We start from the raw sequence: 57,671 nt of genomic DNA, 5'->3' as shown, positions 1-57,671 counted from the left end.
GTATATTCTGTTACAGAATACTCTTTGCCACCATATATTTTTTTACTTATAAAAGGTAATCCAACAGCACTCTGTCTTGTATGATGAGTTATACTATAAGATACAAGACCTATTGAACACTCTCCTGCAATCTGCTCCATAACAGCAGTCTTTCCTATACCAGGAGCACCCATAAGAAGTATAGGACGCTGTCTCACAGAAGGTATAATATATTCTCCAAATTCATCTTTTGCAAGATAGGCTTTTACAGTATTTTTAATTTCCTCTTTAGCTCTTTTTATATTCAAAATTTAATCCCTTCTTTCTAAAATATCATTTTTACCTAAAACAACTTTTAATGCCCATGGTGGTACAGTCTTGTCATTGTATTCTTCATCTATAAAAACAAAAGCAGTTTCAAAAGAAGGCATTTTTTTCGGAAAAACACCCCAACCATCTGTAAAATATATAAGCCCTTTTAAATTTTTAAATTCTCCCTCTTCAATGAGTTTTTCAACATACTCAAATGTTGGTCTAAAATCTGTTCCGCCCATTCCTGAAATTTGAAAGTTATCCATAAATCTTTCTATATCTTCTTTTGATTGAGCTTTAAAATCTCTCTGTATTCCTGCATCACACTGTATTATATGTACATTAAATTTTCTGAAAAAACTTTCATTATTTAAAAGTATAGAATATGTCTCCTCTAAAAAAGTTTTTATTGTGTCTCCTTCACAAGATTCAGATGTATCAATAGCAATCACAAGTTCCTCAATCTTTTTTTCTTCTTTATACTCTAAAGGCTCTATAAGAGGCATATTACCATAGATATTAAGACCATAAGTATAAAATATATAGTCATAAGAATCATCATCTATATGAATATTTTCACTTAAAGTTACAAACTTTTCTAAAAATCTTTTATAGTTATATCTTTCTCGATTTTCGACTTTTAAATAAGAAATAATATCTCCAACCATATCTCCTATATCTCTTGATAGAGTTTCAAGGTTTGTTTGGGTTTTTTCGCTTATATCCTGCCATTTTTTAGATAACTCATTTTGACTATTGTTTTCATTATTATTATCATTGTCCCTATCATTTTGATTATCATTATTATTTTTATCATCATCATTTTGCCAGAAAACATGGTCACATTCTCTAAACTCAAGCTGTAATTTTGCAATTTCTCTTACAGATAAATTTTCTTCTTTTAATTTCTCATAAATACCCTCAGCAGTCAAAACCTTTAGTTTCCTTCTAAGTCTTTCATAAACTTCAACTCTTTTATCAGAAACAGTTAATTTAAGACATTTAAAAGGTAAACTATCTATTATAGACTCAACGGCAATATCACAGGCAATATTATAAAGTTCTTCATTTTTTTTTCCTCTGTTAAAAGGATGTCTAAATATACAATGAAGTATCATATGCATATAAAGTCTATTTACAAGTATTCTATCAGACAAATATTTATCCGTTAAAAATCTTGGATTATACAATATTTTTATACCGTCTGTACCTGTATACAGTGTTGAAAGGTTCATTTCATAGGAAAGTCCACTTAAAGCTGTATCAAGAAAACGCATTGATATATAAAGTTCATTCCTTGATGATTTTAATATTTTTTCTCCTACTTCAATAAGTTTTCTGTGGGTTTCATTCAAATTCATCACCCCTTAAAGTTCAAATGTTTTAGTTTTATTGCTTTTAAAATTTTTATGGCAATAGTCCATAATAAAAGATGTTATATCAGTCTTTCCATTTTCACCTGAAAATTTCATGGCATAATCAGCACTTTTCTCATCAAAAAGTCCCCATTTTGTTAAAAGTTTTATTTTTTCAACATCTCCCAAAGATATATAATACTCTGATGTAAACTTTATATTTTCTCTTATATAGTCTAAATATATTTGCTTTTTATCATCAGTAAGTTTATAAGGATATTCCAAACGATACATGGCAAATAGCATTACCATAACATTTCCATCTTCACGTTTTGTAAGATAGAAATATGAGTCATAATGTCTAAAATCAATACCAGAATTTCTTATACACTGATGAAATATATGACCTGTTCCATAATTTACTTGATGAAAAAGTCTTGCGGGAGTATCCTCTATATACTCATATTGAAAATCAGGAACAACTAATTTTGCTCTTTGCCCATAATCAAAATCAACTATTATATGTAATTCTTGAGTTAGAGGCGCTATAATATCCGCCACATTTATATATTTTCCAAAAGTTATATATTTAAGTCTTATACAATTTAAAAACATTCCTGTACCTGTCTTCTCAAGGCTTTTAGGTAAAACAACACTCTCAATATTTCTACAATTATAAAAAACATAGTTTCCAACAGACTTACAGCCTTCAGGAATATCTATACTTTTAATATTTCTACAATTATGAAAAGCATAGCTTTCTGTATTCTGTATACCTTCAGGTATATAAATATTTTCCAAAGACTCACAACCAGATAGCATATATTCTGAAATATTTTCAAGATTTTCAGGTAAATGTATATAGTATAAATATTTACAACCACAAAAAGCATATTTTCCTATTTTTGTAACAGTGTCAGGAATATATATGCGTTTTATAGCTTCTCCTTCGTCGCTTTCACAATCTTTTTCACCTTCTATGAATATATATGAAATTTCATCTTCTTTATCATTTGGCAAAAACTCATTTTCAGTATAAAAAGCATAATCTCCTATCTCAGAAACAGTTATACCATTTATAGTATCAGGTATACGTATTTCAGAAACTCTCCCCTTTATGCCTGTAATCTTTATTCCATTTTTTTGTTTTTCATAAAAAATCTCTGTGGAAATCATAACAATCCTTCCTTAAACTTCTTTAAAAAACTATAATATTACATTATTTAATTATATGTCTTTTATCTACATTATGTCAATTCAAAAATAAAAAGCATTGTTATAAAAACAATGCTTTTTATAGAGTTATTTATCATATTTTCTATCAACAGCTCTTCCATTTCCTTCATCAAATAACATTGACTCATAATCTCTTACACATATGACTATATCAGGCTTATATTCCAATATATACTGTGATAAAGTTTTATCGTTATAGTGTCTAAGGTCAAGGGAACGCATTTCATTGAAACTATAATACATGAGAGACTCTAAAGGATTTGTAAAACTGTCACCGTATATTAAAACAGAAGGCAAATCAGGTCTTTCAGTTTTTATTATAGTTTCTCCTACATCTCCACCCATATAAAAATCATAAGTTATAAATTCATTTTTATTTTCAGGCATTTTATAAACAGTAGGAGAAGAATATCTTCCATCATTAGTTCTTGAAAGACTTAAGGGTTCTCCAAAATCTGCATATAATAACTTCTCATCAGTATCATACATTCCAAAAAGTTTTCTATTTCTTGAACCTAAATATGGATTTTCAATATTTTGAAAACGTATATTTGTAGGAAGTTTTAAATTAAAATCTGTTGTATTATTTATAGCATTTATAATTGTAGTGTAAAGAGTATATGCTCCACTCATTGTATAATGGTTGTCTGTTGTTGACCACATACTTTCCGGATTTCCCATTTTATCAAATACTACACCCATATCAATATAATTTATATGTCTTTCTGCCATATGATTTTTAGTATAAACAAGTTCTGTATCTGTAAACTCTTTTCGATTATTCAAATAATCGGGATATCTATCTTCAAAATATGCATACTGACATGGTACAGCTATATAATAATATTTACCACCATATGATTCTGCAATATCCCTTACTGCCGATACATTATCAGCATTTATTTTTGATTTGTTTTCAATATATAAAGGGTCTACAACTTCAAAGTTATTAAAAGGAAGTAAAATATCATCTTTTACAACAATGTCATTAACAACAGGTCTTTTCAATATTTTCATATTTACAAATGTATTTATTTTCATTAAAACCTCTCTTGCCTCACATTGGTCTTCAAGATACTTGCCTAAACCCTCAAAATACTCTCCTGATATAAATGACTCCTTTGAAAATCTAGGTAACTGAGCAAGATTTCTATTCTCATAGAAAGAATAATCATACTTTACAGAAAAAACCGTTGCAACTCCTGTAATTGATATAAAAAATACAAAGGCACATATACAGAATAGTTTTGAAACTTTTTTCATAAAATCTGCCTCCTAAAATCTAAAATATATAAAAGGATTAAATGAACCTGAAACAAGCTCTATGTATGAAATAGCAAATAATACAAGAGCTATAAAAATAGGACACCAGTTTAAAGCAAGTCTGAAAAATGCTTTTTTCCTTCTCTTGAAAAATGCCAACTGAATAATATTTTTTATAGGCATTGAGAATATGAAAGCTATTATAAATTCATATCTATATTGAAGAAGCCAATACAAAGTTTGATTGCTCCAAAGTCCATTTCCTCCACCAAACATAGCTTTTATAAACATAGCCGTTTCTGACATTGTAACACATCTAAAAAGAACCCAGCTTATTATAACAACAAACATTGTATATATGTGTCCAACAAATGATGGAAGATTTTTAAGTTTATCTCCCCAAAGATACTTCTCTCCTATAAGTACTATAAAAAACCATAATCCCCAAAATATAAAATTCCAACTGGCTCCATGCCAAAGTCCTGTTAAAAACCATACAACAAGTAAATTTATAATATTTCTTTTTACACCTTTTCTATTTCCACCTAAAGGAATATAGACATAATCCCTAAACCATGTTGAAAGTGAAATATGCCACCTTCTCCAAAATTCATTTACAGTTTTTGAAATATAAGGATAATTAAAGTTTTCTAAGAAATGAAAACCAAACATTTTTCCAAGACCTATTGCCATATCTGAATAAGCTGAAAAATCAAAATAAATCTGAAAAGTATAGGCAATAGCTCCAACCCATGCAAGAGAAGCTGAAAGGCTTGATGTCTGTATAAAAATACCATCAGCTACACTGCCCATTCCATTAGCAATAAGCATTTTTTTTGCAAATCCAAACATAAATCTTACTGCACCCTCTGAGAAATCCTTTACATTCTCATGTCTTTTTCCAATCTCACCTTCAACAGTTGAGTATCTTACAATAGGTCCTGCTACAAGCTGTGGAAAAAGAGAAATATATAAAGCTAATCTTAAAGGATTTTTTTGAACTTCAGCTTGTCCTCTATAAACATCTATAACATAACTTAAACCCTGAAAAGTATAAAATGATATACCTATTGGCAATGTTATTTCTGGAATAGGAACAACAACCCCTAAAGAATTTATTATTTCTGCAATAAATCCGCTGTATTTAAAGTAACATAAAAGCCCTATTCCGCAAAATACCGCAAAAAATACTGCTCCCTTTCTTGCTTCCTTTCTAAATCTTCTTCCAGCGAATATACCACATATATAATTTATAAGAACTGAAACAACCATAAGTATTATAAATTTAGGTCCGCCCCAGCCATAGAAAATTATGCTGAATATGAGAAGTACAAAATTTCTTATTCCTCTTAATTTCTCAGGTATAACAAAATATATTGCAAATAAAAGAGGTAAAAAGAAACTTACAAACTCAATACTGCAAAAAACCATATTATCCCCCCTAAATATAATATAAATTTATTTTACCATATATTATAACTAATAAGTTTACAAAAATCTTAAAATATATGTATTTTAAAAATTGTTGAAAACAATACGAACATACGTTATAATATTCAAATAGCGAGGAGGAAAAACTTATGACAAAAAAAGATGTACTTGAACTTAAAAGACGATTAAAAAAAGATAAATGTACTTTTACAAAAATGTGTGGTTGTTATGTAGATATCAATAAAAACAAGGTTTTGACATTTTCTGAAACTTTTTTAAATTTAGAGGAAGAAGAACTTTTTAAATATCTTGATATTGCAAAGAAAACTTTATCAGGTACAGTTGGTAATAATATTCTCGAACTTAAGTTCGAACAATCTGAAGAAACATCAGAGGGAAAACGAGGTCTTTTTATGGCTTTAAAAGACAGTGGACTTAAAAATGATGATATATTAAATATGTTTTATGATGTAATAATTGATACATATGAAACAGAAAAAAATTATCTAATACTTTTATTTAAGGATGCATATGATGTTATAACAAAAACAACAGATAACAATGCTCTTGATGAGTCTGAAACTGTTTTTGATTACATATTATGTGCTATATGTCCTGTTGATGTCACAAAAGCTGGTTTAAGCTATATTGAAAGTGAAAACAGAATTGGAGCAAGATTTAGAGATAAAATTGTAGGTATGCCAGATACAGGTTTTATTTTTCCGGCTTTCTCTGACCGTTCTACTGATATTCATTCTGTAATGTATTATACAAAAAATCCTAAAGACCCAAAACCTGATTTTATGGTTTCAGCTTTAGGCTGTAACGAGGAAAAAACTTCAACACAACAAAAAAATATGCTTAAAGATATAGTTTCTCATGCTTTAGGTGGCGATGATGAAGAAACAGAAGATATATTTATGGAGATACAGGAAAGTATAAATGCTGTTGTTGAAGAAAACACAAATATATATAATAAGGAAGAAATTACTCTCACAGCTGATAATATAGCTGACATTGTATGTGACATTGATATCCCAAAAGAAACTGCCGAAAAAATAGAAAATATATACAGAGCTGAATTTGGAGATAAAGCTCCTCTTGCTGAAAATCTCATTGACAGTAAAACTCTTGCTTTAGCTGAAAAAAGAAGAAATGAAAAGGCTTTACAAAATCAAGTTGTAAATCTTACAAAAAAATTAGAGGAAATAAGAACAGAAGAAAAAGAAAACAGTCTTGTTATAAAGACAGCTCACAAAAAAGATGTAAAAACAGATGTTATAAATGGCATAAAATATGTAATGATACCTATTGAAGAAAATGAAACTATAAGTATAAACGGTGAAACAAAAGAAATATAATAAAAAAGGAAACTGTTTTAAAAAAGACAGTTTCCTTTTTTGCATTTCAGATAAATATTTTAAATAGGATTTTTTATTATTCAAAAAACATTTTTATATCATCTTCAACATTTGTTATGCCTGCTATTCCAAAGTTTTTAACTAAAACATCAGCAACATTTGGAGAGAGGAAAGCTGGAAGTGTTGGTCCAAGATGTATATTTTTAACACCAAGATGAAGAAGTGCTAAAAGAATAATTACAGCTTTCTGCTCATACCATGCTATATTGTATATTATAGGGAGGTCATTTATATCTTCAAGACCAAACACCTCTTTTAATTTCATGGCTATAACAGCAAGAGAATAACTGTCATTACACTGTCCTGCATCAAGAACACGAGGAATTCCTCCTATATCCCCTAAATCAAGTTTATTGTATTTATATTTAGCACAGCCTGCTGTGAGAATTACTGTATCTTTAGGGAGTGCCTTTGCAAACTCTGTGTAATAGTCTCTTGATTTACTTCTTCCATCACAGCCTGCCATTACAACGAATTTTTTAATAGCTCCACTTTTTACAGCTTCAACAATCTTATCAGCAAGAGCTAAAACCTGATTATGAGCAAAACCACCTATTATTTCACCTGTCTCAATCTCTGTTGGAGGTGGACATTTTTTAGCGTGTTCTATAATTTCTGAAAAATCTTTGTGTTCTCCTGTTTTACCAGCAATATGTTTACAGCCTGTAAAACCTACTGCACCTGTTGTATAAACTCTGTCTTTATAACTATCAAGAGGAGGAACAAGACAGTTTGTTGTTAAAAATATAGGACCATTAAATGATAAAAATTCCTCTTTCTGTTTCCACCATGCATTTCCATAGTTTCCTGCAAAATGACTGTATTTCTTAAATTTTGGATAATAATGAGCAGGAAGCATTTCGGAGTGAGTATATACATCAACACCTGTTCCCTCTGTCTGTTCAAGGAGCATTTCAAGGTCTTTAAGGTCATGACCTGATATAAGTATTGCAGGATTATTTCTTACACCTATATTTACTTTTGTTATTTCAGGATTTCCATAGGCTTCTGTATTTGCACTGTCTAAAAGTGCCATAACATCAACACCATACTTTCCTGTTTCAAGAGCAAGAGCTGTAAGTTCACCAACTGTCAAAGTATCATCAAGAGTTTTTGCAAGGGTACTTTGTAAAAATGCGTTTATATCTTCGCTATCTTTCCCAAGAGCATTTGCATGTTTTAAATATGCAGCCATTCCCTTTAATCCGTATACTATCATCTCTCTTAAACTTCTTATATCTTCATTTTCTGTTGAAATTACACCAACTTTTTCAGCTTTTTCAATAATCTCATCATCACTTGAACAAATATATCCACCAACTTTAAAAGTGTCTGTTATATTATAATTTTCTATAAGTTTAGCACTTTCTTTCATTGTGTCATATATACGAGATTTTATAACTTCATCATCAAAATTTGCATTTGTTATTGTGACAAAAAGATTTTCACTTATAATTCTATTTATATATGGTGGAACAATTTTATTTTTATTTCTTAAAGCTGTTGTTATCTCTGAAATTCCTTTTGTTACATATATAAGCATATCTTGAAGTTTTGCTGTCAAAGGTTTCTTTCCACAAACTCCTGACATCGTACAGCCTTTACATCCGGCTGTTTCCTGACACTGGTAACAAAACATTTTATTTTCCATTTTAATTCTCTCCTTAATATATAATTATTTTTCAACTGGAAATACTACTGTAAGAAACATTTTAAAGGCTTCCTCTCCATATACAGAATGAGGTTTTCCTGCTGGCATAACAAGAGTTTCTCCTGCATTTAAAATATATTCTTTTCCATCAACAGTAAATTTTCCTTTTCCCTCTAAAACAGTAACCATAGCATCTCCTTCAGATTTATGAGTTCCAAATTCTTCACCTTTATCAAAGGCAAAAACTGTAAGACTTACATATTCATTCTGTGCAAGAGTACGGCTAACAACTTGACCACTTTGTATATTTACAAGGCTTGAAAGAGTTTCAACTGACTCATGATTTATATTTTTAATATATTTCATATATAATCAATCCTTTCTTTAAGGTTTATTTCAAACTATGGTCATATTATATATTAAGTTTTTTAAAAATTCTGTTGTATTTACAACATAAATAAAATTTTATGAAAAAAGAGGATATTTTTAAAATATCCTCTTTCTTACTTATACAAATATACAAATTATTAATTTACATCTTTTGTTGCAACAATGTCAACACCAGTATCAACCACATTTGATAAAATTACATCACCAATATGAACTGGTGCTTTAACTTCAACACCTTTTAAAGCTTTTACACATTCAAATATTTTTCCTTTTGGAATATCCTCTTTTGTTTTTACAGAAACTGTCTCAGCACTGCCATTTAAAACTTTTACAGTTGAAGTAACAATTCTTGTTGGATTTGTCACTTCTTTTCTAGCGTAATCATCACCACGTTTACAGGTATTTCCTGTTACACTTACAACTTCATTTCCATTCATTGTAACAGTAAGAGCACATCCCATAGGACAACCTATACAAGTTAAATATCTTTCTTCCATTGTATTATGCCTCCTCTATTTTTACAGTTATAGTCTTTAAGTCAGGATATTTAAGAAGCTGTTCTTTTGTAAGTTTTATTTCTTCCATCTCTCCTGGAGCAACAACAGGACGTTTTCTTCTTATAACTCTTTCATCATCAAAATATGCAGATACATAACAGTTTTTATATACACCACCTACACGGAAACGAACTGTTATACTATCATCCATACGCTGAACATTAATATTTTTAGGTACTGTATATCTAACACCATCTATTGGATTTAACATAATTTCATGACCTTCAGATTTTCTTTCTTTGCCATTCTTTACATATATAGCAGCATTTTTTCCTGCTGTTGTAGCTTCCTCAGAAACAAAGTCAACTAAATCATGAACATGAAGAACGTTCCCACAGGCAAATACACCTTCAATGCTTGTTTCAAGACTTTCATTTACATTAGGTCCTGATGTGATAGGGTTCATTTCTACACCCATTCCCCTTGAAATTTCATTTTCAGGTACAAGACCAACAGATAAAAGAAGTGTATCACAAGAATAATACTCCTCTGTTCCTGGTATAGGTTTTCCTTTACTGTCTACCTCAGCAAGTGTAATTCCTTCAAGTCTTTTTTTTCCTTTTATATCTAAAACTGTATGACTGAGTTTTAAAGGAATTCCATAGTCATCAAGACACTGTACAATATTTCTCTTTAAACCTCCAGAATAAGGCATAAGCTCTGCAACAACTTTTACTTTAGCACCTTCAAAAGTCATTCTTCTTGCCATTATAAGACCGATGTCTCCTGAACCAAGGATTACAACTTCTCTACCTGGCATATATCCTTCTATGTTTACAAGTCTTTGAGCTGTTCCTGCAGAAAAAATACCTGCTGGACGATATCCTGGTATATTTAAAGCTCCTCTTGACCTTTCACGACAACCCATAGCTAAAACTATTGCTTTTGCTTTGATTTCAAAAAGTCCCTCTGTTCTGTTCATAGCTGTAACAACTTTATCAGGACTTATGTCCATAACCATTGTATTTAATTCATATTCAATATTTAATTCTTTTACTTGCTCAATGAATCTTGCTGCATATTCTGGTCCTGTAAGTTCCTCTTTAAATGTGTGAAGACCAAACCCGTTATGTATACACTGATTGAGAATTCCTCCCAATTCCTTATCTCTTTCCAATATCAAAATACTGTCAATACCATTTTTTTTGCTTGAAATAGCAGCGGCAAGACCTGCTGGGCCACCGCCAATTATAACTACATCATAAGATTTCATATTTTGACGCCTCCCTTTTATAATGTATCTTTATTAGTTCCTACAACAATTTTAGAATTACCACCAGATTTTGTAATTTCAAACATACTTACACCAAGCTCACGGGATAAAATTTCCATTGTTCTAGGAGAACAGAAACCTGCTTGACATCTACCCATGCCAGCTCTAGTTCTTCTCTTGACACCATCTAATGATTTTGCTCCTATTGGTCTACGGATTGCGTCAATAATTTCACCTTCTGTTATCATTTCACAGCGACATATAATATTGCCATATTCTGGTTTTTCTTTTATTAAAGCTATTCTTTCTTCTTTACTCAATGTGTTTGGATTTAAAATGCCTTTTCTTGTTCCTACAAAATCAGGATTTTCTTCAAGTCCAAGTTTTTCTTTTAAAATATTTGCAACCATCTCTCCTATGGCTGGACAACTTGTAAGTCCTGGAGACTCTATACCTGCACAGTCAATGAATCCTTTTGCATCAGAAACTTCACCTATTATAAATTCATGACCGTCTTCATGAGCACGAAGTCCTGCAAAAGATGTTATAACTTGTCTCATAGGTATATTATTTACATTTAAAGCTGACTGACTTATAACTTTGTCAAGTCCTTCTCTTGTTGTATTAGTTCCCTCTTTATTTTCTATATCATCAGCTGTTGGACCTACAAGAAGATTTCCATGAACAGTAGGTGCTACAAGTACACCTTTTCCAAATTCATTTGGAAGTGTAAAAATAGTACTTGAAACGTGTTCTCCTGCACTCTTATCTAATAAGCAATATTCTCCTTTTCTTGCTGTAATATGGATTTTATTTTCGCTAACCATATTATGGAATTTATCAGCATATACACCAGCTGCATTTACAACATATTTTGTTTTTATTACTCCATTATTTGTATAAAGTTCAAAACCTTCATCAATTTTTTTAATATCTAATACCTCTGTATTAAACTTAAACTCAATACCATTTGCATTGGCATTTTCAGCAAGAGCAATATTTAAGTTAAAAGGACATACTATTCCGGCACTAGGTGCGTATAAAGCAGCATACATATTATCAACAATATTAGGTTCCATTTCTTTAACTTCTTCTTTAGTTAATATACGTAAGCCTTTTACCCCATTAGCTAAACCTTTTTTATATAACTCCTGTAAACTAGGCATATCCTTTTCATTGAGACATACAACTAATGAGCCATTTCTCTTAAAAGGAAAATCTAAGTCCTTTGAAAGTTGTTCCATCATTTCATTTCCACGAACATTAAGTTTCGCCATGAGAGAACCCGGTTCAGCATCATATCCGGCATGGGCTATTGCACTGTTAGCCTTAGATGTTCCACAACATACATCTTCTTCTTTTTCTATTACACAAGCTTTTACTTTATAACGTGATAATTCTCTTGCTGAGGCTGCTCCGGACACACCGCCTCCGATTATAATTACATCATACATGATAAAATCTCTCCTTTAATTTAGTTTACAAAAATTATATAATTTAATATTTTTTACCAAGGAATAGCTGAAAAAAGTAATACCGCAGCAATAGCTCCTATAATAGGTCCTATAAGAGGAACAACAGCATATCCCCAATTTGAACTTCCCTTATCTTTTATAGGAAGAATAGCATGAGCCAAACGTGGACCAATATCACGAGCAGGATTTATTGCATATCCTGTAAGACCTCCAAGAGACATACCTATTGATACAATAATTCCAAATACTAAGAATTTATCAAATCCACCAGCAAGTTCTGGAACATTTGCTATCCCCTTAATAGCAAATACAAGAACAAAAGCACCTATTGCCTCACTTAATATGTTTCTTCCTATATTTGGAACAGCTGGACTTGTACAAAATACACCACGTTTTGCATCTTTATCTTTTGTTGCATCAAACTGGTCTTTAAATAATATATAAACCAATACAGCACCAACAAAAGCACCTGCAAACTGTGCTATTATATATCCCGGAACAAGGGCCCATTCAAAGCTTCCATCAATAGCAAGAGCTATTGTGAGGGCTGGGTTAAAGGAAGCCCCTGAAGCTGCACCAAATATGAATGCCGGAACCATAACTGCAAGACCCCAAGCAAAGCAAATTTGAATAGGTCCGGCTCCTTTCATACCTGATTTTTCAAGTGTAACATTGGCTACTACTCCGTCTCCTAAAAGAATAAGTATCATTGTACCCAAAAATTCTGAAATATATGGTAACATTATTAGTCCCCCTCTTACCCAAACAGATATTTATATTCTATATTCAATTTTTATTGAAACAAATTAATCTTCCTTAGCCCAGCCATAAGCATATTTGACAGCTTTATGCCAACCTTTTATTTTTGAGAGTCTCTTTTCTTCATCAAGACATGGTTTAAATATTTTATCTATTGCCCAGTTCTTAATAACATCTTCTTTGTTAGCCCAATATCCAACTGCAAGACCTGCAAGATATGCTGCACCCATAGCTGTTGTCTCTACACACTGTGGTCGATTTACAGGGGCATTTATTATGTCAGCCTGTGTTTGCATAAGGAAATCATTTGCACTAGCTCCACCATCAACTTTTAAAGAAGCAAGTTTTATACCTGAGTCCTCCTCCATAACTGTTAATACATCATGAACCTGATATGCTAAAGATTCCAAAGTTGCGCGTATTATGTGATATTTATTAACTCCACGAGTAATTCCTACAATAGTTCCTCTTGCGTACTGGTCCCAATATGGAGCTCCTAATCCTGTGAAGGCTGGAACAACATAACAACCGTTAGTATCTTTTACCTTTTTAGCCATATACTCTGAGTCTGGTGATGAGTCTATAAGTCTTAATTCATCACGTAACCATTGAACAGCCGCACCTGCAACGAATATTGAGCCTTCTAAAGCATAATTTACTTTTCCGTCAAGTCCCCATGCTATTGTTGTTACAAGACCATTTTCAGAAAATACTGGTTTTTCTCCTGTATTCATAAGAAGGAAACAACCTGTTCCATATGTATTTTTGGCCTCTCCTGCTGTGAAACAAGTTTGACCAAATAAAGCTGCTTGCTGGTCTCCTGCTGCTCCTGATATAGGTATTGATCCACCTAAGAATGATGGGTCAGCTTCTCCATATACACAGCTTGATGGTTTTGCTTCTGGAAGCATGCTTTTTGGAATATCAAGTTCTTTAAGAATTTCATCGTCCCATTCTAAAGTGTTTATATTGAAAAGCATTGTACGAGAAGCATTTGAGTAATCTGTTACATGAACAGCTCCCTTTGTAAGTTTCCAAATTAACCAAGTTTCAACAGTACCAAAAAGTAAATCTCCTTTTTCAGCCTTTTCTCTTGCTCCCGGAACATTATCTAAAATCCATTTAACTTTTGTTCCTGAAAAGTATGCATCGATTATAAGCCCTGTTTTCTTTCTAAAAACTTCTGTAAGTCCTTTTTCTTTTAAAGAATCACAATATTCAGATGTTCTTCGACATTGCCATACAATAGCATGATATATAGGTTCACCTGTATTTTTATCCCATACAATGGCTGTTTCCCTCTGATTTGTAATACCGATAGCAGCAATATTTTCAGCAGCAGCTCCAATCATATTCATTGCTTCAACAGCAACACCAAGCATACTTGCCCAAATTTCATCTGCATCATGTTCTACCCAGCCTGGCTTTGGAAAATACTGTGTGAACTCTCTCTGTGCCACAGAGCACATTTCACCTTTTTCATTGAATAAAATACATCTGTTGCTAGTTGTACCTGCGTCCAATGCCATTACATACTTTTCCATAATTGTGTCCCCCTTTTATATACATTCATTTTAATATTCAAACTGTTACTCTAACAGTTTAACATCATTAATTACATTTTCCAAACATCATGATTTGTTGTTGAAACAGCTATTACACCGGCTGATAAAGCACCCATAACAGATTCTTTATCTGTTATAAGTCCACCTGCAATGATTGGAACTTTTGATGCACGACAAATTTTCTTGATTATTTTAGGCATAACTCCTGGTAAAACTTCGATAAAATCTGGTTTAACCATATATTCCTGTTGTTTTATAATTTCAAGTGACATTGAATCTAATAAAAAATATCTTAATATTGTAAACATTCCCAAGTCTTTTCCTCTTTTAATTAAAGCTGGTTTTGTAGAAATTATTCCATCAGCATCTGTATTTTGTCTTATGAAATCAACAGAAACTTCCTTTGAGCTTAAACCTGTTATCAAGTCGATATGTACCATAGCAATTTTATTTGCATCTTTTATTTTTTTAATAATACCCTTTAAAGAACATATATCCCCAAATAATATAAAAATAACTCTTATATCTTTTATTCCACAGCACTCCTCCAATCCTTTCATATCTTTGACAGAAGCAATTACTGGATTTGCTTCTACTGCTTCATAAAATCTGTTATCCATATAAACCCTCTCATACTTATAATAAAATTCTTAGTTACGTAAAAAAGAGCAAACTTAATAAGCAGCATCTCTGCTGATATAAATTTGCTCTCCAAATACGGCACCCTTTTTTAATTGACTTTATATTATCATATTACACATAACTTTTCAATAGTTTTTGAAAATCATCATCTTTTTTGTTTACTTTTAGTAAATTTTATAATATTTTTTATGCATTTATTACAAAAACTTTGTTAAAACCAAGGTCTTAAAATAAAATCAATAATGTTATTAGAGAAAAATTGTTTTTACTGTAACTTAATAAAAATATTAAATATAATTAGTTAAATTAAGGTCTTTTATAATACAAAATATATTATAAAAGACCTTTTTGAATTTATAAAATATATTTAATTAAAGTGATATATTTGCCTCTTTCTGTTTGTTCATTTCGTTTAACTGTTCCATAATTTTCTGCTGATATTCACCATGAAGTTTATATCCTTTGCAATAAATTATGAAGCCTAATATTGTTATTACAGAAGGTATAGCTATCATTATTATTCTCATACCAAAAAGAGTTGTTCCTGTCTGAGCAACATTTGGAACATATCCAACAATTGTTAAACCAACACCAATTAACCAAGCAGCAACAGCTGATGCTGTTTTAACTAATAATGTCTGGAATGAAGCTATAACACTTTCATTTCTTGTTCCGAATTTAACCTGACCATAGTCAATAACATCTGCTAACATAACTGTTGTAGCACCTAATGTAAATCCTGAACCTAATTTAAGAAGTATACCTGATAAAGCTACTAAGAATGCGTTCTGTGGTAAAATAAATCCTGCAATTAATAATAACACTAAACCAACAGCTGGTAAGAAGCAAGCTAATCCAAATACAGCTTTTTTGCTCATTATTTTAGAGAGTATTGGGAATAATATAAGTCCGGCTATTTCAGCAAGTCCTGCAAATGCAGTGAATATTGGATAAAGATTTTCGTTTCCAACAACATATGTAAAGTAATAAATTGCCATACCACCTGAAATCTGAGCAACTAAATTGTAAGCAAGAACAACACCGATATATACTGTAAGCTGGTCATTCTCTTTGATAATTTTGATAGCTTTTTTAATACTTGTTCCTTCTTTTTTACCTGTTTTATCTGTTTTAGATACATTACAACTGCTATCTCTTACATTTACAACTGTTATGATAGTTGTTATTACGAATACTACTGCTATAACTAAAGCAAGTTTTTCGTAACCTGTTGTTACATTACCTTTTCCAAAGAATTTAACAGCAGCAAGGCCGAAACCACCCATAATTAACCAAGCTAAGCTGGCAAAAATTCTAGGAATAACTGACATTTTGTTTCTTTCTTCTGGAGTTTTTGAGAGTGATGGTAACATTGACCAATATGGTATATCCATCATTGTGTATGTCATACCCCATAATATGTACATAACAGAGTAATAAACATTCAACTGACCGCCCTCTAATCCTGCTGGTTTCTTAAAGAGGAATGCTAAAACAACTGCATTTATAACTGTTCCGATTAAAATCCAAGGTCTAAATTTTCCCCATTTTGTTCTTGTATTATCAACTATCATACCCATCATTGGGTCATTGATAGCATCCCATAATCTGGCTACCAAGAACAAGTTACCAACAAATAAAGATGCAAGTCCAATTGAATCTGTGAAGTAAATCATTAAGTAATATGAAACTACTGCATAGCACAAGTCTTTACCAAGTGCACCAATACCAAATGAATACCTCTCTTTAAAAGATAATCCCATAATTAATTCATCCCTTCCTGTTTTGATGAATTAATATTATCATATTAAAATAGATTTTACAATTTGTATAACCACTCAAATTTTAGTAAAATATTTATTAACTTTCACTATATGTAAATATATGTTTTACTTATATTTTACCAAAATTTTTTCTTAATTTTTAGTAAAATATTTTACTGCCTTAAAATCCCTTGATTTATCAATAAAAATGGCAGCTACAAAAGTAGCTGCCATAATTAATAAATCATTTAATTTTATTAAATTTAATTATCATACTATCATAATCACCGGATAATCTTACATCTATACCGCAGTTCATAAAATATTCACCTGTTTTTGATATTTCTTGGTCTTTAATTTTAAGTAAATATTTACTATTTTTTTCTAAATGTCTTAATTTTATATTAACACCTCTATGACCAATTTCACTCTGTGGCAAGAATACAAATACTAATCCCTCATCATCTTTTATGTACTGATAAGTATTATATCTGTTCTTAGATTTATTCTCTAATCTATAAAAATCGCCTTCTTGAACAATATGTCTTATATCTTTATATTCTGATATTAACTCTTTAGATAACTGTACATCATCATCATTAAATTTTAATATATTGCATCCAATACCTAATGTTCCCATCATAGCACTATGATATCTAAATTTCATAGGTATAATTCTCTGTGATAAGAAGTTTGGACAGTCTGTTACCCAAGCTCTCATGGCTTTTATAGGATAAATATATGAATAACTTTCCTGAATAAATAATCTATCATAAGCGTCTGTATTATCACTTGTCCAGAAGTCATCAAATATGCCTAAAATACCATAATCAATTCTTCCACCACCTGATGCACAAGCTTCAAAAAGTACATTAGGGTGTTTGACTTTCAATGTTTTTACTATATCATATATAGTCATTATATGTTTATACCATAAGTCTTTTTCAACATTAGTCTGTGATATAGGTCTATTTGCGTCCCATTTTATATAATCAATATCATAATTTGTGAGCAAATCATCTATCATATTATATATAAAATCTTTTACTTCTTTTTTAGTAACATCCAATACATACTGACCTCTTGATGTGTCACTTTCTCTTGTATCAAAGTGATATATCCAATCTGGATGGTCTTTATAAAGCTGTGATGCAGGATTTACCATTTCAGGCTCAATCCATATACCAAAAAGCATATCCATAGATTTTACTTTATCTATTAATGGATTTAATCCCTCTGGGAATTTTTCGCTGTTTACATACCAATCTCCAAGACCATTATTAATACTGTCTCTTTGTCCAAACCAACCATCATCAACAACAAAAAGTTCTGCTCCGATTTCTTTAGCTTTCTCAGCAAGTTTTATCTGTTCATTACAGTTTACTTTAAATTCTGTTGCTTCCCAAGAATTATATAATACAGGTCTTAAACCTTTTCTTAATATATTATCTTTAGCAAAATTATGAAGATTATTTGACATTGTCTCAAAGCCACTATTGCTGTAACCAGCTATGATAGAAGGTGTTGTAAATTCTTCATTTGGTTTAAGATTTAATAAGAAATCATGGGAATTAATACCTAACTGTGCTAATGTTCCGCCATACTGTGTTTGCTCAATTACACCACTAAAATTACCACTTAATCTTAAAGCTCCAAAATATACTTCTCCTGTTGTCTCTGTTGCATTTGTACTTAAAATAAAATATGGATTATGATTATGTGTAGATATTCCTCTTCTGTTTTCTATTACGATTTTACCATAACTTACTTTCTGGTTGAATTTTTGCTGTTCTGCTCCCCAATGACCATGAACATTTGAAAATATTAAATCTTCATGAGGTATATGGAATTGCCCACTGTGAATTTTTTCGATTTTTATTACATCATTTGTATTATTTTTTACAGTTACAAATCTTTCAATTAAATCATATTCTTCATGTAATATGTAGTGTAAATCAATATTAAAATCATAGTGCTTGTCTTCTAATTTTATTATCAATTCATTATCTTTTACTTCATATCCCACATATTTATAAACAACCTCTCTACAAACATCATTGAATGTAGCTTTTAAACAGTGCTCCTTATATCTCAAGCTACCATATACAGGAAATTCCTCTTTTGTTATTTCAAATACAGGGTCATTTGTAGATACTTCAAATAATTTAGGCATTTCAAATTCTTCTACATCTTCAATTTTACTGCCCCAATACAAATGTCTTATTAGTCCCATGTCGTCCACACCAAAGGCATAAGTATTGTTTTTACTCTGTAAAGCAAACACATTTTCAATTTTATTTAATTTAATTCCCATAAATACATCGTTCCTTCCATATTTTTATCTGATAAATATTATACTTCATTTTTATTAAAAAGTCTAATTTTTTAGTTAAAATTTTACACAAAATTGCTTTATATTTTTTATTCATTATATATTTTGATTTAAAGTATTATAGGTTAAATAAATTTTAATTGTGTATAAATGATTATAAAATCAATTTTTTGATTGTATAATTATATATAATACTGTTAATTATACAATTTTAAAGACTTGTATTTGTTATAAAAATCAATAAAATTTTTATTCTATTTTTTGTCTAAATTTTATTTGATTTATTTAATATAATTTTTATTTAAATACAAACATTTAATTGAGAACAAAAAAAGACGGCAGTAAAACTGCCGTCTTAAAAATATCAATTATTTTTCTATGTCTGCAAATCTCATAAGCATTGAAGCAACTTCTGCACGTGTTGCAAAACCACTTGGGTCTAATGTTCCGTCTGTACGACCTGAAATTATACCTTTTTCAACTGACCATGCAACTGCTTTTTCTGCCCAAGCTGAAACTTTTGATTTATCAGCAAAGTTAAGAGACTGTGTTTCTACCTCTGGAGAGTTTGCATAGCGATAAAGTATTGCTGCAAGCTGTTCACGTGTTACATTATCTTCAGCACCAAAGTGTGTTTCATCATAACCACTTACAATACCTTTTTCAGATGCCCAAGCAACTGCTTTTGCATAATATTTATCTGATGATACATCAACAAATTTATTTGTCAATGCTACTTCTGGCTCTCCTGCCATACAATAGAGAACTGTAACTATCATTCCTCTTGTAACATTTAAATTTGGAGAGAACTTATCTGTTGATGTTCCACTCATGAGACCTTTAGTATATGCATTTAAAACTGCATTGTAATACCAATCTCCTTCATGAATATCACTAAATTTCATTATTACTTCTGGTTTTGTATCCTCTTTTTCATCATCTGGTTTTTCTGTATCTTCACCATCCGGATTTTCTCCAAGAGGAACATCTGGGTCTTCAACTATTTTTGCAAATTCAACTTCTATTGTATGACTTCTGCTTACAGCTTCGAAAGTATATGTTTCAACTTTTCCAACACTTCTTCCGTCAACTATAACATCATCAATTTCATATCCCTTATCTGCTGTGATTTCAAATGTTTTATTTGAACCTTTTGTCACAGAAACAGAACCTTCTGGAGATATTGAACCACCTTTTCCAGCTGTTGCTCTTATGTTATATCTTGCTACTGAACTTCCGCCACCACTTGGAGGTGTAGGGTCACTATCTTTATCCCAACCTGCATAAAGTGTTAAGTCTTTAGTAACAATAGTATTGAAATCATATTTAGCTGTACATTCTTCATCTGTAAACCAGCCTTTGAATGTGTATCCATTACGTACTGGAGGAACTGGAGCATCTACTGGCTGACCTTCTTTAACTTCAACAGAATCAATTGAAGTTCCGCCCATAGAGTCGAATGTAACTGTAAATGTTTCTTCTCCTGGGTCACCTGTTTCAAATTTTACTGTGTATGTTTCTGTGCGTGTTCCGTCTTCTGATGTTATTATTACATAACCTTCGCCCTGACGTGAAACAGGCTGTACAACTGTAACAGATGGATTTGTAGCCTCATCAACAACTGCTTCTAATATTGGTAATTCTTCATCTGGAGATAATGTAACTGTTATCTCTTTGTTTTCATCAAACTGTGAAAGTATATCTTCACCATCAAGTGTTATTGAGTCAACAATGAAATCATTGTACATTTCACAATCTATTCCATATACTTCGATTTCATCGACACCAACCCACTGACTATCCTGTGGTGTTATAAGAATTCTTATTGCACCTGTATTAACTTTATCAAATTGAACTGAAAGCATATCTGTTTTAATATCAGGTTCAAGTCCATTATTTGGAATATCGTCCTGTGAAATTACAGATACATATTCCCAATTTGAATCATCTGAAAGCTCTGACCAATTTCTTCCTGTATTTGGAGAACTTTCATCATAATCATATACATCACCTGTATAGTATTGTACTCTGTAATCATCTGGAAGTCTTACTGCATTTGCTGCGTCAGATACTTCACTTATGAAACCAACTCTAACTTCATTAACTGTAACTGGTGTATCTTCACTTAATACAATACCTACCCATGAAGGATTATGATATGTTCCTCTTTCCCAATCTGTCCAGAGTTCTTTTCCATCACCATTTGTTGATGTACGTTCACCATTATTCATATATTTAGGTAAGTCTTGGTTTGTTTCGCCATGAGATGCCATAGCAAATGGAAGACCTGTTCCTTTTCTGTTAAACGCAATATTGTCTGATTGTACTTCTTCAGCTATACGAATAGTTGCAGTTGCACGAATGTTTCCATTGTCTCCTGCACCTTCCATCATTTCATAAACTTCAGAATTTGTTATATCAACATCACCATTAACAGTTATAATATTACCTACACCTGTAAGGTCTTCTGGATTAATTTCTTCCCATGTTACTGGATATTCTTCAACACTTCCATCTGTGAAGTAAACATTTAATCTTCTTGGAAGTTCTGGAACAACACCTTCAAGAGTTGCTGTTGAGAAACTTTCAACTGTTGTTGCACCTATTACTATTACTGTTGCAGTAGGCTGTAATGTCTGGCCTTCAACAATTCCTTTTACTGTAAATGTTCCAGGTGCACTATAACTTTCAGGGTCAATATTATCCCAAACTACATCAAATTCAATGTCTGGTCCTATATTAACTTTAGCTGAAACTTTTGAAGGAAGTTCTGGAGCTTTTCCAGCATATGTTGTAACTTCAATTGGTGCATATCCTTCAACAACAAATTCAACTGGATTTATTGTGAATGTTTCAGAAACTTTACCTGAATATCCAACAATACCTCTTGCTGTTACTGTTGCCTCTCCAGGCTGAATATTATTTTCATATTCAAAAACATAATCAACACCATATGTAAGTTCTTCACCATCAAGAGTTACTACCGGACGTGGTTTTATTTCATAGCCTGTGTAATCATACTCTAAAATATCAAAAGTAAGCTGTGCATTTGAAATATCTGTTTTCTTTTCAGCTACACGAACACGAATTTCAGCAGCTGACATAAATTTATCAACTACATCGCCATATGTTGAAACACCGTAAAGACGAATATATTTAACGTTTGTTGGCTCATCAAATGTTGCTATTTTCCAATTTGAATTTCTTTCCCAGCCTGTTCCTTCTGAAACTTTAGTCCAATCTGTTCCATTTGTACTTACTTCCACACGATAATCTTTAACAATACCGTTGCTTCCGCCGTTTCCTTCAGCTCCTGGACGTGGAAGATAACGAAGGGCATCAGCTGTAATTTCTTCTTCAAGATTAATCTGTATATATCTCTTATCTGGTTTTGATGTTAAATCAGTGTCTCCAGAACCTGAATTTCCCCAACGTGAATGCCAGAATGTATTATTTGAACCGTCAACAGCAAATGCAGGTCCACCCTCATTTCCTGAAACTCCTGTATAACTTGGAGCTTCTGCTGTTGTCTTTTCATATGGATAGTCACGGCTTCCGTCTGAAGGATTGTTTCCAGCAGGCTCTCCACCTAATATAATCTGATATTCTCCACGAGTTGTATGGTCTTCTGATTCTGTAAGAATTCTTACAACACCTTCATACTCTGGAAGTATATTAAATGCTGTATTGTTTTCTGTTTTTGCTGTTACTTCTTCAATAACAAGAGCTTCTGTTGAATATACTCTGTTATTAAGTGAGTAATCATCAACTTTAACACCATTTACAGTTATTTCTGATAATGTATCCTCTGAACTTACAGGGAAACTACGTTCAGCAAGATTAAGCTGTATCTCTGTTATTCCTGTAATTTTTCCTTCTTCGTTAGTTACATTAAGTCTAACTTCAAGAGCTGATACAGGGTCAAAATCATATGTTACATGCCAAACCTGAACTCCATTAGCCTCTGAAACCTTCTTAGGCTCTGATGCTTTTATATCGAGAGGTGTCCATGTGTCTCCACCTGTTGGAGTCCAATCTAAAGATACATTTGAAGGAACTGCTGTGTTTTCATTTACGAAATAATACACACCAACCTGTGTAACATCTTGAACTGTTGCATATGTAAATGTAACTGAAGATGTATCTCCAACAAATTTATCATTTGACCAGAAAGCACCATCTTTGTATTCTTTAGCTCCATCTCTTATGGCTTCAAGGTTTCCGCTCTGCTGTTCAGCAGGTATGCTCTGGCTTATACTGTTAGCACTAGGTGCAACGTTTACTCCTGCTTCAATATTGCCATCAGCAACTCTTATTGTTGCTGTTACAGGTATTTCTTTTCCAAAAACAGAACTTGTTCCGTTTATTGTATGAACGCCTTCTTCGTCCATATCTCCTGCTTCTTCCCATTCAACTGGGAATTCTGCATTGAGTATTGTTCCATCTGGAAGAACAGCTGGACGTGACATAGGAAGATTTACACTTCTAGCATTTCTCTGTACTGCTGCTGAATAATTGAGGAGAGCAACAACATCACTTATCATTGTAATATTTACAGATACGATAACATTTGTTCCATCAATAGTTCCTCCAATTGAGAAACTTCCTTCCTCATTTATTAAGCTTTCATCATAATCATTCCATGTTACAGTTTTTGTTTCTGTTTTTCCGTTCTGATAAGTTACTTTCACAGTATCAGGTAAATTTGGTTTATTTCCAAGTTTAACATAGTGATAACGTGAAATTTCATAACTTATAATGCTATCTTCTGGCTGTTCTGAACCTTCCGGAGCTTTAGTATTTACAGTTATACTTGATGAAGCAAGTCCGCTTGATTTTGCTGTTACTGTAAATGAACCAGCGTCTTTTTCAGACTGTACTATTGCAACAAGCTGTCCAGCACCAGCTTTATGAGTAAGTGACTGGTAAGAAGTATGGTCTGGTTGACGTCCATTATCAACACCAACAATTTCTCCATTACCTTCAATAGAAAGGCTTATTGTATTGTCTGCTGAATTTACAATATTACCTTTTGAGTCTTCAACATTAATTGTTATATAACTTAAATCATCGCCATCAGCTGTTATTGTACTTCTATCAGCTTCAAGACTAAGTTTTGTAGGATTTCCTGTTGTCTCAACAACATTTCTTCCCTCTGTATTTGAAATCTCTTTTCCTGACTCGTCATAAGCAACTGCTTTTAATGTACCTTCTTTATAAGGAACTTGGAAAGTAGCATAAAGGTTCTTATGACCTTCTCCACCCTGCCATAATCTGTATTTATATCCGGCTGGTGTTGTTTTTTCAACTGAAGTAGCTTCTGCAACTTCTTCATCATTAAGGAAAAGTTTAACTTTTGCTGCATCTGAATAAACTACAACTTCAACATTTCCTGAACCATCAACAACGATTTCATCTTTGTTCCATGTAGGAAGTACATGAAGTGTGTTTACATCATCATTCCACATACTTTGGTATAACCAATAGGAGTCTTTTGGAAGACCATTTGTATCTATAATACCAAAGTAAGATGATTTTGGAGAATTTGGCCATGTTCCCTGAGCACCAGGTCCAACGCCATTCCAAGGAGTAGGTTCACCAATATAGTCAAAACCTGTCCAAACGAATTCTCCCATACTGCCATCTCTCTGAAGTGTACGCATCCATGCATCACTAGCTGTTGCTCCCCAGTTAACAGCACTCTTATCATAAGATGTAAGGAGATAATCACCTTTTCCACCATCTCCGTTACTGTTCTTTCTGTCATAAACACCACGGCTATTTACTGCTGATGCTGTTTCTGAGTAATAAACAAGAAGTCCACCATCATAAGTTGTCCAAGTGTCATATCTTCCTGTATTTGCATAGTTTACACCAGAAATTCCACCAAACTCTTTTAATACAGCTCCTACTCTCTTTCCTGTTGCTTCATTATTTGTATTCTGTCCAAATGTAGGAGGACGTGTAGCGTCTATTTCCTGTACCCATGTACAAAGCTGTCTTGCTATATCTGGATACTCTCCAGCACGATTGTTTGCTGTACCTTCAAAAATTTCATTTCCAAGGCTATACATAATAACAGCTGGTGAATTCTTATCTTGATTTACCATAGCTTTGATATCATATTCAGACCATGTCATTCCATCTTCTTTTCCTACTATTGTGTTATCTGTATCAATAGTTTTTTCAAACCATGATGCATAGTCGTTGCTATTTCCGTTCTTTGACATTACCCACATATCAAAAGCTTCATCAACAACCATCATACCTTTTTCGTTACAGATATCAATAAGCTCTTTTGCTGCTGGGTTATGAGTAACACGAATTGCATTACAACCCATGTCTTTAAGTATTTCTACCTGACGCTCTATTGCACGATACCATGCTTCTGAACCGAGAGCACCTTGGTCATGATGCATACAAACGCCTTTTAATTTTGTTGGTACACCGTTTAATAAAAATCCCTGTGTACTGTTAAACTCTGTATAACGGAAACCAAAATCAGTATTATATGTATCAATTACATTCCCATCTTTTAAAACTTCTGTTGTAACATAATACATATTAGGTGAATCTGTTGACCAAAGTTTTGGAGAACTTACAGTCACACTTACATCTTTATCAACTTTTCCATTTCCGCTAACTGTGAAAGGTTCGCTCTGCCCTGTTGCAACAGCAGTTTCATTTCCCTTTTCATAAACAGAATGTCTTAATGTTATTTCCGCATCTTCTGTGCTGTCATTCTGTACTGTTGTTTTTACATTAACTTTACCGCCTCCAGATTTAATATCAGGTGTAGTAATGTATGTACCATACTGTGCCACATGTATAGGGTCTGTTACAGTAAGGTTTACAGAACGATAAATACCACTTCCTGAATACCATCTACTGGAAGGAGTTTTGTGTTCAACTTTAACAGCTATAACATTTTCACCGTTAAAATTAAGCAATTCTTTTGGAAGTTCAAATGAGAATGCTGTGTATCCATAAGGGTGGAAACCTAATTCCTGACCATTAAGGTATACTGTGGCATTCATATAGACCCCGCCGAAATCAATCTGCACTTTTTTATTCTGCCATTCTGGTGAAACTGTAAAGCTCTTTCTATACCAGCCTGTACCGCCGGGGAGATAACCGCTTTCAGCTTCATTTGAGGAAGAATATTCCTGCTCGATACTGTAATCATGAGGCAAGTCTACATTTCTCCAAGATGAGTCATTGTAATCTGGTGCAGCACTTCCGCCGTCCCCCAGATAAAAACGCCAGTGGTCACTAAAGTCCACTGTACGAGCTGAGCCGACATAAGAATTGACATATACAGTTTCTGCAACTGAAGATGTCTGACTATCTGTCGACCTTAGAAATTTGTCGGCAAAAGCACTTGTGGTCAACACATTGAAACACATTGCTGCTGCCAAAAAGCCTGATAGTAATTGCTTCTTTTTCACTTCTTTTCCTCCCATAACTTATAAAATTGCTACAACATGCAACAGGGTAAGAAGTACATTTAATGTGAAATCACATCAAATGTCAACTAACACAATTAAATTGTATTTTATAATATATTAAAATTCAATGTCGCATTCATAGAAAATATTAGTATATTTTTATTTACAATTACTTTTAATAAAAATTTTAGCTCTTTATATTAAAATATTTTAAAATAATATTTTTATATTATAAAACATCATAATTTCACAAAGCGTAATGTTTTATATTATTATTAAACTATATAAGCGGATAATATAAAAAAACAGGGTATTAAACCCTGTTTTTACGCTGTTTTAAAGAATTTTTAACATTTAATATTAAATTTTTTTATTTCCTTATAATAGTAATAAATTTATTAAAACATTATTTATGCTTATTTTTATAATTAATAATAAAATTATCAAAATATTATAATAAATCTAATTAAGCTTATAAAACCTTAAATATACAGCTTTTTTTAGTAATATTTAATATTATTTCTATATCACAAAAATATTACTATTATAAATACGAAAAAACCGAATAAAATAACATAAATTTAGTAAAATAATACTATTTTAATTACATTTTCAAAAAACAATTTTATATATTATTGGCTATATTAAGAAAGCACTTACAAAATAATCAGCATAACATATAAAATAATAATTTCATATATATTATATACTTGTTATGTTTTTCTCTTACACAATTTTACATTCATAAGGCTTCAAAGAAAAATCTCCAAATTGAGCTGTATAGCCATTATGATTTATAACAAAATTTATTGCTTCTTTACCTATTCCACGTCTAACAAACTCTACTCCCTCATCTGAATATATAGGAACAATGCCAACTTCATTAATTATTGTACCTATAATATTTTTGAGGGTATTTTCATCAGTTGAACAACCTAAATAATAGGCTTTTCCCTTACCATAATTATTTCTTGTTACTGCAGCATAGTTTTTATAAAAATCATCACCATATTTAAACATAACTTCTGCTGTTGTAGGAACAAGCATATCTCTAAATATTCCACCTGTACCATTTTTACCTTTAAACTCACCATTTCCAATAATAGGGAATGCATTTATATCCTGAAGACTTTCTGTCTCATCAACATATACCCCTGTAAGTTCATCATATCCTACTGGAATAACTTTTCCTAAAGTAAGATTATTATTTTCGTCTTTTACAGCATTTCTATATGTAAATACTGCTGTTCCACCATTATTTACATACTCTTTGACTTTAGCTCTAAATTCGTCTTTTACAACTATCATTTGTGGTAAAATTATAATACTGTATTTTGAGAAATCAGCATCAGAAGGTATAACATCAACCATAACATTAATATCATAAAATGGTTTATATAATTTTTTCATTTCATTATGACAATCAAGAAGTATACTTTGTTTCTGAATTCTAAAAGATGCTATTGAATCATAATCATATATTATTGCAACTTTACTATTTATAGGAAGTTCAAGTTGTTTATCATATTTTGATATTGTTTTGAAAAAGTCTTGAACTTCATAAAATTTTCTTCTCTTTATATTATCAGCATCAATTACTCCATAACAAAATTGTTCTGCACCCTTTGTAGCTCCTCTATATCTAAAATACATAAGAGATGAACATCCTCTAGCCATTCCCTGATATGACCACATTTTAGCCTGATTTGGACGAGGAAGGAAACCTGTTACATCATGACCTTGTGCCCCCATAATAGCCTCTGTAATCCAAAAGTTTTCTCTCTTTAATCCTCTTATATAGTCAAGTCCGAAAGCTATTTCATGAGGTGGAATTGGCTCTTTTTGACCACCCCATACAGGATAGTTATTATATGCAACAACATCAAGATGTTTTGCTACGTCGGAATAATCACAATGTTTATCAAGTCCACCACCTGGGAAGTCATGCATAACAACTGCATTTGGAGCTATTTCTTTAATAAGTTTTGATTGGAAAGCAGCAAAATTTACAATACTTTCATTTCTAAATCTTTCCCAATCAAGTCTCAATGATGGATTATGAGTTGTTATTGTCTCTGTTGGAAGAGGTATTTCATCGAAATCATTGTATTCTTGTGACCAGAAAGTTGTTCCATATGTACTGTTTAAAAGCTCTATATCACCATTAAATTTATTTTTAAGATATTCTTGAAAAGCTTTATGGCACTGATTACAATAACATATATCACTGCCCTCATGTCCAAACTCATTGTCAATCTGCCATGCAACAATAGCTTCTTCATTTTTATAATGTTCAACAAGTTTTCTTATTATTTTTTCAGAATATTCATACATATATGGACTGTTAAAACAATAAACATGTCTTCCACCAAAAGTTCTCTTTCTTCCATTTTCAAACTCTGAAAGTATTTCTGGGTGTTTTTTTGCAAGCCATGCAGGTATTGTTGCAGTAGGAGTTCCCATAATAATTTTTAACCCTTTTGATTTTGCTTTAGCTATTACATTATCAAAAAATGAAAAATCGTACTGACCTTCTTTCTTCTCCATAATATGCCAGCAAAATTCTGCTATTCTTATTACATTACAACCAAGCTCAACAATATTATCCATGTCTTTATCCATCATAGATATATCCCATTGTTCTGGATAATAATCAACACCTAACCACATTTTACTCCACCTGTACCTTTCATCATAAAAATATTTTAACATTTTGTTTACTAATATTTTTACCTACTCAATATTAAAACCATAATAAATTTTAGCAATATAGATTTATGCTATTTTGTCACTATATTTATTAAATATATAGTATTTATTGTTGTTTATGACATAATATTATCACAACAATAGTTATAGGTCAATGAATTAAATCCAAATTTTACATTTATTAAAGTAAATTTTTTACTCACAATTTTTACTAAATTTCACAATAAAAAAGAATATTATGTTTTTGTAGAAATATATATTTTTACATTTTATAACATAATATTCTTTATATTTAAGTATTTTTTATTTAAACTTAACATTAATTATATGTTTTTTATAATTGTTTTACACTGTGTCTATCAATAAGCTCACAGGATATAACTATTTTTTTACAATGATTTTCACCATTCCAAATTTGGTCAAGAGACAATAATCCAGCTTTGGCATTTTCACGCATATAAACTTCGATTGATGTTAAAGGTGGATTTGCAAACTCTGATAAACTTGTATTATTAAATGTTATAATACTTATATCATCTGGAACTGATATATTTTCTTCTTGTAACGCCTTTAAAGCTCCAGGAGCTATGGAGTCACTAGCAATAAATATTGCTGAAGGCATATTTTCAGAATTTTTTATAAACTCCTTCATTTTATCATATCCGCTTTTAGAATTCATTTCACAGTCTATAACAAAATTTTTATTAAACAATTTTTTATCACTCATTGAATTTCTATAATAATAAAATCTTGGGTCAAGAGTAATTGCTTTAGTATCTCCAAAAGTATAACAACTACCCATAAATGCTATATCTTTATGACCTTTTTCAATAAATTCATTTATAGCAAGTCTTACAGCAAGATGATAATTTGGAACTATGCTGTAATATTTTTGTTCATCTGGTGATGAATCTATAAAAACAATATTATTTGTATATTCCTTAAATCCTTCTATTTCTTCAGGTGTAAATCTTCCTATGGCAATAATTCCATCCAGTTTTTCATCATCATTTTTTATAAACTTTCTATCGCCATTTCTAAAAAGAGTAACTGTATTAATTTGTTTTGAAAAACATTCCTCCTCAAGAATATTTTTCATAATAAGATAATATATGTCTTCAAGAAGCTCTTTAAGCTCAAACATTTGAGCAATACCTATTCTTTTATTTGAAAAAGCATCATCTCCATATCTTTGACCTACTGTTTTGTATCCTAATTCCGATGCAGCCTTAAAAATTCTTTCTCTTGTCTCGTCGGAAACACTAAGACTTGAATCCCTGTTCAATACTCTTGAAACTGTTGATTGGGATACTTTTGTTTTTTTTGCAATATCCTTTAGTGTTGCCATATTTACTCTCCTTCTGTCACTCATCACACATTTATAAAATAAAATCATTTTTTTAATTTTATCACAGTAATATTTTAAAATCAAATTTATGAAAATTTGATTTTATTATTTACTGCAAAAAACAGTACAATAATTTCCTTCTGGAGTTCTACATTTTGAACAGTGAACACATTTAGCTTTTTTGGTATCTCCTAAAATCCATCTTTTAACCAAATCAGGCTCAGTGAGAAAAGGACGACTTATTCCAAAACCTGAAATATTTGTTTTAGAAAGTATTTTATTCATATATTCTGGACTTCTGAAACCACCTGTCACATATATAGGAACATTCACTTTATCAGCAATAATTTTTCCATACTCTACAAAATAGCCATCTTTTAATATAGAATGACCATCAAATTCATAACCTGCCATTTTTTCAGCTTTTCCATGAATATTTCCTGAAATCTCTATACAATCAATACCCTTTTTCTCTAACATTTTACAGAAAGTCAAACAATCATCAAATGAAAATCCTCCTTCTGTAAAATCTGTACATGTAATTTTTATCATAACTGTATAATCTTTTCCAACAGCTTTTCTAACTTCATCATAGCACTCAATAACAGCTCTTGCTCTATTTTCAATAGAACCACCGTATTCATCAGCTCTTCTATTATAATATGGACTTAAAAACTGATTTAACAAATAGTTATGACCTGCATGAATTTGAACAGCATCAAAACCACTTTCTTTTACACGTCTTGCAGCCTCTCCATGAGCTTTTGCTACAAGTTTGATATCATCAATAGTCATTTCTTTTCCTTTTGTGCCTGTTGTAATTTCAGGGACACCAGAAGGACAAAATATTGTTCGTTCATTAACTTTGTATGTTGTTTTTGTTCCACCATAAGCAATTTGCATCATTATTTTTCCATTATGTTTATGAACAATATCAGTAAGTTTTTTATATGATGGTATAAAACAATCATCATAAATTCCCATCATGCCAGCGTTTGGACAGTCACTTTCCATAATTCTGGCATAACCTGTTGATATAAGTCCCACATCATTTTTTGCTAATTCCTCATATATTTCATACTGTTTATCACTCATAAAACCTTTTTCATCAGCAAGGGCTTCCCATGTAGCACTTCTTAATATACGATTTTTACAATTTATATTTCCAATATTTATATTATCAAAAACAGAAGACATTTTTATTTACCTCCTAAAATTTTATCATAATATTTTCCAACATTCATATTTTATCATAACAAAATTATATTGTCCATTAAGCTATATAACTTTAAAAATATAAATTTATATGATAAAATTAATAAAATGAAAAATATAAGGAGATTAATTTTTATGACTAATAATTATTGTAAACTAGCTTCGGTGTTATTTTGGGAGGCTTTAAAATAACACTTTTATGCCTCCACAAGAATAATATTAATAATATATGGAGGTTTTTAAATATGAAATATATGACTGAAGAATTTATAAATAAAAATATGATGGGACCAAGTTCAGTAATTATAGCAGATGAACTTACAAAAAATTTGGATTTAAAAAAAGGTATGAAAATTTTAGATTTAGGATGCGGAATGGGTCTTACATCAATTTTTATGGCTAAAAAATATAATGTTCAAGTATTTGCCGTTGACCTTTGGATTTCTGCCACTGATAATTTCAACCGTTTTAAAGAAATGGGTGTTGATGATTTAGTTATACCTATTCATTCTGACGCACTTAATATGCCTTTTTCAGAAAATTACTTTGATGCAGTTATAAGTGTTGATTCATACCATTATTTTGGAAATAATGATACTTATTTTAAAGATACTTTAAAACCATTATTAAAAAAAGATGCTATTATTGCATTAGCCTTTCCTGGAATGAAATATGAAGTTCATAAAAATATTCCAGAAGAAATGAAGCCTTATTGGGAAGAAGAAGCCCTTTCAATGTGGCATTCTATTGAATGGTGGAAACCTAAATTTTCTAAACATATTAAAAATCTAGAAATAAATGAAATGAAATGCTTTGAAAAAGCATGGTTAAAATGGTTAAATACAGATAATCCTTATGCTATAAGTGACAGAGAAATGATTGCCACTGATAATGGAAAATATATGAACTTAATATCAATCAAAGGATTTAATATTTAATTTAATGAAAAAAAGCATTTCTTATAAAAGAAATGCTTTTTTTATTATTCAGATAAACTGTTAAATGACTCTGCCACACCTGACATATATGTAATCATACCACCTGTTACAGCGTCTCCAAATTCTTCGGTATTTTCTATAACCCACTGATTATCTTTAAGTGTAAAATTAATATTTATATTTGTTGTTTTCTTTTCTGCTTTAGAAATCTCTTCATTCATAATTTCAATAGTTCTTGTATTTATTTCTTCTTGAGTTTTTTCTGTTCCATCTTCATTAAATGCACTTGAGAGAAGTTCTGTAAACATTGTTGAAAATACATTTTGCATAACAACAGACATATCAACATTTGTTATATCAACATTAACAGTAGCTTTTCCATCTTTTTCCTCTGAACTTTTTATTTCAAAAGTAAGATTTTTTGTTATATTTTTAATCATTTCTTCATCTTCTGATGAACTTTCTTCACCTTCACTTGAAAAAGTACCTGTCATATATTTTTCAATAGTTTCAAAATCACCTTTTTGAAAAGCTATAAGTACATTTTCAGCAGCTTTTTCTGGACTTTCTGTTTTTGAACATGATGAAAGACCAAAACACATAATAACAGCAATTAATAAAGCTAATAGTTTTTTCATAAAATTATCCTCCATATAATATTATTGTTTCAAAGTATATTTTACTATAAAATTATAGGAAGTTTAATATATTTATTATAAAAATAAATTATAACTTGTAATAAATGACACTATAACACCAATAACACTTGTTATTGTATAAATTTTCTTTGACTCTTTATCATCTTTTTCATTTATTAAATAATAAATACCACCTAAAAAAATTATAATTCCAACAATAAAAGCTAATATATTTACAATCATTTTTTATCCCTCCATTTAAGTAAAAAAGCTGAATTTATAATAACAAAAACTGAGCCAGCATTATGAACAAGTGCTCCAACAACAGGATTTAAAATCCCTGTAATTGCAAGTATTATTGCAACAAAATTTAATATCATTGAAAAAGTAAGATTATATTTAATAGTTGTCATCATTTTTTTTGATAATTTTAAAATATGTGGAATTTCTTTAATATCATCATTGACAAGGACAATATCTGCTGCATCCATAGCAATATCACTTCCAATGCCACCCATAGCAATTCCAACAAAAGCTTTTTTTAATGCTGGTGCGTCATTTATGCCGTCACCAATCATACAAACTTTGTTTTTTTCTATCTGATACTTTTCTATAATATTTAATTTATCTTCTGGTAAACACTCTGAATAAAATTCAAATATACCAACGTTATCAGCTATATTTTTTGCTGTATTTTTGTTATCTCCTGTTAAAAGAACAGGTTCTATTCCTATTTCTTTAATATTTGATATAGTTTTTTCAACATCATTTCTCACAGTATCAGCTAAGGCTATAAAACCAGCAATAACTCCATCAATAGCAGTGTATATTATAGTACAACCTTCTGATATATATTTTTCATCATTTTTAATATTTTCTAGTTTTATATTTTTTTCATTTAAAAGTTCTTTATTTCCTGCAATAATTTCATGTCCTTCAATTATTGCCAAAACTCCCCTTCCTGGAACCATTTCAAAACTTTCACATTCCTTAATTTCATCAGTTTTAAAAGTTTTATATGATGAAACAACAGCCTTTCCTAAAGGATGTTCTGAACGTAACTCAGCTGATGCAGTAAATCTATAAATATCTTCATCACTATAATAAGATAAAAAACTTTCTGTTTTTACAACTTTAGGAGTACCATATGTAAGTGTTCCTGTTTTATCAAATGTAATTTTATTAATCATAGAAAGTCTTTCAAGAGCGTCCCCCTCTCTCACAAGAAAACTGTGTTTTGTTGAATTTCCTATGGCTGCCATAATAGCTGTTGGTGTAGCTAACACAAGAGCACAAGGACAAAATACAACGAGTATTGTTACAGCTCTTATAATTTCTCCTGTTATAATCCAAGTTATAAGAGCGGATGTTAAAGCTATAACAACAATCCATGTTGCCCATTTATCAGCAACCCCAACTATTTTTGCTTTACCTGCATCAGCAGACTGAACAAGTTTTATCATTCTTTGTATAGAACTATCTTCTCCAACTTTTACCGCCTTCATATCAAAAGAACCAAACTGATTTACAGTACCACTTGATACCTCATCTCCAACAGTTTTATCAACAGGCATTGATTCTCCCGTCATAACTGCTTGATTTACAGATGTTCTTCCAGATAATATAACTCCATCAACAGGTATTGTCTCACCAGGTAAAACTCTTAAAATATCTCCCACTAAAACTTCTTTTGCATTTATAATAGACTCTTTGTTATCTCTTATTATTCTTGCAGTTGTTGGTGTTAGATGTACGAGTTTTTCAATACCTTCTCTAGCCTTTGAAACTGTTAAATCTTCAAGAAGTGCTCCAATTTGCATAATAAAAGCCACTTCTCCAGCAGCAAATGTTTCCCCTGTTATAACTGAAGCTATAAGAGCAATAGAAACAAGAACATCGGCCTTTATATCAAAAGCTGTTACAAGACCTATTATAGCCTCAAGTATAATAGGAATACCACATAAAATAATAGCTATCCAAGCCATATCAAAGGGAAGTTCTATAAAATTAAAAAGACTATTTAAAAGTCCTATGGCTGATAAAATAAGAAAAATGATATCTTTTTTTAATCCTCCAAATTCCAAAAACTCCTCTAACTTATCCATACTCTACTTTCCTCCTCAAAACAAAATTATACCCATGGGGGTATATGTATATAATACCTATAGGGGTATTAGTTTGTCAATAGCAAAAAAAATAAAACCGACATAAAAATCGGTTTTATTATTTCATATTTGCAAATCTTTCAACAGCTTTTGTAAAATTTTTAATAGTTTTTTCAGGGTCACCATGCTCAATTCCATCTCTGACACAATGATTTATATGTCCTTCAAGAACTACTTGACCTACTTTATGAAGTGCAGATTTTGCAGCATTAATCTGTGAAAGTATATCTTCACAAGGTACATCCTCATCAACCATTCTATCTATGGCTTGTACTTGACCTATAATTTTTTTAAGACGTCGGTGGAGATTATCTGAGTCCATACACTGTTTCATTATTATACCTCCTGTAAAAACAATTTATGTGTATATTATTATTTGAATTTTAATTTTTGTCAAGTAAATAAAAATATATATAAATATAAAAAGTCCAGTGTAAAAAACACTGGACTTTTTGAGAGAGAGTTGATTAGAAAAATTATGTATCAGTTTTTCTGATACAAAAATATGGTATCATTTATTATAATTATTCATTATAACCGTTAGGATTTTTTGACTGCCAATTCCAGGAATCTGCACACATTTCATCAATGCCATATTTAGCTTCCCAGCCAAGCTCATCATGAGCCTTTTTAGAATCAGCATAGCAAGTTGAGATGTCTCCAGCTCTTCTAGGCTTGATTTCATATTTAATTTCATGACCACAAGCTTTTTCAAAAGCATGAAGAACATCAAGAACACTATAACCGTTACCTGTTCCAAGGTTGTAAACTTTTACGCCACATTTTTCATCAATCTTTTTGAGGGCTTTAACATGACCATCAGCAAGGTCAACAACATGGATATAGTCACGAACTCCTGTACCATCATGAGTATCATAATCATTTCCAAATACTCCAAGGCACTGAAGTTTTCCTATTGCAACCTGTGCAATATATGGAAGAAGATTGTTAGGTATACCCTTAGGGTCTTCTCCTATAAGTCCACTCTTATGAGCTCCAATAGGGTTAAAGTAACGAAGAAGAACTACATTCCATTCTGGGTCTGCTGTATGGAAGTCTGTGAGTATCTGCTCAAGCATCCATTTGCTCCAGCCATAAGGGTTTGTACATGTTCCCTTAGGGCATTCTTCTGTGATAGGAATAAATGCAGGGTCTCCGTAAACTGTTGCTGATGAACTGAAAATTATATTTTTAACTCCGTGATTTCTCATAATATCACAAAGTATTATTGTTCCACTGATATTGTTTTCATAATATTCAAGAGGTTTTGCAACAGACTCACCTACTGCTTTTAAACCTGCAAAGTGAATTACTGCATAAATATCCTCTTTGTCAAATATTTCATTCATTTTAGCTTTATCTCTAATATCAGCTTCATAGAATGTAACTTTTTTGCCTGTTATTTCTTCTACTCTATCAACAGCTTTTTTATTTGAATTGTAAAGATTATCAACTATTACAACTTCATATCCAGAATTTAAAAGTTCAACACAAGTATGACTTCCAATATATCCGGCACCGCCTGTTACTAAAATTTTACTCATAGCTACATCTTCCCTTCTCTGTTATATTTATAATATTTATTATAATGAATTTATAAATCTCATGAAAGCTTCTCTGCCTTCTTCTGTACATTTATATACTCCGGCATCTTCAAGAACATGAACAAATACTTTTCCAACTTCATTCTGGATTATATCTGTAACATTATCTTTATTTATGTCATCATATTCTTTTACAAATTCTTCTACCCAATCAGCATGTTTTTCAATCTTTTCACAGCTTCTTACATCTTTTCCTTCAAGTATGTACTCTTCAATAAGCTCAAGTTCTTCTTTAAGTCTTGAAGGTAAAACAGCAAGTCCCATTACTTCAATAAGTCCAATATTTTCTTTTTTGATGTGGTGCCACTGACTGTGTGGGTGGTAAACTCCAAGAGGGTGTTCCTCTGTTGTTATATTATTTCTAAGTGTAAGGTCAAGTTCAAAAATACCATTTTTCTTTCTTGCAATAGGTGTTATTGTATTGTGAGGTTCTCCGTTAATTTCAGCAAATATAAATGCTTCTTCATCAGTATAACCTCTCCATTTATTAAGAATATACTCTGCAAGGTCAACAAGACGTTGTTCATCTTTATTTCTTATTCTTATTACAGATAATGGCCATTTTACAATTCCAGCTTCAACATCTTCAAAGCCTTTTATTGTTATAGGTTTTTCAATAGGAGCTTCCTCCATAGCAAATGTATAATGTCCACCCTGGAAATGGTCATGGCTTAATATTGAACCTCCTACTATTGGAAGGTCTGCATTTGAACCTAAGAAATAATGTGGGAACTGTTTTACAAAGTCAAAAAGTTTTATAAAAGCAGCACGGTCAATTTTCATAGGTGTATGCTCACCATTAAACACTATACAGTGCTCATTGTAATATACGTAAGGAGAATACTGAAATCCCCATTTGTTATTATTTACTGTTATAGGTATAATTCTGTGGTTATCTCTTGCTGGATGATTTGCTCTACCTGCATAACCTTCATTTTCCATACAGAGAGCACATTTTGGATAGCTGCTAGCTTTTGCATTTTTTGCTGCTGCTATTGCTTTAGGGTCTTTCTCAGGTTTTGAAAGATTTATTGTTATATCAATTTTTCCATAGTCTGAGTCAACTTTCCATTTTTTATCTTTTACAATACGATAACGACGAATATAATCACTGTCCTGACTTAATTTATAAAAATAGTCTGTTGCTTCTTCTGGAGATTTTTCATAAAGACTCCAAAATTTATCTTGAACCTGTGATGGTCTTGGCATAAGACAGTTCATTATTTTTGTATCAAAAAGGTCTCTGTCTGTTATTGTATCTTCAATAAGACCTCTTTTTACAGCTTCATCAAGAAGATTTCTTAAAACATCTTCTAACTGAGTGTTAAGATATTCTCCAACAGGTTCTTCATAGTTATCTTCTTTAAAAAGGCTTAAAAGCTGATTTGTTGTATATATTCTTTCACACTCTGGAACAAGTCCTGTTGAAATACCATAATCTACAAGTTTTTTAATTTCTACATCAAACATTTTTACTACCTCCAAAACAATTAACCGATAACTCTTGCTCCGTCACCAATTTCAGCTATATAAAATTCTGCTGTAATACCTGTTTTTTCTTTGTATTCTTTTCCAACTTTTTCTATAAATTCATCAACATTTTCATTTTTAACAATACTTACAGTACAGCCACCAAAGCCGCCTCCTGTAATACGTGAACCTATGACTCCTGGAACTGACCAAGCTGTATCAACAAGAATATCTATCTCATCACAAGAAACCTCAAAATCGTCTCTTAATGATACATGAGAAGCATTCATAAGTTTTCCAAACTCTATAATATCATTATTTTTAAGAGTTTCAACAGCTTTTATTGTTCTCTGATTTTCATATACAGCATGTTTTGCACGTCTTCTGCAAACTTCATCATCTATAATATATTTATATGTTTCAAAATCACTTTCACTTAAATCTCCAAGAGTTTTAATTTTAGCAATTTTCTGTATGCTCTTTAATGCTTTTTCACATTCATTTCTTCTGTCATTATAAGCTGAGTCTACAAGACTATGTTTAACTTTACTGTTTGTTATAACTATTTTTGCATCATCAAGTTTAACTTCTGAGTATTCATATTTTAAGTCTGAAGTATCAAGGAATACAGCACAATCTTTTTTGCCCATTGCAACAGCAAACTGGTCCATTATTCCACAGTTACATCCATTATAATTATTTTCTGAATACTGGCACATTAAAGCTATTTTATCCATTGTTATGTTAAGGTCAAACATATCTTTTAACATAACACCTGTTAAAACTTCAAGAGAAGCTGATGATGAAAGACCTGAACCGTCTGGTATAGTACCATATATAAGGACGTCCATTCCTGTGTCTATTTTATATTCATATTTCTTTAAAGCCCATATAACACCCTTTGGATAAGCTGTCCAACCATTATCTTTTAAAGGTTTCATATCATCAATTGATGTTTCAATCATTCCATCATTTTCAAAATTTATAGAGTAAAAACGAAGTGTTTTATCTTCTCTTTTTCTAGCAACTCCATATGTTCCAAGAGTAAGAGCACATGGAAAAACGTGTCCACCGTTATAATCTGTATGTTCTCCTATTAAGTTTACTCTTCCTGGTGAGAAATAAGATTTTATTTCTCCACCTTCTCCATAAAGAGAGATAAATTTTTCAATAAGTTTTTTCTCCATATTTTTCACGTCCTTTATATATTTTTATTTATCAATGTTTCCCATTGATTATTTCCCTTTGATTTAATATAATTATAATGCTTATAACTAATAAAAGATACAAATATAATAGCATATTTTATAATTATATTGAGGTGTTTCTATTGCAATTAAATATAAATAAAGAAAAAAAAGAACTTAAAACTCATGGTGATTATGCCTTTCCTGTAAATATAAGTGAAGAAATATTATCCCATTATGAAGGCGGAACATTCCTTTGGCACTGGCACCCTGAAATAGAACTTACATATATTGTAGATGGTCAAATCGAATACAATATAAATGAAAAAAGCTATATATTAAAAAAAGGTGATGGCGTTTTCGGAAACAGTAATACAATGCACAGTGGAAAAATGGTTGAAAATAAGGACTGTACATATCTTTCTGTAACATTTCACCCAAGATTTATATATGGTTTTGAAAATAGCCTTATACAAACAAAATATGTAAATTTTATATTAGGTAATCACAGAATATCTTCATTAAAGCTTACAGATGATGTTGACTGGCAACGAGATATATTAAATTTTTTAAATACATTATATAAAGAAGTAGTTTTAAATAAAAAAGAATTTGATGAACTTATTATACATATTGAGTTTTCAAAATTTTGGCTTAATATTTATAAATATTTTTCATCTCTTCCCGATACAGGTAAAAGAAACGAGAATAATATAAATCGTATTAAGGATATATTGACATATATACATCACAATTATTCAGAACCACTTACTCTTGATGATATAGCTAACAATGTAAATTTATGTAAAAGTGAATGTTGCCGTTTTTTTAAAAAAAATATGAAAATAACTCTTTTTGATTATCTTCTTTTTTATCGTATACAACAAAGCTTACCTATGCTAACTGATAACGATAACATATCAATAACAGAAATATCTGAAAAATGCGGTTTTTCAAACTCATGTTATTATGGAAAAATATTCAAAAGATATATGAAATGTACACCTAGTGAATATAGAAAAAACAGAAGAAATACATAATATTATTTTACCATAAAAAGGCATCATAAACTATTATCATGCCTTTTATTTTTATACAAATAATTCTAATTTTCTTGGTTCTGAGAAATTATCAATAAGTCTTTTGGTAAGAGGAGAACAATCATATGATATACACTTTTTAGGACAGACTGAAACACATCTCATACAGTTTATACAATTTTCATTTTTAAACTCTGGTTTATCATCAAATTTGATATCAGAGATAGGACACTCTTTATAACAAGTACCACATTTTATACATTCTTCATAATTAATAGTTTTTGGAACAGGTATTGATTTTTTAGGTTCAGGATTAGGGTTTCCTGGAAAATCAGTAGATGAAATATCACCCTTTTTAATTTTTTCAATTACATTATTTGCCCAAACTTTAATCTCTGCCATATCATTTTCATCAGGTCTGTTTTTTCCAAGACTTTCTGCAAAAGTATGCTCTATTATTACAGCAGCCCCCCCTACAACTTTAAAACCTCTATATTCTAAAAGATTTTTCATCTGTGCAAGACTGTCATCATAATGACGATTTCCATAACAAGCAATAATAATACATGGTGTATTATTTCCCTTTATACAATCTGTAATTCTTTCAACAGCTGGAATTTGACCTGCATATACAGGCATACCTACTACAACAATATCATCTTTATTAAACTCAAAATTATTTTCTCTCTGACTCTTTGATGTAATATCAATATAATTTATATTTTCTCCAAAAAGCTTTGATATTTTTTTAATACAATCTTCTGTTTTTCCAGTTCCACTAAAATATACACTTTTAATCATAATAAAACTTCCTTTCTTATTAAATACTATTATTTAATTATACATCAAACAAAAAAGTTTATCATCTCCCATAAAAATACAAAAATAGTTGACTAAGCAACTATTTTTATAGTAATATTTAATATATAGTTGAGTGTGCAACTAAAGGAAAGGAGGAAGATTTTGAAAGAACCGCAGATAATATTTTTAAAATATATATCAATGATACAGCGCAATACTAAAAGATATTTTGATGCTGTTCTTGAAAATGAACCTATTGGAAGTGGTCAACAGTTTTTTCTCTCAAGAATATATGAAAATGAAGGAATAACTATGTGTGATTTGGCAAAGATAGGTCAATATGATAAAGGAACAGTCACAAAAGCAATCAAAAAACTTGTAGATATAGGCTATGTATCCATTGTAGCAGATGAACATGATAAACGTGTCCGTCATCTTTATACAACAAAAAAAGCGGAAGATATTATAAACCACACCTATGAACTTAGAGATATTTGGAAAAAAGGTTTACTTTCATCTTTAACTGATGAGGAGAAAGAAAACTTTATATCCTGTCTCGAAAAAATGGCTAAGTCATCAAATTTACTTTTAAATAAATTTATAACAGACAAGGAGGACAAATAGAATGACAATAGCATCAGAAAAGGAAAATATTCAAAATCCTTTGGGATATAAACCGGTAGGAAAACTTTTAATTACATTTTCTATACCAGCTATAATATCATGTCTTATAAACTCTATTTATAACATAGTAGACCAGATTTTCATTGGTCAAGGTGTAGGATATTTAGGAAACGCTGCAACAACAGTTGCTTTTCCTATTATGACAATAATACTTGCTTTTGGAACTCTTATAGGTTCAGGAAGTAGTGCTTATGCCGCTATACGTCTTGGAGAAAAGAAACTTGATGAAGCAGAAAAAACTCTTAATAGTGCATTTCTATTTTCAATAATTACGGGTATTGTACTTATGGTTTTAGGTCTTATATTTTTAAAACCAATACTTACTCTTTTTGGTGCAACAGAAAATATAATGCCTTATGCAATAGATTATACTGCTATAATACTTTTGGGAACTCCTTTTAATCTTTTAAGTATAGTTCTTTCAAATCTTGCAAGAACTGACGGTCACCCTAGACTTTCAATGTATGGAATGATGATAGGCGCAGGACTTAACACAATACTTGACCCTATATATATTTTTATATTTAATTGGGGTGTTAAAGGTGCTGCAATAGCAACTATAACTTCTCAGATTATATCTGCAATAGTTCTTACAGCATATTTCTTTAAATCATCAAAAAATCCACAGCATATGCAAATCAAAAAAAGTCATTTAAAACTTAAAGGAAAACTTATAATATCATTTCTTACTTTAGGTATTTCATCTGGAATAACTCAATCTGTGGCTTGCATAATGCAGGTTGTAATGAATAATTCTCTTGTGTATTATGGTAATCAATCACCAATAGGTGGAGATGTTGCCCTTAGTGCTATGGGAATTGTAATGAAGATATCAATGATTATGGGAGCTTTTGGAATTGGTGTAGGTATAGGTGCTCAGCCTATTTTAGGATATAACAGAGGAGCTTTACAGTATAAACGTATAAAGAAAACATACATATATGCTGTAATAATGGCAACAATTCTTATATTGGCTGGTTGGATTGTTTGTCAGACATTTCCTGAATTTATAATAGGTATATTTGGAAATGAAAATGCTGAATTTACTGATTTTGCTGTAAAATGTTTAAGAATATTCCTTTTTGGTATATTCTGTGCCGGATTTCAAATTGTATCTACAAGCTACTTTCAAGCAACAGGCCAACCTTTAAAAGCATCAATACTTTCAATGCTTCGCCAGCTTCTTTTACTCATTCCTCTTATAATAATACTTCCTTTATTCTTTGGACTTAGAGGAATACTTTACTCAGCACCAGTCGCTGATATTTCATCAGCATTGATTGTAGCTTGTTTTATGGTTCCTGAAATGGCTAAACTTGAAAGACATATAAAAGAAGAAAAAACATCTGTAAATATTTAAAGAAATTTTTTAAAACCTTCCATATTTTTATTATGGAAGGTTTATTTTTATGATAGTAATTTTTTATAATTTTTATCAATAAGTATTGCCCCTAAAGGTGCTGTTACAAGTATAGCCATTACCGCTGCTGTAAGAACAATATTTCCACAGGCAAGCCCCATTGAAAGAGGAACAGAGCCTATTGCTGCTTGAACTGTGGCTTTTGGCATATATGCAATCATACAGAATATTTTTTCTTTTTTATTAAAAGGTGTACCTATAATACTTATAAACACTCCACAAATTCTAAATATAAGAGCAAGTAATATAATTACTATAAATACAACTCCCGCTGATATGGCATATTTAACATCAACAGCTGCTCCAACAAGTACAAAAAGAAGTATCTCGCCATATACCCAAAGTCTATTGAATTTATCTGAAAGTCTCTTTGCCAAAACTTTATTTTTAAAGTATATTGTAGCGTTTAAAGACATAACAGCTAAAAGTCCTGAGAAAGGAATATATTTTTCAACAACACTCTGACAATCTGTACATATAAATGATATGCTCAATATTATCAAAACTTTTACAGTATCTCTTATATGAACTGTTTTAAATATTTTTTCGAGTATAATTCCAAAAATTATACCTACTATTATACCCATTATTACAGATATAGGAACATTTAATAAAGACATTAAAGAAAAAGTTCCACCCTGTGCTATTGATGTAAATGATGTGAATAAAACTATTACAAAAACATCATCAACAGAAGCTCCAGCCATTATGAGTTGTGGTATACCTTTTTTTGTTCCTATACCCTCTTCCATAAGTCTTAACATTCTTGGAACTATTACTGCTGGAGATACGGCAGCCACAACACTTCCCATAATAGCCGCCTCTATAACACTTATTCCAAGTATTTTAGGTGCAATTAAAACAAAACCTGCTATCTCAAAAAGTGCTGGAACAAAACACATAAGTATTGCTGGTCTACCAACTTTCTTAAGGTCATCAATATCAAGGGCAAGACCTGCTCTTGTAAGTATTATTATAAGTGCGATTTGACGAAGCTCTGAAGAAATATCAAGAACTTTTGGTGAAATAAAATTTAAAGCTGATGGTCCCAATATTATTCCTGATATTAACATTCCTAATATTGGTGGAAGTTTAAATCTGGCAAAAATACCTCCTATGGCAATTCCCAGTATAAACATAAGTGAAAAACTTAATAGCAATATAATCCCTCCTATTTATTTTTTGGCAATAAAAAAGCTGATAACCCTGTGAAAATTCACAGAAGTCATCAGCCCACTATTCCGGCAGTTCTGATATATATTAAAATATATCAAGGGAGAACTCCATTCCCTTATAGCATTATATTTTAAAACAAAGTATATGTCAATATTAAATTTTAAATATCAAACAAAAAGTGCCGGTTTAGTATAAACCGACACATTATGCCAAAAATTAAACCCAGCCCAGAAGACGCTCGAATTTGTTTCCAACTGCTTCAAACACTGCACAAATTTTATCTGCCATAGTAACAACATAAGATTCCTTGTATTTAGGAGGAACAAGTGTACATGGCCACATATGCTTTAATATAGCATCTTTTTCAATATCATTAAGTTCTGTAATCTTTCTTGCATTATCGTAAGCAACACGAGGGTGCCATGCTGCATGGTTGCATTTTCTTGTTGGATTTTTTACTCTCCAATCATAGTAGAACATATCGTGCATTATTCCGGCTCTTGCTGCTGAACGATAGTCCCAACCTAAAAATTTGCAAACTATAAAACTGTAATAAGCAACATTGATACTATGCTGTAATCTGCTTGTGTGACAGTGCTGTTCATAGTTGTCAAGTTTCTGTATTTTTTCTGAATTATATATATCTGAAATGCAATCCATAAACTCTATTGCGAGTATATCTTCCAGGCTTTTGAGGTTTACTTTTGAACCTATTGCTTTTTCCATAATTCCTCCTTTAAAAATAAAAAACATTATTATCTGTTACACCATGAGTATAACATATTATAAGTAAAAAAACATTAAATTTTCTTTAAATTTTATTCAAATTCATATAATATTATAACTAATTTATATAATCAAAATGTATTTAAAGTATTGTTTAAACATACTTTATATTATAAAATATAACTAACAATAATACATTTTCAGCTTTAAGGAGGTAAAAACTATGAAATGCCCATACTGTAACAGCGAAATGGAACAAGGTTTTTTACACGGAATGAAACGCGTTGCTTGGATGACAAAAAAACGCAAATCAGAAACAGCCTTAAATGGTGATGATATTGTTTTCGAGGATAACGCGTTCAATGATTTTATTTTTTCCGGATATATATGCAAAGACTGCAAAAAAATGGTTATAGATTATTCGGACAAAAATATAAAAAAAGCTGATTAATAAAAAAAGAGACACATTTTATTGTGTCTCTTTTTTTATTATCCATGACCATACATTATATTTTCAGAACCTAAAAAAAGTGTTTTTTTATTATATATGATATCATACATATTTTCTTTTATAACAGTAGGCATTATTTTAATACTGTCAATAGATTTTAAATCTATCCACTCACAACCTGTTTGCATTATATCAGTTTCAGAAAGTTCTTTTCTATCAAAACTTTCAATGTCACATAAAAATATATGATACATTTTATGTACATAATCAGCATATTTTTCAGTAAACTTAGGATTTGTACAAATCTCCTCAAAAAGAGCACAAAACCTTAAAATTTTAACTTTGTATCCTGTTTCTTCAAGACATTCTCTTACAACTGCATTTTCTAAAGTTTCAAATTTATTCTGTCCCCCACCGGGTAAAGAGTAATAATATCCATTGTATTCATCATAACATTTATTTAAAAGTATTTTTTTATCATGTATTATTATAGCTTTAGCTGTACTTCTTATTCCCATAAAAATCACCTAACTTTAATATAAATAAAAACCGAGTATAAAAAATTTACTCGGTTTTTTAAAAATATTTTAACGATGGAAAAGTTTCTTTGTTTCGTAACGAGGTTCACAAGTAAGATTTACTCCAAGTTTCCCGAAAACATTTTCATCAACTGATGAAAGTATTACTGATGAATGTACTTCACAGCATTTAAGTTTTTCAAGCTGCTGCATTGCAAGTTCTGCATTAGGGTCGGTTGCAGCACTTATACAGAGAGCAAGAAGAATTTCATCTGTATGAAGTCTTGGATTGTGGTTTCCTAAATGTGAAACTTTTAAATGTTGAATAGGTTCTATTACTGTTGGAGATATAAGTTTAATTTCATCTGGAATATTAGCAAGTTTTTTAAGTGCATTTAATAACATTGCTGAAGACGCACCAAGAAGGTCGCTTGTCTTTCCTGTAACAAGAGTTCCGTCTGGAAGTTCTATTACAGCAGCTGGATTTCCTGTTTCCTCTGCAAGACGATTTGCTTCTGCAACAACTGGTCTATCTACAATACCTGTTCCAGCCTGTTTCATAAGAAGTTCAAGTCTATAAATAGCATCTTCATCAGCGTTTCCTTTTCTCTTTTCACAGAGAGCTTTATAATATCTTCTTATAATTTCATTTCTTGAAGCTTCTTTTGTAGCTTCGTCATCTACTATACAGTTACCTGCCATATTAACACCCATGTCTGTTGGTGATTTATAAGGAGACTCCCCATAAATCATTTCAAACATTGCATTGAGAACAGGGAAAACTTCAACATCACGATTATAGTTTACTGTTGTTTTGCCATAAGCCTCAAGATGGAATGGGTCAATCATATTCATATCATTAAGGTCTGCTGTTGCTGCCTCATAAGCAAGGTTTACAGGGTGCTGTAAAGGAAGGTTCCATATTGGGAATGTTTCGAATTTTGCATACCCAGCTTTTACACCTCTTTTATTTTCATGGTAAAGCTGTGAAAGACAAGTTGCCATTTTTCCACTTCCTGGACCAGGTGCAGTTACAACTATAAGAGAACGCTCTGTCTCTATATAATCATTTTTTCCATAGCCTTCTTCACTTACTATTAATGGCACATTTCCTGGATATCCTGCTATTGTGTAATGTCTGTAAACACGAAGTCCAAGAGCTTCAAGTTTTTTCTGATAAGCTATTGCACTTTCCTGACCGTCAAACTGTGTTAAAACAACACTTCCTACATAAAGACCATAGCCTCTAAAAGCATCTATAAGTCTTAAAACGTCCATATCATATGTTATTCCAAGGTCGCCTCTTACTTTATTTTTTTCAATGTCTCCAGCACTTATTACAATTATTATTTCTGCATCTTCTTTAAGTTGTACAAGCATATTTATTTTACTGTCAGGTTTAAATCCTGGAAGAACTCTTGAAGCATGGTAATCATCAAAAAGTTTTCCACCAAATTCAAGGTAAAGTTTTCCACCAAACTCACCTATTCTCTCTTTAATACATTGTGACTGCATTTTTAAATATTTATCGTTATCAAATCCTGTTCTTATCATATGTTTTTTCTCCTAATCTGTAATAAAAACTACTATTTACGGTACAAAATTATACTATGATTTAATACTATTTACAAAGGAAATTTAATTAAAGTATAAATTTTTTTGATTTAAAAGTTAAACCATTTAAAAATCCCTGAAGAAACTCCATTCGACAGGGATTAAAAATATTTTTAATTTATATAGCACTCTTTACATTAGCTTTTTTATCATTAAATACATCTTTATCGCAAGCATTATCCTGACAAGCAACTATTGTTGTACATATAGCGTCACCTGTGATGTTTACAGCTGTACGAGACATATCAAGTATACGGTCAATACCCATAATATAACCTATACCCTCTATTGGAAGACCAACTGAGTTTAAAACCATTGTAAGAGTTACAAGACCAACTCCTGGAACTCCTGCTGTACCTATTGATGCAAGAGTTGCTGTAAGTACAACAGTTGCAAGCTGTGTCATTGTAAGCGGAATGTCATATATTTGAGCTATAAATATAACAGCAACACCCTGCATTATAGCAGTACCGTCCATATTTATTGTAGCTCCAAGAGGTATTGTAAATGATGAAATTCTTCTTGCAACACCCATTTTTTTGTGTAATGTATCAATAGAAAGAGGAATTGTTGCATTTGAAGTTGCTGTTGAGAAAGCAAATCCCATTACAGGTATAAATTTTTTTATAAATTTATATGGATTAAGTCCTGTAAATAACTTAAGCATAGCTGAATATACTCCAAAGCACTGTATAAAAAGTGCTATAAGTACAGAAATCATATAAAGTGCCATAGGCTTAAATCCTTCAAGACCAATCTGTATAAATGTTTTTGCTATAAGACAGAAAACACCAATAGGAGCAACTTTCATAACCATCATTGTCATTTCCATCATTATGTCATTTCCCTGTTGGAAAAGGTTTAACATTCTTACAGTACGCTCTCCAAGTTTTGCAAGTATAATACCTACAATAAGGGCAAAAAGAATTATCTGAAGCATATTTCCATTTGCAAGAGCAGAAAAAGGATTTGTAGGTATAATGTCAAGAAGTGTTGTTGCAAGACTTGTTTTTGTTGTTGTACCTGTTGTTTCTTGAACAAGAACAGACTCCAGATTAAGACCTATACCTGGATTTATTATTTTTGCAACAATAAGAGCAACTGTTATAGCAAAAGCTGTTGTCACAATATAAAATCCTATTGTCTTAACTCCAACTTTTCCAAGAGTTTTAGTATCACCTATTGCAGCAGCTCCACATACAATTGAACAAAGTACAAGTGGAACAACAAGCATCTGCATAAGTCTTAAAAATCCCTGACCAACAACATTAAAAAGACCATTCATAAGGAATGTATCTCTTATATAGTTTCCTTCCGGCAAAGCATAATGTATCGCAAGACCTGCTATACAACCTAATAAAAGAGCTATAAATATACGTGTTGTAAGACCTAAAGGTTTCTTTTTTTCGTTACTCATAATGAAACCCCCTTATCTGCAAAAAACTCATCAAGGGCATCTCTCCAATTAGGCATAGTATAAATTCCTGTCATTCGCATCATAAGATTGTCAAGCATAGTATTTGCTGGTTTCTCAGAAACAAAAGACTGAACTTCTCCTTTAATTCTAGCACCTTCAAGAACAGCTTTTGCAAACTCAAATCTTGAACATATACCTTCACAGGAAGCATGATATATACCATACTCTGTTGTATCTATGAGTTTTATTATAAAATCTGCAAGAGCCTTTGCACTTGTTGGAGAACTAAGCTCATTTACAGCTGCTTTTACAACTTTACCTTCTTTAGCTGTCTTTAAAACTCTGTATGCGAAATTATTTTCTGAATTTCCATAAATCCATGATGAACGTACTATGAGATGTTTTGGACAAAGTTCACGGACAAATTGTTCACCCGCAAGTTTACTCTTTCCATAAACTGAGTTAGGATTTGGAAAATCAAATTCATTAAGTGGATGACCAGCTGAGCCATCAAAAACATCATCAGTAGATAAATAAATAATTTTGGCATTTATACGGCGGGCTGCAATAGCTGCATTTCTAGCTCCCAGCGTATTAACCTTATAGGTAGTTTCAATATCATTGTTGCAGGATTCAGCATTTGAGCTTGCTGCACAGTGTATAATTACATCGGGATAGTTTATATCACAAAAACTTGTTACTGCTGTAAGGTCGGTTACATCAACATCAGTATCAGACTCCAAAACTTCATATTCTGTACAGTCTAAAGCCTCAAGTATCGCTTTTCCAACCTGACCACTTGCTCCGTTAATCCATACTCTTGTGGCATTTCTCAAAACAGAGTCCTCCTTTCTTTATTTTTTAATAGTATACCATATATACGACAAATTTCGCAAAGAAAAACATTTTACATAAAACCTATATGTTTTGTATATTTTATATAAAAATTTTACTTATTTTTACAATCGAAAACATAAAAAACCATTATTTTCATAATATATTTTACAAAAAAACATAAATGATTTTAGATATAAATTGTCTTTATTATTGGTATTAAAAATTTTATTAAAATTTTAAGTAAAAAACTCCTTAATACTTTTATAAGTAAAAGGAGTTTTTTATATTTATATTTTAAATTTTTTAAACTGTATAAATTATTTATGATACTATAATAATAAATATATTAATGGTTATAAAAATAATTAAAAACCATGTTCTTTTTCGATTTTTAATAATTCTTCATAGGAAGCATTTTTAATTCTATTTTCATCTAAAATCATAGAAGGATTTCCAGAAAATGCTCCAGCATAAGTATCGTTTAAAAGTTTATCTCTCAATTCTTCAGCTTTTAATTTTTCATTTTCCATATATATCAGCCTCCTTTAAAAAAATAAATCTTTTTATTTATTTTATCACTTAATGTACTTTATTGTATATAGATTTATACATTTTTTATAAATTTAGCAGGAACTCCTCCAACAACTGTATTTTTAGGAACGTCTTTAGACACTACTGCTCCAGCAGCAACAACCGCTCCATCTCCAATAGTAACTCCCTGTAATATAGTTGCATTTGAACCTATCCATACATTTTTTCCTATGTTAATAGGCTTAGGGTGTAAATTTCCACGCTTGTTAGGGTCAAAATCATGATTTAATGTTGATAAAACAACATTATGTCCTATCAATGTACCATCACCGATTGTAATACCTCCCTGGTCTTGCATTTTACAACCACTGTTAAAGAAAACATTTTTACCTATTTTAAGATTTTTTCCACAGTCTGTATAAAAAGGTGGGAATACTAAAAAACTTTCATCAATTTCTCTTCCTGTTAATTTTTTAAATATATTACGTATTTCATTTGGTGTATGATAACTTCCATTAAGTTCTGTTGTAAGTTTAAGTGCTTCTTGAGAAATATCACACATAAATAAATGCATTTTTGAACCTGCAACAACCTCTTTTCCACTGTTTAAATAATCTAAAAAATACTCTAAATCTATTTTTTCCTCTGTAATTTCTCTATCATCTTTAAGAGATTTTCCAAACTCTATTAATTCATTAAGTTTTTCCTCTGATTTGTTCTGTTCACCATAGGCTGTAAATATTCCCATGTTCTTTAAATTCAAATATTCCAAAAATGATTTTTTATACTCATATATAGCACCTTCATATACATCATCATCACCAGATGAAAGAAAAAGAGCAGCTTTTTTTAATTTCTTAGGTTTATCAATAGCATATATTCTATTAATTGCACATTGAAGTTGACCTGTGAAACCATGATAATATATAGGTGAAGCTAAAACTATCATTTCAGCCTCATCAAGAATATTATAAACTTCTTCCATATCGTCTTTTTGTACACAACGACCATTACCTTTTGTATGGCAATATTCACATGCTAAACAGCCACCTATTTTTTTATCACAAACAGATATTACTTTAATATTATGATTATTACTTTTAGCTCCCTCTATAAAAGCATTAATCATACTATATGTATTTCCATGTTTTCTTGGACTTCCATTTAAAACTAAAATATTCATAAAAAATCTCCTCAAATTATTATTTTTCAAATATAACTTCTACATCACCTGCTCCTAGAGCTTCAGATAATTCAGATGGGTTATCTATTTTGCCTATTGGTGTATAACTGTAAGATGTAGAAAAGCTTTCATAAAAAATAACTAAACAGTTTGAACCATATAACATAATATCTCCCGCTTCAATATTTTTAGGACAATAAGAATTTGTTTTAATACTATTTTCGAGATAATAGTATTTTTCATTGTTATTTAATTCTTCCATATTTATAGTAATTGGCAACATATCTATAAATTCTTTTGTTGTTTCATTATCATATAATGTAGCATTAAAAGTTTTATCACCAACTATAACTTTAATAGTGTTCACTGCATTTTCCTCCTTGTCGTTATATGTCTCTTTAATTTCTATTGATTTATTTGTAATTTTAAAATCATCATTACAACCTGTTGCTGATACAAGAGTTGTAATACAACATCCAATAACAGTAATCATCTCTCTAATCAAACTATCATCTCCCTTTAATTATATTAATTTACATTTATTTTATCATTTAAAATTTTTAATAACAAATACTTATATATAATAGTTATATATGCTTTATAGCTATATATAAAACTGATACTATATACTATATTTACAGAATGGAGGTAATAAATATGGAGTTTCGTGTATTACAATACTTTTTAGCAGTAACAAAAGAAGGAAGTATATCGGCTGCGGCAAATTCATTACATCTTTCTCAACCTACTCTATCAAGACAATTAAAAGAATTAGAATGTGAATTGGGTAAACAGCTTTTTATTCGTAGTAATAGGAAAATAACTCTTACAGAAGAAGGAATGATACTTCGTAAACGTGCTGAGGAGATTACAGAACTTGTAAAAAAAACTCAAATAGAAATATCATCATCGGATAAAACATTATCGGGAGATATTTATATTGGTGCTGGAGAAACCGTAGGTGTAAAACAAATTGCTAAAGTTGCTAAAGAATTGAGAAATAAATATCCTTTATTACATTTTCATATTATAAGTGGTGATAAAACTTCTGTTTTGGAGGAGCTTGACAGAGGATTAATTGATTTTGCTTTGGTCTTTGGTGATATTGATTTTTCAAAATATGATAGTTTAATGTTGCCTTCTGTTGACCAATTTTGTGTAATGATGAGAAAAGATGATATTCTAGCTAATAAAGAAATAGTTAACACTGAAGATTTGATTGATAAACCTCTTATAGTTTCAAGACAAATTTTACACGATTCTAATTTAAAAGAAATTTTTGGATATGATATAAATGAACTTAATATAGTTGCTACATATAATTTATTGTATAATGGTTCACTTATGGTTAGTGAAGGAATTGGATACGCAATATGTTTTGATAATATAGTAAACGTGACAGGCGATAGCAATTTATGTCTTCGACCTCTATCTATTAAAATTACACCTAAAATGAATTTAATATGGAAAAAATATCAAATATTTACAAAGCCAGCAGGAATGTTTATTGAAGCTATGAAAAGAAACTTAAAATCACTATAAAAATAAAGGCAGAATAATAATTATTCTGCCTACTTTTTTAATTATTAAATTTTTTTGATAATATAAATGTTGATACAAAACTAACTACAAAAGATATTACTACACCAATAATAAAGTTAAGCATACTTCCACTTTGAACACTTACAAAACCTATTATTCCAGCTGCTCCAGGTGAAATATTTAAAACATTTGTAAATGTTACATATGCACATCCAAAGGCTGAACCAACCATTGCTCCATAAAAAGGATATTTCATTTTTAAATTAACACCAAACATTGCCGGCTCTGTTATACCGAGTAAAGCTGATACTCCTGAAGATGCTGATATACTTTTCATTTTTTTATCCTTTGTCATAAACATTGAAGCTATTGTTGCTGCACCTTGAGCCACATTACTACAAGATGCTGCTGCAAGAAGGAATGAACCACCTGACGCAATAAGCTGTATATCTATTGGTAAAAGACTGTGATGCATTCCTGTCATAGTAAGAGGAGCATAGAAGAAACCAAATATCGCACCACCTATTGCTCCAGCTGAATTATAAAGCCATAAAATACAGTTTGTTATAATATCTCCTGCTTCGCGCATTATTCCACCAACAAATATAAATGTAAGTAATGCTGTTATAAATACTGAAAGAAGAGGTGTTAAAAGATTATCTAAAAATTCTGGTATAATTTTGTGAAGTTTTTTCTCAACCCATGCTATTATAAAACTTGAAGCCAATACAGGAAGGACTGTTCCCTGATAACCTACTTTTTCAATCTGAAATCCCATTATATTCCAAACAGGTACACTGTTATTTAAAACAGCATCACCATATCCATAAGCATTGAGAAGGTCTCCACTTACCATTATCATACCTATTACTGCACCAAGATAAGGGTTTCCACCAAACATTTTTGTTGCTGAAAATCCTATGAGGATAGGAAGAAAAGCATAGGCTGCACTGGCAAATGTATTTATCATTGCAGCAAGGTCTTTTAAACCTGTATGTACATCTATAAGTGATTGACCTTCATAAAAAAGTCCTGTTGCTGTAAATACATTGTTTATACCCATAAGAAGACCGGCAGCTACAAGGGCTGGTATTATAGGTACAAAAACGTCTGAAAGCATTTTTACTATTTTTTGTATAGGGTTCATTTTATTGTCGGCTTGTTTTTTAACTTCAGCTTTTGTGGACTCCTGAATTTCCGCTATTTTTATAAATTCTTTGTACACTTCATTTACTGTTCCACTACCTATTATTATCTGAAACTGTCCAGCATTTGAAAAATTTCCTTTTACAACATCTATGTTTGAAAGTTTTTCTAAATCAACATTTTTTTCATCATTTAAAACAAGTCTAAGTCTTGTGGCACAATGAGCAGCACTTACAACATTACCATTTCCACCAATAGCTTCAAGTATTTCTCTTGCTGAGTTTTCATATTTATTTTGACTCATAACTATTATCCCCCTACCATATTAATTCTCTAAAATAACAGCTTCATAACTTCTTAAATGTATTTTTCCTGTTTCTATATTTGTATCTTTATATGAATTTAAAACTACATTAAGTTTTTCTATTCCATCAAGTTCAAATGTAATAGGATTTTCATAAAAATTACAAATTACAACAATAGATTTATCATCCAAAACTCTTTTATATGCATAAACAGAAGGATTATTTTCATCTAAAAGAATGTATTTTCCATACTGTATAACTTTATTGTTTTTTCTTAAATTTATAAGTTTCTGATAATGATAAAATATAGAATTTTCATCGTTGAGATTTTCATCTACATTAATATATTTATAATTTTCATTAACTTTCATCCAAGGTTTACCAGTTGTAAATCCTCCATTTTCACTATCATTCCACTGCATTGGAGTTCTAGCATTATCTCTGGCTTTTATATGAATTGAGTGCATTATATCTTTTTTGTTAAAGCCTTGTTCAATACGCTCTTTATACACATTTTGTGTTTCTATATCAGGATAATCTTCTATATTGTCAGAATAAAAATTTGTCATTCCTATTTCTTCACCCTGATATATATAAGGTGTTCCTTTCATACCATGAAGAAGTGTTCCAAACATTTTGGCACATTCTTTTCTGTATTCTCTATCATTACCCCATCTTGATACAATTCTTGGAAGGTCATGATTATTCCAAAAAAGACTATTCCAACCTTTATCCTCCATGGCATACTGCCATTTACTTAAAACCTCTTTAAGCTCTACTAAATCAAGTTTTTTAATATCCCATCTATGTTTCCCTTTTTCTTTATCAAGCTGTATTTGTTCAAATTGAAATATCATACTAAGTTCGTTTCTTTCAGGATTACAGAAAAGACCTGCATTATCAATGGTGGCTCCCCAAGTTTCTCCTACTGTAAGTAAGTCTTTTTTACCATAAGTATTATTGTGCATTTCATTTATGTAATAGTGGAGTTTAGGACCATTTTCTTTTATAAGTTTTTCTGGTTCTTTACCTATAAGGTCTATTACGTCCATTCTAAAACCACTTATACCTTTATCCAGCCAGAAATTTATCATTTTATATATTTCTTTTCGCATATTTTCGTTTTTCCAGTTTAAATCCGGCTGTTTCTTGCTATAAAAATGTAAATAATACTGGTCTAATTCTTCAACATACTCCCAAGCAGAACCTCCAAAATTTGATTTTAATTCATTTGGTGAGTCAGTCCAAATATAAAAATCATGATATGGATTGTCTTTTGATTTTTTTGCTTCTTTAAACCAAAAATGTTCATCTGATGTATGATTTACGACTAAATCCATTATGATTTTTATATCTCTTTTTTCACATTCTCTTATGAGATTTTCTAAATCTGCCATAGTACCAAACTCAGACATTACAGCCTCATAATCTCTTATATCATAGCCGTTATCATCATTTGGAGAATCATATACAGGACACAGCCATATTACATCAACACCAAGTTTTTTTATGTAGTCAATATGTTGTAAAATCCCTTGTATATCGCCTATTCCATCACCGTTGCTATCATAAAAACTTCTTGGATATATTTGATATACAACACTCTTATGCCACCATTTCTCTGTCATTTCTATACCTCCTCTTTATTTATTTTACAAGTTAAATTATAATTATTGTAGAAATGTTTTTCTTGCATAGTATTAATATTTTATAACACAAAATTACGATTTAATTTTAGGAGGTATTTATGAAACAAAATAGTTTGATAGAAAAAAGAAATCATGGAACTCCAGATTTCCCTTTTCATATATATTCTCATAAAGATATTAATGGTAATTATTATGTTTCTCATCATTGGCATAATGAGTTTGAACTTTTATATTTTGAATATGGGAAAATGGAACTATATGCAAACCAAAATAATATAATTTTTTCTGATGGGGATATTTATCTTGTAAACTCAAAACAACTTCATTCATTATCAGGTAAAACAAAATCTATGCATCATGCAATAGTTTTTAATGGTGAAATGTTAGGATTTTCATTATATGATAAATGTCAAAATGATATTTTGATACCATTTATAGAAGGGAAATTTATATTTTCAAATAATTATTCTAAAACTCAAAAAGAAAATATACAATGTATTTTAAAAGAAATTATAGATATTAACAGAAAAAATCCCAATGACCTTCTTTTAATAAAAATAAAACT

General features: G+C 30.8%; 46 protein-coding genes and 1 riboswitch (1 of these 47 running past the window's edge). Of the genes, 8 read left to right on the top strand and 38 right to left on the bottom strand.

Annotated features, from left to right (window positions below):
* The 5 genes from B5E58_RS10055 to B5E58_RS10035 all read right to left on the bottom strand — a co-directional run.
* Positions 1-287 carry the start of an ATP-binding protein gene (locus B5E58_RS10055; protein ID WP_088109536.1) on the bottom strand. Its footprint begins 1,252 nt before the window's first position, so only the first 287 of its 1,539 coding nucleotides appear in the window; it begins with the start codon at positions 285-287; the stop codon falls past the left edge of the window.
* Positions 288-290: 3 nt separating this feature from the next.
* Positions 291-1,652 carry a vWA domain-containing protein gene (locus tag B5E58_RS10050; RefSeq protein WP_088109535.1) on the bottom strand — a complete coding sequence of 454 codons (1,362 nt, stop codon included), beginning with the start codon at positions 1,650-1,652 and terminating at the stop codon, positions 291-293.
* Positions 1,653-1,658: 6 nt separating this feature from the next.
* Positions 1,659-2,822, bottom strand: a complete 1,164-nt coding sequence (locus tag B5E58_RS10045) for a leucine-rich repeat domain-containing protein (RefSeq protein ID WP_088109534.1) — start codon at positions 2,820-2,822, stop codon at positions 1,659-1,661.
* 126 nt (positions 2,823-2,948) lie between these two features.
* On the bottom strand, positions 2,949-4,145 hold the full coding sequence (locus B5E58_RS10040; protein ID WP_088109533.1) for a hypothetical protein: 1,197 nt from the start codon (positions 4,143-4,145) through the stop codon (positions 2,949-2,951).
* Positions 4,146-4,157: 12 nt separating this feature from the next.
* Positions 4,158-5,576 carry an MBOAT family O-acyltransferase gene (locus tag B5E58_RS10035; RefSeq protein ID WP_088109532.1) on the bottom strand — a complete coding sequence of 473 codons (1,419 nt, stop codon included), beginning with the start codon at positions 5,574-5,576 and terminating at the stop codon, positions 4,158-4,160.
* Between the two features lie 149 nt (positions 5,577-5,725).
* Here B5E58_RS10035 and B5E58_RS10030 point away from each other — a divergent pair, with 149 nt between their 5' ends.
* Entirely contained in the window at positions 5,726-6,937 is a 1,212-nt protein-coding gene (locus B5E58_RS10030) for a DUF4317 domain-containing protein (RefSeq protein WP_088109531.1), read from the top strand.
* A gap of 76 nt (positions 6,938-7,013) precedes the next feature.
* Here B5E58_RS10030 and hcp read toward each other — a convergent pair whose 3' ends face one another.
* From hcp to B5E58_RS09960, 14 genes are all read right to left on the bottom strand, one after another.
* Positions 7,014-8,648: a hydroxylamine reductase gene (gene hcp / locus B5E58_RS10025; protein ID WP_088109530.1), complete on the bottom strand. Its 1,635-nt coding sequence runs from the start codon at positions 8,646-8,648 to the stop codon at positions 7,014-7,016.
* 24 nt (positions 8,649-8,672) lie between these two features.
* Positions 8,673-9,014 (bottom strand): cupin domain-containing protein, encoded by a 342-nt coding sequence (locus B5E58_RS10020; protein WP_088109529.1) that lies wholly within the window; start codon positions 9,012-9,014, stop codon positions 8,673-8,675.
* 161 nt (positions 9,015-9,175) lie between these two features.
* Positions 9,176-9,535: a DUF1667 domain-containing protein gene (locus tag B5E58_RS10015; protein ID WP_088109528.1), complete on the bottom strand. Its 360-nt coding sequence runs from the start codon at positions 9,533-9,535 to the stop codon at positions 9,176-9,178.
* 4 nt (positions 9,536-9,539) lie between these two features.
* Positions 9,540-10,808: an NAD(P)/FAD-dependent oxidoreductase gene (locus B5E58_RS10010; protein ID WP_088109527.1), complete on the bottom strand. Its 1,269-nt coding sequence runs from the start codon at positions 10,806-10,808 to the stop codon at positions 9,540-9,542.
* A 17-nt stretch (positions 10,809-10,825) separates the two neighbouring features.
* Complete coding sequence (locus tag B5E58_RS10005) at positions 10,826-12,262, bottom strand: NAD(P)/FAD-dependent oxidoreductase (RefSeq protein ID WP_088109526.1); 1,437 nt, start codon at positions 12,260-12,262, stop codon at positions 10,826-10,828.
* 53 nt (positions 12,263-12,315) lie between these two features.
* Positions 12,316-13,026, bottom strand: coding sequence for an MIP/aquaporin family protein (locus tag B5E58_RS10000; protein WP_088109525.1), 711 nt, complete (start codon positions 13,024-13,026; stop codon positions 12,316-12,318).
* A 63-nt stretch (positions 13,027-13,089) separates the two neighbouring features.
* The gene (glpK, locus tag B5E58_RS09995) at positions 13,090-14,586 is read right to left on the bottom strand and encodes a glycerol kinase GlpK (RefSeq protein ID WP_088109524.1); all 1,497 of its coding nucleotides are present in this window, start codon (positions 14,584-14,586) and stop codon (positions 13,090-13,092) included.
* Between the two features lie 71 nt (positions 14,587-14,657).
* Positions 14,658-15,227: a glycerol-3-phosphate responsive antiterminator gene (locus B5E58_RS09990; RefSeq protein WP_088109523.1), complete on the bottom strand. Its 570-nt coding sequence runs from the start codon at positions 15,225-15,227 to the stop codon at positions 14,658-14,660.
* A 393-nt stretch (positions 15,228-15,620) separates the two neighbouring features.
* A complete protein-coding gene (gene melB / locus B5E58_RS09985) occupies positions 15,621-17,012 on the bottom strand; it encodes a melibiose:sodium transporter MelB (RefSeq protein ID WP_088109522.1) in 1,392 nt (463 codons plus the stop codon).
* A gap of 244 nt (positions 17,013-17,256) precedes the next feature.
* Entirely contained in the window at positions 17,257-19,326 is a 2,070-nt protein-coding gene (locus B5E58_RS09980) for an alpha-galactosidase (RefSeq protein WP_088109521.1), read from the bottom strand.
* Between the two features lie 386 nt (positions 19,327-19,712).
* Positions 19,713-26,792: an Ig-like domain-containing protein gene (locus tag B5E58_RS09975; protein ID WP_158097729.1), complete on the bottom strand. Its 7,080-nt coding sequence runs from the start codon at positions 26,790-26,792 to the stop codon at positions 19,713-19,715.
* Between the two features lie 726 nt (positions 26,793-27,518).
* Positions 27,519-29,462, bottom strand: coding sequence for a beta-galactosidase (locus B5E58_RS09970; protein ID WP_088109519.1), 1,944 nt, complete (start codon positions 29,460-29,462; stop codon positions 27,519-27,521).
* 373 nt (positions 29,463-29,835) lie between these two features.
* Entirely contained in the window at positions 29,836-30,849 is a 1,014-nt protein-coding gene (locus B5E58_RS09965) for a LacI family DNA-binding transcriptional regulator (protein WP_088109518.1), read from the bottom strand.
* A 105-nt stretch (positions 30,850-30,954) separates the two neighbouring features.
* On the bottom strand, positions 30,955-32,046 hold the full coding sequence (locus tag B5E58_RS09960) for an NADH:flavin oxidoreductase (protein WP_088109517.1): 1,092 nt from the start codon (positions 32,044-32,046) through the stop codon (positions 30,955-30,957).
* Positions 32,047-32,309: 263 nt separating this feature from the next.
* Between B5E58_RS09960 and B5E58_RS09955 the strand changes: the two genes are divergently transcribed.
* Positions 32,310-33,002 (top strand): SAM-dependent methyltransferase, encoded by a 693-nt coding sequence (locus B5E58_RS09955; protein WP_088109516.1) that lies wholly within the window; start codon positions 32,310-32,312, stop codon positions 33,000-33,002.
* 44 nt (positions 33,003-33,046) lie between these two features.
* On the opposite strand, the gene B5E58_RS09950 is transcribed toward B5E58_RS09955, so the two are convergent.
* From B5E58_RS09950 to B5E58_RS09925, 7 genes are all read right to left on the bottom strand, one after another.
* A complete protein-coding gene (locus B5E58_RS09950) occupies positions 33,047-33,640 on the bottom strand; it encodes a DUF4878 domain-containing protein (RefSeq protein ID WP_158097728.1) in 594 nt (197 codons plus the stop codon).
* Between the two features lie 75 nt (positions 33,641-33,715).
* Positions 33,716-33,883 (bottom strand): hypothetical protein, encoded by a 168-nt coding sequence (locus B5E58_RS13660; protein ID WP_164493554.1) that lies wholly within the window; start codon positions 33,881-33,883, stop codon positions 33,716-33,718.
* Complete coding sequence (locus B5E58_RS09945) at positions 33,880-35,745, bottom strand: heavy metal translocating P-type ATPase (protein WP_088109514.1); 1,866 nt, start codon at positions 35,743-35,745, stop codon at positions 33,880-33,882. Before B5E58_RS09945 ends, B5E58_RS13660 begins: the two co-directional genes overlap by 4 nt.
* Before the next feature lie 118 nt (positions 35,746-35,863).
* Positions 35,864-36,139 carry a metal-sensing transcriptional repressor gene (locus B5E58_RS09940; protein WP_088109513.1) on the bottom strand — a complete coding sequence of 92 codons (276 nt, stop codon included), beginning with the start codon at positions 36,137-36,139 and terminating at the stop codon, positions 35,864-35,866.
* A gap of 190 nt (positions 36,140-36,329) precedes the next feature.
* Complete coding sequence (gene galE, locus B5E58_RS09935; protein ID WP_088109512.1) at positions 36,330-37,349, bottom strand: UDP-glucose 4-epimerase GalE; 1,020 nt, start codon at positions 37,347-37,349, stop codon at positions 36,330-36,332.
* Positions 37,350-37,388: 39 nt separating this feature from the next.
* Positions 37,389-38,879 carry a UDP-glucose--hexose-1-phosphate uridylyltransferase gene (galT, locus tag B5E58_RS09930; RefSeq protein WP_088109511.1) on the bottom strand — a complete coding sequence of 497 codons (1,491 nt, stop codon included), beginning with the start codon at positions 38,877-38,879 and terminating at the stop codon, positions 37,389-37,391.
* 20 nt (positions 38,880-38,899) lie between these two features.
* Positions 38,900-40,066: a galactokinase gene (locus B5E58_RS09925; protein WP_088109510.1), complete on the bottom strand. Its 1,167-nt coding sequence runs from the start codon at positions 40,064-40,066 to the stop codon at positions 38,900-38,902.
* Between the two features lie 134 nt (positions 40,067-40,200).
* Here B5E58_RS09925 and B5E58_RS09920 point away from each other — a divergent pair, with 134 nt between their 5' ends.
* Complete coding sequence (locus tag B5E58_RS09920; protein WP_242956649.1) at positions 40,201-41,106, top strand: helix-turn-helix domain-containing protein; 906 nt, start codon at positions 40,201-40,203, stop codon at positions 41,104-41,106.
* A gap of 51 nt (positions 41,107-41,157) precedes the next feature.
* Here B5E58_RS09920 and B5E58_RS09915 read toward each other — a convergent pair whose 3' ends face one another.
* Positions 41,158-41,907 (bottom strand): EFR1 family ferrodoxin, encoded by a 750-nt coding sequence (locus B5E58_RS09915; RefSeq protein ID WP_088109508.1) that lies wholly within the window; start codon positions 41,905-41,907, stop codon positions 41,158-41,160.
* Between the two features lie 162 nt (positions 41,908-42,069).
* On the opposite strand from B5E58_RS09915, the gene B5E58_RS09910 reads away from it, so the two are divergent.
* Both B5E58_RS09910 and B5E58_RS09905 read left to right on the top strand, forming a co-directional pair.
* Positions 42,070-42,531 carry a MarR family winged helix-turn-helix transcriptional regulator gene (locus tag B5E58_RS09910; RefSeq protein WP_242956648.1) on the top strand — a complete coding sequence of 154 codons (462 nt, stop codon included), beginning with the start codon at positions 42,070-42,072 and terminating at the stop codon, positions 42,529-42,531.
* A 1-nt stretch (position 42,532) separates the two neighbouring features.
* Positions 42,533-43,951, top strand: a complete 1,419-nt coding sequence (locus B5E58_RS09905) for an MATE family efflux transporter (protein WP_088109507.1) — start codon at positions 42,533-42,535, stop codon at positions 43,949-43,951.
* Between the two features lie 47 nt (positions 43,952-43,998).
* Here the strand turns inward: B5E58_RS09905 and B5E58_RS09900 are convergent, their stop codons facing one another.
* A complete protein-coding gene (locus B5E58_RS09900; protein WP_088109506.1) occupies positions 43,999-45,171 on the bottom strand; it encodes a cation:proton antiporter in 1,173 nt (390 codons plus the stop codon).
* A gap of 52 nt (positions 45,172-45,223) precedes the next feature.
* A riboswitch (Fluoride riboswitch) is annotated at positions 45,224-45,311 on the bottom strand.
* 92 nt (positions 45,312-45,403) lie between these two features.
* Positions 45,404-45,913, bottom strand: coding sequence for a hydrolase (locus B5E58_RS09895; protein ID WP_088109505.1), 510 nt, complete (start codon positions 45,911-45,913; stop codon positions 45,404-45,406).
* A 223-nt stretch (positions 45,914-46,136) separates the two neighbouring features.
* Here B5E58_RS09895 and B5E58_RS09890 point away from each other — a divergent pair, with 223 nt between their 5' ends.
* On the top strand, positions 46,137-46,364 hold the full coding sequence (locus B5E58_RS09890) for a PF20097 family protein (protein WP_088109504.1): 228 nt from the start codon (positions 46,137-46,139) through the stop codon (positions 46,362-46,364).
* Between the two features lie 38 nt (positions 46,365-46,402).
* Here the strand turns inward: B5E58_RS09890 and B5E58_RS09885 are convergent, their stop codons facing one another.
* The 7 genes from B5E58_RS09885 to B5E58_RS09860 form a co-directional block, all read right to left on the bottom strand.
* On the bottom strand, positions 46,403-46,882 hold the full coding sequence (locus B5E58_RS09885) for an NUDIX domain-containing protein (RefSeq protein WP_088109503.1): 480 nt from the start codon (positions 46,880-46,882) through the stop codon (positions 46,403-46,405).
* 69 nt (positions 46,883-46,951) lie between these two features.
* On the bottom strand, positions 46,952-48,433 hold the full coding sequence (locus B5E58_RS09880; protein WP_443080069.1) for a DUF1846 domain-containing protein: 1,482 nt from the start codon (positions 48,431-48,433) through the stop codon (positions 46,952-46,954).
* Positions 48,434-48,614: 181 nt separating this feature from the next.
* Positions 48,615-49,913 (bottom strand): dicarboxylate/amino acid:cation symporter, encoded by a 1,299-nt coding sequence (locus tag B5E58_RS09875; protein ID WP_088109501.1) that lies wholly within the window; start codon positions 49,911-49,913, stop codon positions 48,615-48,617.
* A complete protein-coding gene (gene rfbD, locus B5E58_RS09870; protein ID WP_088109500.1) occupies positions 49,910-50,749 on the bottom strand; it encodes a dTDP-4-dehydrorhamnose reductase in 840 nt (279 codons plus the stop codon). The genes B5E58_RS09875 and rfbD overlap by 4 nt, the downstream gene beginning before the upstream one ends.
* Before the next feature lie 366 nt (positions 50,750-51,115).
* Positions 51,116-51,280: a hypothetical protein gene (locus tag B5E58_RS13655; RefSeq protein WP_164493553.1), complete on the bottom strand. Its 165-nt coding sequence runs from the start codon at positions 51,278-51,280 to the stop codon at positions 51,116-51,118.
* Between the two features lie 74 nt (positions 51,281-51,354).
* Positions 51,355-52,464 (bottom strand): NAD(P)H-dependent oxidoreductase, encoded by a 1,110-nt coding sequence (locus B5E58_RS14035; RefSeq protein WP_330395640.1) that lies wholly within the window; start codon positions 52,462-52,464, stop codon positions 51,355-51,357.
* 19 nt (positions 52,465-52,483) lie between these two features.
* Positions 52,484-52,969 carry a cyclophilin-like fold protein gene (locus B5E58_RS09860; protein WP_242956647.1) on the bottom strand — a complete coding sequence of 162 codons (486 nt, stop codon included), beginning with the start codon at positions 52,967-52,969 and terminating at the stop codon, positions 52,484-52,486.
* Between the two features lie 152 nt (positions 52,970-53,121).
* Here B5E58_RS09860 and B5E58_RS09855 point away from each other — a divergent pair, with 152 nt between their 5' ends.
* On the top strand, positions 53,122-54,006 hold the full coding sequence (locus B5E58_RS09855) for a LysR family transcriptional regulator (RefSeq protein ID WP_088109499.1): 885 nt from the start codon (positions 53,122-53,124) through the stop codon (positions 54,004-54,006).
* Between the two features lie 37 nt (positions 54,007-54,043).
* Here the strand turns inward: B5E58_RS09855 and B5E58_RS09850 are convergent, their stop codons facing one another.
* On the bottom strand, positions 54,044-55,456 hold the full coding sequence (locus B5E58_RS09850) for a sucrose-specific PTS transporter subunit IIBC (protein ID WP_088109498.1): 1,413 nt from the start codon (positions 55,454-55,456) through the stop codon (positions 54,044-54,046).
* Positions 55,457-55,477: 21 nt separating this feature from the next.
* The gene (locus B5E58_RS09845; protein ID WP_088109497.1) at positions 55,478-57,085 is read right to left on the bottom strand and encodes a glycoside hydrolase family 13 protein; all 1,608 of its coding nucleotides are present in this window, start codon (positions 57,083-57,085) and stop codon (positions 55,478-55,480) included.
* Positions 57,086-57,204: 119 nt separating this feature from the next.
* On the opposite strand from B5E58_RS09845, the gene B5E58_RS09840 reads away from it, so the two are divergent.
* The coding region (locus B5E58_RS09840; RefSeq protein ID WP_206608574.1) for an AraC family ligand binding domain-containing protein at positions 57,205-57,671 on the top strand (467 nt) is incomplete at its 3' end.

Origin of the sequence: Tyzzerella sp. An114 (assembly GCF_002161055.1) — a bacterium.
Classification (GTDB): domain Bacteria; phylum Bacillota; class Clostridia; order Lachnospirales; family Anaerotignaceae; genus Fimicola; species Fimicola cottocaccae.
Note: the sequence above shows the minus strand (reverse complement) of the source record. Positions and strands in the feature narration are given on the sequence as shown.

Excerpts from the sequence above, each read along its gene's own strand:
- B5E58_RS10050 (WP_088109535.1), bottom strand. The coding sequence starts at position 1,652 with ATGAATTTGAATGAAACCCACAGAAAACTTATTGAAGTAGGAGAAAAA.
- B5E58_RS10045 (WP_088109534.1), bottom strand. The coding sequence starts at position 2,822 with ATGATTTCCACAGAGATTTTTTATGAAAAACAAAAAAATGGAATAAAG.
- B5E58_RS10040 (WP_088109533.1), bottom strand. The coding sequence starts at position 4,145 with ATGAAAAAAGTTTCAAAACTATTCTGTATATGTGCCTTTGTATTTTTT.
- B5E58_RS10035 (WP_088109532.1), bottom strand. The coding sequence starts at position 5,576 with ATGGTTTTTTGCAGTATTGAGTTTGTAAGTTTCTTTTTACCTCTTTTA.
- B5E58_RS10030 (WP_088109531.1), top strand. The coding sequence starts at position 5,726 with ATGACAAAAAAAGATGTACTTGAACTTAAAAGACGATTAAAAAAAGAT.
- hcp (WP_088109530.1), bottom strand. The coding sequence starts at position 8,648 with ATGGAAAATAAAATGTTTTGTTACCAGTGTCAGGAAACAGCCGGATGT.
- B5E58_RS10020 (WP_088109529.1), bottom strand. The coding sequence starts at position 9,014 with ATGAAATATATTAAAAATATAAATCATGAGTCAGTTGAAACTCTTTCA.
- B5E58_RS10015 (WP_088109528.1), bottom strand. The coding sequence starts at position 9,535 with ATGGAAGAAAGATATTTAACTTGTATAGGTTGTCCTATGGGATGTGCT.
- B5E58_RS10010 (WP_088109527.1), bottom strand. The coding sequence starts at position 10,808 with ATGAAATCTTATGATGTAGTTATAATTGGCGGTGGCCCAGCAGGTCTT.
- B5E58_RS10005 (WP_088109526.1), bottom strand. The coding sequence starts at position 12,262 with ATGTATGATGTAATTATAATCGGAGGCGGTGTGTCCGGAGCAGCCTCA.
- B5E58_RS10000 (WP_088109525.1), bottom strand. The coding sequence starts at position 13,026 with ATGTTACCATATATTTCAGAATTTTTGGGTACAATGATACTTATTCTT.
- glpK (WP_088109524.1), bottom strand. The coding sequence starts at position 14,586 with ATGGAAAAGTATGTAATGGCATTGGACGCAGGTACAACTAGCAACAGA.
- B5E58_RS09990 (WP_088109523.1), bottom strand. The coding sequence starts at position 15,227 with ATGGATAACAGATTTTATGAAGCAGTAGAAGCAAATCCAGTAATTGCT.
- melB (WP_088109522.1), bottom strand. The coding sequence starts at position 17,012 with ATGGGATTATCTTTTAAAGAGAGGTATTCATTTGGTATTGGTGCACTT.
- B5E58_RS09980 (WP_088109521.1), bottom strand. The coding sequence starts at position 19,326 with ATGGGAATTAAATTAAATAAAATTGAAAATGTGTTTGCTTTACAGAGT.
- B5E58_RS09970 (WP_088109519.1), bottom strand. The coding sequence starts at position 29,462 with ATGTGGTTAGGTGTTGATTATTATCCAGAACAATGGGATATATCTATG.
- B5E58_RS09965 (WP_088109518.1), bottom strand. The coding sequence starts at position 30,849 with ATGGCAACACTAAAGGATATTGCAAAAAAAACAAAAGTATCCCAATCA.
- B5E58_RS09960 (WP_088109517.1), bottom strand. The coding sequence starts at position 32,046 with ATGTCTTCTGTTTTTGATAATATAAATATTGGAAATATAAATTGTAAA.
- B5E58_RS09955 (WP_088109516.1), top strand. The coding sequence starts at position 32,310 with ATGAAATATATGACTGAAGAATTTATAAATAAAAATATGATGGGACCA.
- B5E58_RS09950 (WP_158097728.1), bottom strand. The coding sequence starts at position 33,640 with ATGAAAAAACTATTAGCTTTATTAATTGCTGTTATTATGTGTTTTGGT.
- B5E58_RS13660 (WP_164493554.1), bottom strand. The coding sequence starts at position 33,883 with ATGATTGTAAATATATTAGCTTTTATTGTTGGAATTATAATTTTTTTA.
- B5E58_RS09945 (WP_088109514.1), bottom strand. The coding sequence starts at position 35,745 with ATGGATAAGTTAGAGGAGTTTTTGGAATTTGGAGGATTAAAAAAAGAT.
- B5E58_RS09940 (WP_088109513.1), bottom strand. The coding sequence starts at position 36,139 with ATGAAACAGTGTATGGACTCAGATAATCTCCACCGACGTCTTAAAAAA.
- galE (WP_088109512.1), bottom strand. The coding sequence starts at position 37,349 with ATGAGTAAAATTTTAGTAACAGGCGGTGCCGGATATATTGGAAGTCAT.
- galT (WP_088109511.1), bottom strand. The coding sequence starts at position 38,879 with ATGTTTGATGTAGAAATTAAAAAACTTGTAGATTATGGTATTTCAACA.
- B5E58_RS09925 (WP_088109510.1), bottom strand. The coding sequence starts at position 40,066 with ATGGAGAAAAAACTTATTGAAAAATTTATCTCTCTTTATGGAGAAGGT.
- B5E58_RS09915 (WP_088109508.1), bottom strand. The coding sequence starts at position 41,907 with ATGATTAAAAGTGTATATTTTAGTGGAACTGGAAAAACAGAAGATTGT.
- B5E58_RS09905 (WP_088109507.1), top strand. The coding sequence starts at position 42,533 with ATGACAATAGCATCAGAAAAGGAAAATATTCAAAATCCTTTGGGATAT.
- B5E58_RS09895 (WP_088109505.1), bottom strand. The coding sequence starts at position 45,913 with ATGGAAAAAGCAATAGGTTCAAAAGTAAACCTCAAAAGCCTGGAAGAT.
- B5E58_RS09890 (WP_088109504.1), top strand. The coding sequence starts at position 46,137 with ATGAAATGCCCATACTGTAACAGCGAAATGGAACAAGGTTTTTTACAC.
- B5E58_RS09885 (WP_088109503.1), bottom strand. The coding sequence starts at position 46,882 with ATGGGAATAAGAAGTACAGCTAAAGCTATAATAATACATGATAAAAAA.
- B5E58_RS09875 (WP_088109501.1), bottom strand. The coding sequence starts at position 49,913 with ATGAGTAACGAAAAAAAGAAACCTTTAGGTCTTACAACACGTATATTT.
- B5E58_RS13655 (WP_164493553.1), bottom strand. The coding sequence starts at position 51,280 with ATGGAAAATGAAAAATTAAAAGCTGAAGAATTGAGAGATAAACTTTTA.
- B5E58_RS14035 (WP_330395640.1), bottom strand. The coding sequence starts at position 52,464 with ATGAATATTTTAGTTTTAAATGGAAGTCCAAGAAAACATGGAAATACA.
- B5E58_RS09855 (WP_088109499.1), top strand. The coding sequence starts at position 53,122 with ATGGAGTTTCGTGTATTACAATACTTTTTAGCAGTAACAAAAGAAGGA.
- B5E58_RS09850 (WP_088109498.1), bottom strand. The coding sequence starts at position 55,456 with ATGAGTCAAAATAAATATGAAAACTCAGCAAGAGAAATACTTGAAGCT.
- B5E58_RS09845 (WP_088109497.1), bottom strand. The coding sequence starts at position 57,085 with ATGACAGAGAAATGGTGGCATAAGAGTGTTGTATATCAAATATATCCA.